Here is a 50613-nt window from a genome sequence, read left to right on the forward strand (position 1 = left end):
CGGGTGCAGGGCGCAGCCCTGCCAGTACCCCCCACCCCGGCCGGGCTGGCAGAATAGGCGTCTCTGCCGTTATCCGAAGCCGACGATGCGCCTCTCCCAGTTCCACCTGCACACCACCAAGGAAACCCCCAGCGACGCCGAGCTGACCAGCCACCGGCTGATGCTGCGCGCGGGGATGATCCGCAAGCTCGCCTCCGGCCTGTACACCTGGTCGCCGCTGGGCCTGCGCGTGCTGCGCAAGGTCGAGCGCATCGTGCGCGAGGAAATGGACCGTGCCGGCGCAGTGGAATTCCAGATCCCCACCATCCAGCCGAAGGAACTGTGGGAGCAGACCGGGCGCTGGCAGAAGTTCGGCCCGCAGCTGCTGAAGATCAAGGACCGCAAGGACCAGGTGTTCTGCTACAGCCCGACCGCCGAAGAAGCTGCCTGCGACTTTGCGCGCAGCGAGCTGTCCAGCTACAAGCAGCTGCCGGTGAACTTCTACCAGGTCCAGACCAAGTTCCGCGACGAGATCCGTCCGCGCTTCGGCGTGATGCGCTCGCGCGAGTTCCTGATGAAGGACGCCTATTCGTTCCACCTGCACGATGAGTGCCTGGTGCGCGAATACGAAAACATGAAGTCGGCCTACAGCCGCATCTTCACCCGCCTCGGCCTGGATTTCCGCATGGTGCAGGCCGACTCCGGCGCGATCGGTGGCGATGCCTCGCAGGAGTTCCACGTGATCGCCGATTCCGGCGAGGACGCACTGGTGTTCTCCACCGGTTCGGACTACGCGGCCAACATGGAGGCGGCGATCGCTGCCGATCCGGCGCCGCGCGCGGCCGCCACCGAAGCGATGCGCAAGGTCGATACGCCCACCCAGAAGACCTGCGAGGATGTCGCGGCCCTGCTCGGCATCGACCTGCAGCGCACGGTGAAGTCGGTGGCGCTGGTGGCCGGCGAAGGTGAAGCCCAGCAGTTCGTGCTGGTGCTGGTGCGCGGCGACCATGAGGTCAACGAGATCAAGCTGGCCAAGGTTGCCGGCCTGGACGAACAACGCTTTGCCAGCGAGGCGGAAATCGCCGAGTACCTGGGCAGCGTGCCCGGCTTCCTCGGCCCGGTCGCGCCGGCCAAGCCCATCCGCGTGGTGGCTGATCGTGAAGTGGCGGCGATGTCCGACTTCGTCGTCGGCGCCAACGAAGCCGGTTTCCACCTGGCTGGCGTCAACTGGGGCCGCGACCTGCCGGAACCGGACGTGGCCGATATCCGCAACGTGCGTGCCGGTGACCGCGCGCTGGACGGTGGCGAACTGAAGATCGCCCGTGGCATCGAGGTCGGCCATGTGTTCCAGCTGGGCCGCAAGTACGCCGAAGCGCTGGATGCCACCGTGCTGGACGAGAATGGCAAGGCCGCGGTGATGGCGATGGGGTGCTATGGCATCGGCATCTCGCGCGTGGTGGCTGCCGCGATTGAACAGAACCATGACGATGCCGGCATTATCTGGCCGGACGCGATGGCGCCGTGGCAGGTGGTGGTGTGCGTGATCAACCCGAAGGGTGACGCTGCGGTGGCCGAAGCGGCGGCCAGCCTGCTGCAGGAACTGCGCGATGCCGGCCTGGATGCTGCGCTGGACGACCGTGGCCTGCGCCCGGGCGCGATGTTCGCCGACATGGAACTGATCGGTATTCCGCACCGCGTGGTGGTCAGCGAACGGGGCCTGGCCGCGGGCACCTACGAGTACCGTTCGCGCCGCGCCAGCGAAGCCGAGAGCCTGGACAAGGCCTCCCTGCTGCAGCGCCTGCAGGGTTGATCGGTACACAGGACCGGGGCATGCCCCGGTCTTTTTTTGCCGGTGAACGGCCAGCCGGAATATGGCAGCAGACATAATCCGGTCAAAATGCCCGCGCTGCAGCCGTCAGCTCGCCAAGACCTGTCCCTGCCGTATTTGTGCTTGGAATAATTCATCTCTATTCTGTCCGCCGACGCCATGGACTGGCTCGTCCCGTCCACACATTAGTTTCTGGAGTAACCGTAAATGAGCATTGACCTGACCGGCCTGTCGGCACGCGAGCTGGGCGCCCTGATCCGCACCGCGAAGAAGCAGCAGACCATCGTTGCCAAGCGCCGGCCGATCACCAAGGTCCGCGCGCAGCTGACCAAGCTGGCCAAGACCGAGGGTTACACGATCGAGGAACTGTTCGGCGACGCCCCGGCACCGCGTGCGCGCAAGGTGGCCAAGGCCACCAAGGCGCCGTCCAAGACCGCCGGCCGCAAGCTGGGCAAGGTGGCACCGAAGTACCGCAACCCGGCCAACCCGAAGGAAACCTGGACCGGCCGTGGCAAGCAGCCGCGCTGGATGGCCGAGCTGACCGCCAAGGGCAACAAGAAGCCGGAAGATTTCCTGATCAAGAAGGCCTGAGGCCGGATCGGGAAGGCATTGGAAAACGCCGGCGAACGCCGGCGTTTTTTTGCAGCGCCGAGCCCACGCTCGGCTATCCATATGCAAAGCCGAGCATGGGCTCGGCCCTACAGGGTCTTGCGTGCCGGCATCAACAGGTTGCCGAACAGCAGGCCCGCCACCAGTGCCATCACCACGTTGAGCACGGTGAGGAACACGCTTTGCCCGGCGCCCACGTCCTGCTGCTGGACCAGGGTCAGCACGCCGCGCAGGCTGGTGCTGCCGGGTACCATCATGATGATGCCGGGCAAGCGGATGATCGCGCCCGGGCGCCCGACCAGGCGCCCGAACAGATTGCCGCCGGCGGTCAGCAGCATCGCCGACAGGAAGATGCCGGCCGGCGCGCCCCAGGCATGGCCACCGAACTTGGAGATGGCGTAACCGGCCACCGAGGCGGCAATCACCCACGGATAATCGCGACGGTTGGCCTTGAACAGCATCGCGAAGGCGAATGCCGCGGTCAGCAACGACCCCCACTCCACCCACGGCCCCTGCGGCCGTGCGGCGCGGATCACCGGGTCCAGGCCGAGCACATCGGCCAGGGTCACCGCGATCATCGCGCCGACACTGAGCTTCATGATGGTGGTCAGTGCGCCGGCGAAGCGCGCCGTGCCCGATACCCAATGCTGGCTGGCCAGTTCGTTGACCGCGTTGGTCAGCGACATGCCGGGCAGCAACACCACCAGCGAGGCGATGATCACGGTGTTGAGGTTGAGCGCCCCGATGAAGGAGGCCACCAGCGTGGCCACCATGCCGGCCAGCAGCGCGGCCAGCGCCTCGGCCGCCTCGCGGGTGGCCGGGCGACGGTCGGTGACCATGCCGAGCAGGCCGATCATCAGGCCGATGACACCGGCGGTGGCGATGTCCAGCCACGGCAGCTTCCACATGCCGGCCACACCGGCCGCGCCCAGGCTGAAGGAAAGGATGGTGCGCAGCTTGCCGCGCCGGCCCGGATCCTTGTCCAGCTGGCGCAGCGCCGTGTGGCCCTGGGCGATGCTCATCCGGCCGTTGGATACTTCCTCGGCGATGCGGTCGGCCACGCTGAGCTTGTGCAGATCGTTCTCGCCGGGCGCCAGCCGGATCACGCGGGTGATGTCACTGGAGCCGATTGCCTGCGCCGGGTCGCTGAAGCTGAGGATGATACCGGTGGGATTCGACCACGGTTCACAATCCAGATCGAGCTGGCGGGCCAGTGCCACCACTGCCGTTTCCAGGCGCTGGGCCGTGGTGCCATAGCTGTGCAGGCGTCCGGCGATCTCGGAAACGAAGGCCACGCGCTGTGCGTAGGTGGCCTGGGGCGTGGGGATCGTGTGAGCGTCTGCGGACATGCGCCGTAGTATTACCTACGCCGGGCCCCGCCGGATAAATTCATCCGGGTACGACCCGACGCCCGCTACAGAACGGTTATGCTGCGACCCGAATGGCCCACGTGACCCCGAACCACGCCCCCCAGCTCGAACAGGATGCCCATGACCCGGGCGTGATCCGCCTGTCCGGCACCTGGACCCTCAAGACCGCGCTGGCCGCGGCCGAAGTCCTGCGCGGCGTTCCCGACACGCTGACCGGCATCGATGCCACCGGCATCGAGAAGATGGATTCTGCCGGCGTACTGCAGGTACTGCGCGTCGCCCATCGCGCCGACCTCGGCGAAGACGCACTGAAGTTCCGCCCGGATCACCAGGCACTGGTGTGCACCATCGAGGAAGTGGCCGACGACCGGCCCAAGCCCAAGCGCGACTTCGGCGTGCTGGCGGCACTGGAACGGCTGGGTGTCAGCGTCCATGCCACCGGCCACAACATCAAGGCGCTGTGCAGCTTCCTCGGCGAGAACCTGGTCAAGGCCGCACGCCTGGTGAAGGAGCCGCGCCGGTTCCGGCTCACCGCCACCGTGCACCAGATGGAACAGGTGGGCCTGGATGCGGTGCCACTGGTGGCGCTGCTGTCGTACCTGGTCGGTGCGGTGATCGCCTTCCTCGGCTCCACCATCCTGCGTGACTTCGGCGCGGAGATCTATGTGGTGGAGCTGGTCAACATCGCCTTCCTGCGCGAGTTCGCCGTGCTGCTGACCGCGATCGTGCTGGCCGGCCGCACCGCCAGTGCGTTCACCGCGCAGATCGGTGCGATGAAGGCACGCGAGGAGATCGATGCGATGCGCACGCTGGGGCTGGACCCGGTCGATCTGCTGGTGCTGCCGCGCCTGCTGGCACTGCTGGTCACGCTGCCACTGCTGACCTTCATCGCGATGATCGCCGGCCTGGCCGGTGGCATCACCGTGGGTGCGTTCGACCTGGATATTCCGCCACAGATGTACATCGCGCGGATGCACGAGACGATGGAGGTGCGGCACATGCTGGTCGGCCTGTCCAAGGCGCCGGTGTTCGCGCTGGTGATCGGCCTGATCGGCTGCCTGGAAGGGCTGAAGGTGGAAGGCACCGCCCAGTCGGTGGGCGAACGCACCACCTCCAGCGTGGTGCAGACCATCTCGCTGGTGATCATCATCGACGCCTTCGCGGCGTTGTGGTTCATGCACATGGACTGGTGAGATGACCACATCGCCCGCCACCGAAACCCTCGACATGCGCGACAGCGACGGCCATGAACTGGCCATCCGCGTGCGCGGGCTGGTCAACCGCTTCGGCAGCCAGACCGTGCACGAAGACCTGGACCTGGACGTGCGCCGTGGCGAAATCCTCGGCGTGGTCGGTGGCTCGGGTACCGGCAAGTCGGTGCTGATGCGCTCCATCCTCGGCCTGCGCACGCCCGATGCGGGGCAGATCGAAGTGCTCGGCCGCGACGCGCGTGCCGACGACGCCGAAAGCCGCCTGCACATCGAGCGCAACACCGGCGTGCTGTTCCAGGACGGCGCCCTGTTCTCTTCACTGACCGTGGGCGAGAACGTGCAGGTGCCGCTGAAGGAGCATCACCGCGAACTGCCCGAGCGCTGGCACTACGAACTGGCGCTGTTGAAGGTGAAGCTGGCCGGCCTGCCGGCCGATGCGATCAACAAGCTGCCCTCGCAGCTGTCCGGCGGCATGCGCAAGCGTGCCGGGCTGGCCCGTGCGCTGGCATTGGATCCGCCGCTGCTGTTCCTGGATGAACCCACCGCCGGCCTGGACCCGATCGGTGCGGCGGCGTTCGACCGCCTGATCAAGACCCTGCAGGAAGCGCTGGGGCTGACCGTGTTCCTGATCACCCATGACCTGGACACGCTGTACGCCATCTGCGACCGCGTCGCCGTGCTGGCCGACCGCAAGGTGGTCGCCAACGCGCCGTTGCCGGACATCGAGAAACTGGATCATCCGTGGATCCAGGAATACTTCCACGGACCGCGCGCGCGTGCCGCACGCGGCGAACAGATCGAGAGTGCCTGAGCCATGGAAACCAAAGCCAACTACGTGCTGATCGGCGCGTTCACCCTGATCACCGGCCTGGCCCTGCTGGCCTTCGGCCTGTGGGCGGCCAAGTATTCGTCCGACCGCACCTGGCAGGAATACCGCGTGGTGTTCCGCGAGGCGGTGACCGGCCTGTCGGTCGGCAGCCCGGTGCAGTACAACGGCATCGCAGTCGGCTCGATCACCGAACTGAACCTGGTTCCCGATGACCCGCGCCAGGTGGTCGCGCGCATCCGCCTCAATTCGACCACGCCGGTGAAGACCGATACCCGCGCCAAGCTGGCGATCACCAGCCTGACCGGGCCGTCGATCATCCAGCTCAGTGGCGGCACGCCGCAGTCACCGGCGCTGACCACGGTCAACAAGGACCCGGCACCGATCATCCCGACCACGCCGTCGGCGCTGCAGAACATCACCGATGTGGCCAACCGCATCGTCGAGCGCATGGACCAGATCCTCAGCGACCGCAACGTGGCCTCGATCAACGCCACGCTGGCCAACCTGGAAACCATCAGTGGGGGCCTGGCTGACCGCGACCAGGGCACCCAGGCGCTGCTGCTCAGCGCGCGCGACGCCGCGCGCAGCCTGGACACCACGCTGAAGACCACCAACGGCACCATCGAGCGCCTGGACAAGAACCTGGTGCAGCAGCTGCCGGGCATCATCGACAAGCTCGACGCGACCCTGGCCAAGCTCGACTCGGCGGCCGGCAACGCCGATTCGATCCTGGGCGAGAACCGCGCGGCGATCAACAGCTTCGCCAACGATGGCCTGGGCCAGCTGGGCCCGACCCTGACCGAACTGCGTGGCCTGATCCGCGACCTGCGCCGGGTCAGCGACCGCCTCGAGAACAACCCCGCGCGCTACCTGCTGGGCCGCGACGCACCGAAGGAGTTCGAACCCAAATGAACCCGATGCCGCTTCCGCGCCTGCTGCTGGCCGCTTCGATGGTCGCCCTGCTGGGTGGCTGCTCCATCCTGGGCAGCAGCGAGAAAACGGCGGTGACGCTGTACTCGCCGGCTGTGCAGGTCAAGGCCGATCCGTCGTGGCCGCAGGCCAGCTGGCAGCTGGTACTGGCCAAGCCCAGCGCCGCACGCATGGTCGACAGCCCGCGCATCAATGTGCGGCCGACGCCTTCGCAGCTGGAGATCTACAAGGGCGCCAGCTGGGCGCAGCCGGCCACCGACATGATCGAAGACACCCTGCTGCGCGGCTTCGAGGACTCCGGCCGCATCCGCGGGGTGGCCCGCAGCGCCGCCGGCATCCGTGCCGATTACAAGCTGTCCACCGACGTGCGCCGCTTCGAATCGGATTACCAGGGCCAGGCCACGCCGACGGTGGTGATCGAGGTCAACGCCAAGCTGATCCACGTCGCCGACCAGCGCGTGGTCGCCGATCGCACGTTCCGCCAGGCACAACCGGTCGGCAGCACTGACGTTCCGGCGGTGACCGCCGCCTTCGAGCGCGGCCTGCAGCAGCTGGCACAGGATGTGGTGGGGTGGACGCTGGTGAGCGGGCAGGCCGACCAACCCAACGTCGCGCGCTGATCGATCAGCGCGGCATGATCCAGCGGAACGTCAGGTTGATCCGTTCACCCTGCACCCGCGCCATCTTCGGCAGCGCATGCTGGTAGTAGCGCTGGGTCGGCCCGGCCATCACCAGCAGGTCGCCGTGGCCCAGCATGAATTCGGCCTTGCGCGCCGGATCATCGCGCCGCCGCAGCAGGAACCGCCGTGCCGCACCGAGGGTCAGCGAGGCGATCACCGGTGCCGGCCCCAGCTCCGGCTCGTCATCACTGTGCCAGCCCATGTAATCGCTGCCGCTGCGGTAGCGGTTCAGCAGCACGCTGTTGAAGCGGCCGACACCTTCGGCGTGCAGCTGCTCACGCACGGCCTGCAGCACAGGCGGCCACGGCTGCGGCACGAAGTCGGCACCGGAGTAGCGATAGCGGGCCTGCGGGTCGCCGATCCAGCAGCTCAGCCGCGGCGAGTCCACCCAGTGACCGAACATGCGGATGCGGTGCACCTCCCAGGGCACGTCGGCCTGCAGCCCGGCCATCAGGGCATCGGCCTGGGCAGCGGCCAGCCAGCCCGGCAGGTGCTGGACGTCGGCATCGGGCAGATCGTGCGGGAAGAGCATGGCCACACGCTAGCATGCCGGTGTTTGCCGTCACGGCCGCCAGCGCTGAAAATGCCCGCATGACCGTTGCCCCGATGCCGATCCCCGTGTTCCACCTGCCGTCCTGGCGCCACACCCGATGAGCCTGCGCCAGACACTGTTCCCGCTGCTGCGCGCCGCGTTCCGGGCGCTGCCGCTGCCACAGGCACAGCGCGACCGGTTGCGCGCGCGGCTGCTGGCACGGCATGGCGACTGGGTGCCGCCCCCGCCACGAGGCCAGCGCGATGCCAAGGGCCCGCCGGCCAACGCCCAATTGCGCTGGCGGGCCGACGAGGCGGCCATCGGTCATCGCCCGCAGCTGTCGCAGGCGCTGCCTTCCACGCTGCCGGCCACCCTGGTCGCCTTCTACCTGCCGCAGTTCCATACCTTCCCCGAGAATGACGCGTGGTGGGGCAAGGGCTTCACCGAATGGCGCAACGTCACCCGTGCACTGCCGCAGTTTGAAGGGCATGTGCAACCGCGCCTGCCTGCGGATCTGGGATTCTACGATCTGCGCAACCCGCAGGTGATGCGTGACCAGGCGCGGCTCGCGGCCGAGCACGGCATCGGCGCATTCTGCTTCTACTTCTACTGGTTCAGCGGCCGCACCCTGATGGAAGAACCGGTCCGCCAGTGGCTGGCCGATGACAGCATCGAACTGCCGTTCTGCCTGTGCTGGGCCAACGAAAACTGGGCACGCCGCTGGGATGGCCGCGACGAGGACATCCTGATCGGCCAGCAGCACAGCGCCGACGACGACCTGGCCTTCATCGCCCACGTGGCGCCGTACCTGCGCGACCGTCGCGCCCTGAAGGTCGATGGCCGGCCGATGCTGCTGGTCTACCGCCCGAATCTGCTGCCCGACGCGCGGGCCACGGGCGAGCGATGGCGCCGCTGGTGCCGCGACAGCGGTATCGGCGAGATCCATCTGGCCTACGTGCAGGGGTTTGAACGCCCGGATCCGCGCGACATCGGCTTCGACGCGGCCATCGAGTTCCCACCGAACATGAGCAATCCCGGCTCGTTGTCGGCACAGCAGTGGCTGCTCAACCCGGAGTTCCAGGGCGATGTCCGCGACTGGCGCGAGCTGGCGGCCGACATCGCCGCACGCCCGCTGCCGGACTATCCGCTCTACCCCGGCGTGAACCCCGGCTGGGACAACGAAGCGCGCCGCTCCGGGCGTGGCCGCGTCTACCTGCACGCCTCGCCGCGCGGCTACCGCGACTGGCTGCGCAGTACCGTGCATGAGCGACTGTCGACGGCGGCGCAGAACCAGCGCCTGGTCTTCATCAATGCCTGGAACGAATGGGCCGAAGGCGCCGTGCTGGAACCCGACGCACGGCTCGGCCACGCCTGGTTGCAGGCAACGCGCGATGCGCTGTCACCGGCACCGGCCGTGAATCCGCAACCGGCCGTGCACCTCCACGCCTGGTACCTGGAAACGCTGCCGGAAGTGCTGGGCGCGCTGCGCGAGGCATCCCTGCCGTGGCGGATCATCGTGACCACGCCGGCGCATCAGGTTGATGCGGTCCAGCAGGCGCTGTCGGCACAGGGGCTGCAGGGCGAGGTCAGCCCGGTGGAAAACCGGGGGCGCGACATCCTGCCCTTCCTCGAAGTGGCCGAACGGCTGCTCCAGGATCACCACGATGTGGTGCTGAAGCTGCATACCAAGCGTTCAACCCACCGCGCCGATGGCGATCAATGGCGGCAGGAACTGCTTCAGCGGCTGGTACAGGGCGGGCGCGCCGCGCGCGTCCTCGCCGCCTTCCAGGCCGACCCTGCATTGGGCATGGTGGCCGCCGAGGGCCACCTGCTGCCGGTGAGCGGCTTCACGGGCGGCAATGGCCCCGCGTTGGCGCGCCTGCAGGCCCGGCTGGGCCTGCGGCAACCGCTGCAGGCCAGCCGTTTTGCGGCCGGCAGCATGGGGTGGTGGCGGCTGCAGGCCCTGCGCCCGTTGCTGGACGCACACCTCTATCGCAGTGACTTCGAGGCCGAACACGGCCAGATCGATGGCACGCTCGCCCATGCCATCGAACGCGCACTGGGCGCCTGTTGCGAGCAGGCCGGGCTGCGCATCGCGAGCGCAGCGGCCTGCCTCGGCGAGCCCGACATCAGCGACGGCGACTACGCCTACGCACGCCGCAGCTGAACGCAGGGGCCCGCGCGGGCCCCTGCCGGTACCGGTCAGGCGCGCTGGAAGGCGACGCCGGTCTTTTCCTTCAGCTCGTCATCGCCGACACCCGGCGCAGCCTCCACCAGCAGCAGGCCCTTGTCAGTCACGTCGAACACCGCCAGATCGGTGATGATGCGGTCGACCACGCCCACGCCGGTCAGCGGCAGCGTGCATTCGGCCAGGATCTTGTGTTCGCCGTTCTTGGCGGTGTGCTCCATCAGCACCACCACGCGCTGCACGCCGGCCACCAGGTCCATCGCACCGCCCATGCCCTTGACCATCTTGCCGGGCACCATCCAGTTGGCCAGGTCGCCCTTGTCGGTCACCTGCATGGCACCGAGGATGGCCAGGTTGACGTGGCCACCGCGGATCATCGCGAAGCTGTCGTGGCTGCCGAAATAGCTGGCGCCGGCGCGGGCGGTGACGGTCTGCTTGCCGGCATTGATCAGGTCAGCGTCGACTTCGGCTTCGGTCGGGAACGGGCCGATGCCGAGCAGGCCGTTTTCCGACTGCAGCCACACGTCCACGCCCTCGGGGATGTGGTTGGCGACCAGGGTCGGCAGGCCGATGCCCAGGTTCACGTAGGCACCGTCGGTCAGTTCCCGGGCAGCACGCGCCGCCATCTCGTCACGGGTCCACGCCATGTCAGTTGCCCTCCGCGCGGATGGTGCGCTGTTCGATGCGTTTTTCAGGGTGCGCGTTGTGCACGATGCGGTGCACGTAGATGCCCGGCAGGTGCACCTGGTCCGGATCGATGGCACCGACCGGCACCACCTCTTCCACTTCCACGATGCAGACTTTGCCGGCCATCGCACAGGCCGGGTTGAAGTTGCGCGCAGTCTTGCGGAACACCAGGTTGCCGGCCTCGTCGGCCTTCCACGCCTTGACCAGCGCCACGTCGGCGCGCAGCGCGGTTTCCATCACGTAGTGCTTGCCGTCGAACTGCCGGGTTTCCTTGCCTTCGGCCACCACCGTGCCGTAGCCGGTGGCAGTGAAGAACGCCGGAATACCCGCGCCGCCTGCACGCAGGCGCTCGGCCAGGGTGCCCTGCGGGTTGAACTCCAGCTCCAGCTCGCCGGCCAGGAACTGCCGCTCGAATTCCTTGTTCTCGCCCACGTAGGACGAGATCATCTTCTTGATCTGCCGCGTTTCCAGCAGCTGGCCCAGGCCGAAGCCATCGACGCCGGCATTGTTGGAGATCACGGTCAGGCCCTTGGCGCCGCTGTCACGCAGTGCAGCGATCAGCGCCTCGGGAATGCCACACAGGCCGAAGCCGCCCACTGCCAGGGTCTGGCCATCGGCGACCACGCCCTCCAGCGCCTGGGCCGCGCTGGCAAAGCGCTTGCTGCGCCTGCCGCCGGACGTTGCCGGGTTGCTCATCTACGCCCTCACCTCGTTGATGTAATGCGCCCATTCTAGGCCAGCAGGTGCACCGGTCACGTGGCGTTGCGGCATGGAAACGCTTCCCATACAGCGCAGGCACTACAATCGAGGGCTGAGCTCAACAAGGATCCGATCGATGCCCCTGCCCGCCTTCAAGGCCTACGACATCCGCGGCCGCGTGCCGGAAGAACTGAACGAAGACCTGGCGCGCCGCATCGGCGTGGCGCTGGCCGCACAGCTTGCGCCGGGCCCGGTGGTACTGGGCCACGACGTGCGCCTGACCAGCCCGGCGCTGCAGGACGCGCTGGCGGCCGGCCTGCGCGGCACCGGCCGCGAGGTGATCGATATTGGCCTGTGCGGCACCGAAGAGGTCTATTTCCAGACCGATCATCTGGGCGCGGCCGGCGGCGTGATGGTCACCGCCAGCCACAACCCGATGGACTACAACGGGATGAAGCTGGTCAAGGAAAATGCCCGGCCGATCAGCTCCGATACGGGCCTGTTCGCGATTTCCGATGCGGTGGCCGCCGATACGTCCGCGGCCGAGCCAGCGCGCGCCGGCCAGGTCACCCAGCACGACAAGAGCGCCTACATCGACCACCTGCTCAGCTATGTCGATGCCAGCAGACTCAAGCCGCTGAAGCTGGTGGTCAATGCCGGCAACGGCGGCGCCGGCGCCATCGTCGACCTGCTCGCCCCGCACCTGCCGTTCGAGTTCATTCGTATCTGCCACGAACCCGATGGCAGCTTCCCCAACGGCATCCCCAATCCGCTGCTGCCGGAGAACCGCGCCGCCACCGCCGATGCGGTGCGCGAACACGGCGCCGATTTCGGCATCGCGTGGGATGGTGACTTCGACCGTTGCTTCTTCTTCGACCACAGCGGCCGCTTCATCGAGGGCTACTACCTGGTCGGCCTGCTGGCCAAGGCGATCCTGGCGCGCCATCCCGGCGGCAAGATCGTGCATGACCCGCGCCTGGTCTGGAACACCGTGGACATGGTCGAGCAGGCCGGCGGCGTGCCGGTGCAGTGCAAGAGCGGCCACGCCTTCATCAAGGAAAAGATGCGCGCCGAGGACGCGGTATACGGCGGCGAGATGAGCGCCCACCACTACTTCCGCGAGTTTGCCTATGCCGACTCCGGCATGATCCCGTGGCTGCTGATCGCACAGCTGGTTTCCGAAAGCGGCCGCTCGCTGGCCGACTGGGTGGAGGACCGCATGGCCGCCTATCCGTGCAGCGGCGAGATCAATTTCAAGGTGACCGATGCGAAGGCCGCTGTGGCCCGCGTCATGGAGCACTTCGCAGCGCAATCGCCGGTACTGGATCACACCGACGGCATCAGCGCCGACTTCGGCGACTGGCGCTTCAACCTGCGCAGTTCCAACACCGAGCCGCTGCTGCGCCTGAACGTTGAGGCCCGCGGCGACGCAGCACTGATGCAGGCCCGTACCGATGACATTTCCCGCCTCATCCAGCAGTAATCAAGGAAGATCATGAGCAATATCCAGCCCGTCATCCTGTCCGGTGGTTCCGGCACCCGCCTGTGGCCGCTGTCGCGCGAGGCGTATCCGAAGCAGTTCCTGCCGCTGGCGGGCGAGCTGACGATGCTGCAGGCCACCTGGCAGCGTGTCGCGCCGATCGCCGCGCACGGGCCACTGGTGATCGCCAACGAAGAACACCGCTTCGTCGCCGCCGAGCAGCTGCAACAGGTAGGCGCTGAACCGGCGGCGATCATCCTCGAACCGGTCGGCCGCAATACCGCGCCGGCGATCGGGGTGGCCGCGCTGGAAGCCACCCGCGACGGCGCCGATGCGCTGCTGCTGGTACTGCCCTCCGACCACGTGATCACCGACGAGGCGGCGTTCCGCGCCGCGGTTCAGGCCGCCGCCGGTGCCGCCGAAGCCGGCAAGCTGGTCACCTTCGGCATCGTGCCGACCGGCCCGGAAACCGGCTACGGCTACATCAAGGCCGCCGACGGCCAGGACGTGCGTGCGGTTGAACGCTTCGTCGAAAAGCCCGACCTGGAAACCGCGACCGGCTACGTGGCCAGCGGCCAGTACTACTGGAACAGCGGCATGTTCCTGTTCAAGGCCTCGCGCTACCTGCAGGAACTGGAGCGCTTCCAGCCGGCGATGCTGGCCGGCAGCCGCAGCGCCTGGCAGCAGGCGCGCCGCGATGCCGACTTCACCCGCCTGGACAAGGATGCCTTCAGTGCGGTGCCGTCCGATTCAATCGACTACGCGGTGATGGAGAAGACCGCCGATGCGGTGGTGATCCCGCTGGATGCAGGCTGGAATGACGTCGGCTCGTGGACGGCACTGCGCGATGTCTCGCAGCAGGACGGCGACGGCAACGCCCACCACGGCGATGTGATCGCGATCGATTGCCGCAACACCTACGCCTACGCGCAGCGCCTGGTGGCGCTGGTGGGGCTGGACGATGTGGTCGTGGTGGAAACCGATGATGCGGTGCTGGTCGGCAAGGCTGACCGCATGCAGGACGTCAAGGCGGTGGTGGCGCAGCTGAAGGCCGAAGGCCGCAGCGAGGCCACCTGGCACCGCAAGGTCTATCGGCCGTGGGGTGCCTACGATTCGATCGATAACGGCGAGCGTTTCCAGGTCAAGCGGATCACGGTCAAGCCGGGCGGCACGCTGAGCCTGCAGATGCACCACCACCGCGCCGAGCACTGGATCGTGGTCAGTGGCACCGCCGAAGTGACGCGCGGCGACGAGGTGATCCTGCTCAGCGAGAACCAGAGCACCTACATCCCGCTGGGCGTGACCCATCGCCTGCGCAACCCGGGCAAGCTGCCGCTGGAACTGATCGAAGTGCAGTCGGGCAGCTATCTCGGCGAGGATGACATCGTGCGCTTCGAGGATACCTACGGGCGCAGTTGACCCGGCGCCTGCTGGAGGCTGCCGACCGCTGGTCGGGGTGGGTGCCGACCGCTGGTCGGCACGCCGCCTGCCGGCTCAGGCAATCTCTGCCATCACCCGCTTCAGGCCGTCCTGCCACTCCGGCAGCACGATGCCGAAATCCTGCTGCAGCTTGTGGTTGTCCAGCACCGACCAGGCCGGACGCTTGGCCGGGGTCGGGTACTCGGAGCTGGCAATCGCCTCCACCGTCGGCACTTTGGCCAGCACACCGGTCGCCAGTGCCTGCGCGAAGATGGCCTCGGCGAAGCCATGCCAGCTGGTCTGGCCACTGGCGGTCAGATGCCAGGTACCCGAAAGCCGACCCGGATGCTGCAGCGCCTGCGCGGTGACATCGGCAATCAGCGCCGCTGGCGTCGGCGTACCGATCTGGTCGGCCACCACCCGCAGCTGGTCACGCTCGGCGCCCACGCGCAACATGGTGCGCATGAAGTTCGCGCCATGCGAGGCATACACCCACGCGGTGCGGAAGATCAGGTGGCGTCCGCCTGCGGCACGCACGGCCTCCTCGCCGTCGCGCTTGCTGGTGCCGTACACGCCCAGCGGTGCGGTCGGCTCGTCCTCGCGATACGGCGCGCTGCCCTGGCCATCGAACACGTAGTCGGTCGAGTAGTGCACGAACGGTACATCGTGGGCCGCGCACCAGCGCGCGATCTCGCCCGGCGCCTGCGCGTTGGCCGCGAACGCGGCCTCGGCATCCTGTTCGGCACGGTCCACCGCCGTATAGGCAGCGGCATTGACCACCACCGACGGCTGCAGGCGATCCAGCAGCGCCGGCAGGCTGCCGGGCTGGCCGAAATCGGCCACTTCGCAGGCGCTGCCATCGGGCAGCTGGCCGCTGCGGGTGGTGGCGACCACGGCACCCAGTGGCGCCAGCGCGCGCAGCAGCTCCTGGCCGACCTGGCCGTTGCCGCCGAACACCAGCACGGTCATGGCGCGCCCTGGGCGGCGGTGTAGACCGGCAGGCGGTCTTCAGCGATGTCCTTCAGGAACGGCGCATTCTCGTCCTTGGCCGACAGCGTCGGTGCACTGACCGGCCAGTCCACGGCGATGTCGGCATCGTTCCAGCGCACGCCGGCGTCGAAGTCCTTCAGGTAGACCTCGGTGCACAGGTAGCTGAACACCGCGCGCTCGGACAGCACCGCAAAGCCGTGGGCGAAGCCTTCCGGAATCCAGAACTGCTTCTTGTTCTCCGCACTCAGCACCACCGCTTCCCACTGGCCGAAGGTCGGCGAGCCGCGACGGATGTCGACGGCCACGTCATAGACCTCGCCTTCCAGCACGCTGACCAGCTTGCCCTGCGGGCGTGGCCACTGGTAATGCAGGCCACGCAGCACACCCTGCGCTGACGTCGACACGTTGCTCTGCACGAAACGATCCGGCAGGCCCAGCGCGGCAAAGCGCTCGGCATTCCAGGTCTCGAAGAAATAGCCGCGGGCATCGCCAAACACCGCCGGCTCGATCACCACGCAACCAGGCAACTTGGTTTCAATCACTTTCACGGAACAACTCCACGCAATGCGAGCTTGTGCAGGTACTGGCCGTAGCCATTCTTGATCAGCGGCGCCGCCAGCGCTTCGAGCTGTTCGGCGTTGATCCAGCCCTGGCCGAAGGCGATTTCCTCCGGGCAGCAGACCTGCAGGCCCTGCCGGGTCTGGATGGTCTCGATGAAGTTGGACGCTTCCAGCAGCGACTGGTGGGTGCCGGTATCGAGCCAGGCATAGCCGCGTCCCAGTGCTTCCAGGTGCAGGTTGCCTTCGGCCAGGTAGCGCTTGTTGAGATCGGTGATCTCCAGTTCGCCACGCGGCGACGGCTTCAGGTCGGCGGCATGCGCGCTGGCATTGCCGTCATAGAAGTACAGGCCGGTCACCGCATAGTTCGAACGCGGATTCTCCGGCTTCTCGACCAGGTCGATGACCTTGCCGCTCTTGTCGAATTCGGCCACGCCGTAGCGTTCCGGATCATTCACCCAGTAGCCGAACACGGTGGCACCGTCGGTGCGCTCATCGGCGCGCTTGAGCACCTCGCGCAGGCCGTGGCCATGGAAGATGTTGTCGCCCAGCACCAGGCAGCTTGGCTTGCCGGCCACGAAGTCGCGGCCGATCAGGTAGGCCTGGGCCAGGCCATCGGGGCTGGGCTGCACGGCGTACTGGATGTCCATGCCCCACTGCGAGCCGTCGCCCAGCAGCTGCTGGAACAGCGCCTGCTCGTGCGGGGTGTTGATGATCAGCACCTCGCGGATGCCCGCCAGCATCAGCACGCTGAGCGGGTAGTAGATCATCGGCTTGTCATACACCGGCAGCAGCTGCTTGCTGACGCCCTTGGTGATCGGATACAGCCGGGTGCCGGAGCCGCCGGCGAGGATGATGCCCTTGCGCTGGGTCATGTCGTCTCCTGGGTTCAGGCCGCAGTGCCGATGCGCTGCAGGCGGTAGCTGCCGTCCAGCACGCCGTTGACCCATTCCTGGTTGTCCAGGTACCAGTCGACGGTGAAGGTGATGCCCTGCTCGAAGGTGTAGGCCGGTTCCCAGCCCAGGTCGTTCTTCAGCTTGGAGGCATCGATCGCATAGCGGCGGTCATGGCCGGGGCGGTCGGCGACGTAGGTGATCTGGCTGCTGCGCGGCTGGCCGTCCGCACGCGGGCGGCGCTGGTCCAGCAGTGCGCAGATGGCCTGCACCACTTCGATGTTCTGCTTTTCCGAGTTGCCGCCCACGTTGTAGGTCTCGCCGACCTGGCCCTTGGCCAGCACGGTGCGGATCGCCTCGCAGTGGTCGGAGACGAACAGCCAGTCGCGAACCTGCTTGCCATCGCCGTACACCGGCAGCGGCTCGCCGGCCAGCGCCTTGGCGATCACCAGCGGGATCAGCTTCTCGGGGAAGTGGTACGGGCCGTAGTTGTTGGAGCAGTTGGTGGTCAGCACCGGCAGCCCGTAGGTGTGGTGGAACGCACGCACCAGATGGTCCGAAGCCGCCTTGGACGCCGAGTACGGCGAATTGGGGGCATACGGGGTGGTTTCGCTGAACTTGCCGGTCTCACCCAGGGTGCCATACACCTCATCGGTGGACACATGCAGGAAGCGGAAGGCCGCGCCCTGCTCGGCCGGCAACGCCTTCCAGTAATCGCGGACCGCTTCAAGCAGCCCCAGGGTGCCCACCACATTGGTCTGGATGAAGGCGCCCGGGCCGTCGATGGAACGATCGACATGGCTTTCGGCAGCGAAATTCAGCACGGCGTCCGGCTGGTGCTCGGCCAGCAGGCGGGCGACCAGATCACGGTCGCCGATGTCGCCCTGCACGAACACGTGGTTGGGGTTGCCGTCCAGGCTGGACAGGGTCTTCAGGTTGCCGGCATAGGTCAGCACATCGAGGTTGATGACCTTGACGCCGCGCGCGACGGCCTCGAGAACGAAGTTACCGCCAATGAATCCGGCGCCGCCGGTGACAAGCCATGTGGGCACTACCTGTTCTCCTGATCGAAATTCATCCAAGGAGCGCACGTGAGCGCCCCCGCACAGCAGCACAGGATACATGTCGTTCGTCTTCACGACTGCCTGCGCGGCGTGAACGACGCACTCGATTCACGCGAGCCATGCCGCACCGCAGCATAACCATACGCATTCGCATGGTCCGCTCAAGCCAGCTAGAATCGGGATCCCACCCCCGAACCGGTTGCTGTGCGAGGACCGGACGTTCTCCCCAGTTATTGAAGGACCCCGTACCAGATGAAAATCCTCGTCGCGTACAAGCGCGTGGTGGACTACAACGTCCGCATTCAGGTCAAGCCGGACGGTTCCGGCGTGGTCACCGACGGCGTCAAGCTGTCTCCCAATCCCTTCGATGAAATCGCCCTGGAAGAAGCCCTGCGCCTGCGCGACAAGGGCATCGCCAGTGAAGTGGTGGTGGCCACCATTGCCCCGGCCGACGCCCAGGCGCACCTGCGCAATGGCCTGGCCATGGGCGCCAACCGTGCCATCCACGTCGTCACCGACCAGGCGATCCAGCCGCTGACCGCCTCGCGCACGCTGCTCAAGCTGATCGAGAAGGAACAGCCGGACCTGGTGATCCTGGGCAAGCAGGCCATCGACGACGACGCCAACCAGACCGGCCAGATGCTGGCCACGCTGTGGGGCCGCCCGCAGGCGACCTTCGCCAGCAAGCTCGAGATCGCCGACGGCAAGGCCACGGTGACCCGCGAAGTCGACGCCGGCCTGGAAACGCTGGAAGTGGATCTGCCGGCCGTGGTCACCACCGACCTGCGCCTGAACGAGCCGCGCTTCATCAAGCTGCCGGACATCATGAAGGCCAAGGCCAAGCCGCTGGAGACCCTGCAGCTGGCCGACCTCGGCGTCGAAGCCGCCGACACCTTCAAGACCACCCACTACGCCGCGCCGTCCAAGCGCAGCAAGGGCGTGATGGTCAAGGACGCGGCCGAACTGGTTGCCGCACTCAAGCAGAAGGGGCTGCTGTAATGAGCAAGATTCTCGTCATCGCCGAGCACCACGACGGCAGGCTCAACGCCGCCACCGCCAAGACCGTCAGCGCAGCGGCCGCCATCAGCGGCGCCAGCATCGACGTGCTGGTGCTGGCCGCCGATCCGGCCGCCGTCGCCGCCGAAGCGGCGAAGATCGCTGGTGTCGCCAAGGTCCTGACCGTGGCCAACGCCGCCAACGCACAGGCCATCGCCCAGGTGCTGGCCCCGCAGATCGCACAGCTGGCCAAGGGCTATACCCACGTGTTCGGCCCGTCGACCACCTTCGGCAAGGACCTGATGCCGTGCGTGGCCGCCCTGCTCGGCGTCAACCAGGTCTCCGACCTGATGAGCGTGGAAGGCAGCCACACCTTCAAGCGCCCGATCTACGCCGGCAACGCGATCATCACCGTGGAAGCCCCGGCCGACCAGATCGTGGTCGCCACCGTGCGCGCCGCCTCCTGGCCGGAAGCCGCCCAGGGTGGCAACGCCACCGTGGAAGCGGCCAGCGTGGATGCGGCCCTGCCGACCCACACCCGTTTCGTCGGACTGGCCGCTGCTGCCAGCGACCGCCCGGACCTGCAGGCCGCCAAGCGCGTGGTCTCCGGTGGCCGTGGCGTCGGCTCGGAAGAGAACTTCAAGGTCATCTTCCAGCTGGCCGACAAGCTCGGTGCCGCCGTCGGTGCCTCGCGCGCCGCCGTCGATGCCGGCTACGTGCCCAGCGACCTGCAGGTCGGCCAGACCGGCAAGATCATCGCGCCGGAGCTGTACGTGGCCGTGGGCATCAGTGGTGCGATCCAGCACCTGACCGGCATCAAGGACGCCGGTACGATCGTGGCGATCAACAAGGACGGCGACGCGCCGATCTTCGAGATTGCCGATATCGGCCTGGTGGGGGATCTGTTTGCGATCCTGCCGGAGCTGGAAAAGGCGCTCTGACTCAAGCGACGGCGGCGGCGCCTGCGCCGCCGCCGTCATGCCGGACCCTGCCCGGGCGTCTATACTCTTCCGTTGTCGGATTTACCCCCTGCAGGCGGATGCGCCGGCGCGATGGATCCGATTTCCCTGAAGATGGCGCCGAGGCCCACCACCCCATGACCGCTGTTCCGCCTTCCCCTCCGCAGCCGCCGGTCGAACTGTCGGTCGTCGCGCCTGTCTATGGCTGTAAAGGGTGCCTGGAAGATCTCGTCGATCAAGTCCAGGCTGCGGCAGGATCCATGGGCGTGTCGTTCGAGATGATCCTGGTCGACGACGCCAGCCCTGACGGCGCATGGCCGCGCATCCAGGAGCTGGCCGCCAGCCGGCCTTGGCTCAAGGGCTTGAAGCTCTCGCGAAATTTCGGGCAGCACTCGGCCATTTCAGCCGGCATCGAGCATGCCCAGGGCCGTTGGACGGTCGTCATGGATTGCGACCTGCAGGATGTTCCTGCAGAAATTCCCGGCCTGTACCGCAAGGCGGTGGATGAGCAGTTTGAAGCCGTGTTCGCGCAGCGGATACAGCGCATGGACACCCCGCTCAAGCGCCTCTCGTCGTGGGGGTTCTTTGCGGTGCTGGGCTGGCTGACCGGCGTTCCGCAGGACCCTTCCACGGCCAATTTCGGCATTTTCCACCGCAAGGTCATCGACGCGGTCTGTGCAATGCCGGAACGTGATCGCTCGTTCCCGTTGATGGTGAAATGGGCCGGCTTCCGCACGGGCAAGCTTCCCGTACGCCACCAGCAGCGCGCAGAGGGTGAATCGTCCTACACCCTGCGGCGCCTGTTGCGGCTGGCCATGAACATCGCCCTGGGGTACTCGGAGAAGCCGCTGCGCATGGTGGCCGGCACTGGCATGTTCTGCGCGCTGGTCGCCTTCGTCATGGTGGCCATCAGCATCTGGCGATGGTGGGACGGCGACATCCAGGTTGCGGGTTACACCTCGATCATCGCCGCAATCTGGCTGATTGGCGGCTTGATGATGTTCTCCATGGGCGTTGTGGGGCTGTACGTCGGCCAGGTCTTCCGCAATGTGCAACGGCGCCCCTACTACATCGTCTCTGAAACGACCGTTCGCGGAGAAGCTCCATGAGCCACCTGTCTCTGCAGGCAGGCGGCAGCGTGGTCGAGGCGCGCCTGACGCCCTGGGATGAGCGCGCGCTGGGCTGCACCACTGCCGAGATCGTCCGTTTGGATGCGGCCACCACGGACCAGGCGGCCGCAATGCTGGACCAGGCCCAGGCCTGGGCCAGGCAGCAGGGTGTCCACTACCTGTTCGGTCGCATCGATGCCAATGCGCATGCGTTGCGTGCTGCGGTGCTCGGCTGTGGTTTCCAGTTCGTTGAAACGTCACTGACCGTGTCACGCAGCGGCATGGGGCAACTGCCTGCGGTCCCGCGCGGGATGCTGCCTACGCTGCGGCCGGCGGTTGCTGCGGACATTCCATTGCTGCGGTCCATCGCCGCCGACGACTTCGGGCATGGTCGTTTTCTGGAAGATCCTGCCATCGACCCTGCACACGCACGTCTTCGCACCGCCAACTGGATCGAGGACCTGGTCAACGCCCAGCTGGTCCAAACCGCGGAATCACGCGGCCGTGTCATTGGCTTCCATGCAGAACGTGTCTTCGCCGACGAGCACAGGGCAGAGCTGCTGCTGACCGGTGCAGCCGCCCCGTACGCCATGCTGGCCATGCCGCTATGGGTCACGGCCCTGCAATCGCTGGCTTCCAGGGATATCCAGCGCTGCACGACGCTGGTGTCCGCCGCCAATACCGGCATCATCAATCTGTATGCCCGGCTTGGCTTCCAATTCAATTCATCTCTTAACGGGTTCCGGAAATTCCTATGAGCAACTCCAGCAACGAAGACCAGGTTGTAGCCGTGTTCGCCCGCGTGTTGGGCATCGATGCCTCCCAGGTGACTGACGAACTGCGTTACAACACCATTCCGCAGTGGGATTCGATCGCGCACATGTCCGTGGTCGCCGCACTGGAAGAAGCGTTCAACGTCATGATCGACATGGACGAAGTGATCGACATGAGCTCGGTCGGCAAGGCGCGTGAAATCCTGCGCAAGCACGGCGCTGCTGTCTGACAATGACGGGCACCCACGCTCCCGTTGTCCTGGTTACCGGGGCCTCACGAGGCATCGGCCGGGCCATCTGCGAACTGCTGGCAGCACAGCACGTCCAGCTGGTGATCGTCGCGCGCGATGACGACGCGCTGCGCGCGCTCGCCGCCGAGGTCACTGCACAGGGGGCACCGGAACCGATGGTCGCGGTCATCGATCTGGCCGACGTCGATGCGGTGGCCGCCGTGTTCAAGCAGATATTCAACCAGTTCGGCCGCCTGGATGGGCTGGTGAACAACGCAGGGGTCCTGCACGAAGGTCTTCTGGGCATGATCCGTGCCGAAGACATCGACCGCGTGCTGGCGGTGAATGTCAAAGCGCCGTTGATGATGATGCAGCATGCAAGCCGGATGATGGCGCGAACCCGGAAGGGCAGCATCGTCAACCTCGTCTCGATCATGGGCGTCAATGGCGCTGCAGGATTGAGCCTGTATTCGGCAAGCAAGGCGGCGCTGGTCGGTGCAACCCGATCCGCGTCGAAGGAACTGGCTGCCAAGGGCATTCGCGTGAATGCGATTTCGCCGGGTTTCATCGATACCGACATGACCCGCGCCATGCCGCAGGCCGCCCACGCCAAGCGGGTGGAATCGATCGGCATGGGCCGCGCGGGAACGCCGCGCGAAGTGGCCGAGCTGGTCGCGTTCCTGCTCGGCGACAGCTCCGCCTACATCACCGGCCAGATCATCGGCATCGACGGACAGATGGTGGTCTGAATGCAGTTCTGGCAGTTGGCGCACGGCAACCGCACTGCGCTCATCGAGGGAACACGGACGCTCAGCTATGACGAACTGGGCGTGCTGGCCGATACCCTGGCCATGCACCTGCCCGCCGGGCGGGGCATGGGCGTGCTGGCGATGCCCAGCACGATCGACGCGGTCGCGCTCTATCTGGGCGCCCTGCGCAGTACCCGTCAGGTACCCCTGCTGATCCAGCCCGATGTCGACCCGGAGCTGCTGGACGCGCTGCTGACCCAGTACGCGCCGGACTGGCTTGCCATGCCGGGCACGGCGCCGGCGGGTTACCGGACGGTGCATGTCGCAGGCACTCTGGGCATCCACCTGCGCGAAACCCACCTCACGCTCCCATCGCCGCATGGCGACCTGGCGCTGCTGCTGAGCACATCGGGCAGTACGGGTTCATCCAAGCTGGTGCGGTTGTCCGCGCAGGGCCTGGCCGCGAACACGGCATCGATCGTTGCCTATCTCGGCCTGGGTCCCGAAGACCGCGCCATCACCACATTGCCATTGGCCTATTCGTTTGGCATGTCCATCCTCAACAGCCATCTGGGCTGTGGTGGCTGCGTGGTGCTGAGCGAAGACAGCCTGATGACCCGCGAGTTCTGGGAAGCCGCACGCGGCAATGCGGTCACTTCCCTGTCCGGGGTTCCGGCCACCTACGAAATACTGCGCCGCATGGGCCTTGCGCGCCTGCAGCTGCCCAGCCTGCGCATGCTGACCCAGGCCGGTGGCCGCCTGCGCGACGAACTGGTCCAGTATTTTGCCGAGTCTGCCAAGGACCACGGCCTGCAGTTCTTCGTCATGTACGGCCAGACTGAAGCCTCGCCCCGCATCAGCTATGTTCCCTCCGAGCGGCTGCTGGACAAGATCGGCAGCATCGGCATTGCGGTGCCGGGTGGTCGTATGCATGTCGATGCGGAAAGCAGTGAACTGGTCTACGAGGGGCCCAATGTCATGATGGGCTATGCCACCTCGCGCGAAGAACTTGCGCGCCCCGACGAACTGCACGGCCTGCTTCGCACGGGCGATCTGGCCCGTGTGGATGACGAAGGGTTCCATTACATCACCGGGCGCGCCAAACGGTTCCTGAAGATCTCCGGCAACCGCGTCAATCTCGACGAAGTGGAAGCGATGCTGTCGACCGCGCTCGGCCGTCAGATCGCCTGCTCGGGCAATGACGACGATCTGGTCGTATTCAGCCATGGCGATGCCCCCGCCGCGCAGGACAACGTCCGCCAATTGGTGCAGGCGCGCTACAAGCTGTTCGGCGGCCTGGTCCGCTGCATCCATCTGGATTCGCTGCCGCTGCTGTCCAGCGGCAAGATCGACTATCTGTCGCTGCGGCAGCTCGCCGCGCAAGGAGCACGTCAATGAACGCAGGCACGGACAGTTCGCTGGCAGCGGCTGCGCTGGAAGCGGAGGTCTATGGGCTGGGCCGCCAGGCCAAGCGCGAATGGCTGCTGGACGGCCTGCAGTCGCTCACCCGGCATCACCACCTGTCCTGCCCGCCCTACCGCGCCATGCTCGATGCATTGTGGCGCGGCGGCCAGGCGGACTCGCTGGAATCGCTGCCCTGGCTGCCGGTCCGGCTGTTCAAGCAGATCGACCTGAAGAGCGTCGCCGACGACCAGGTACTGCGCACGCTGGTTTCCAGCGGCACCACGGGCGCGGCCGTCTCGAGGATCTTCCTCGATGCGGAAACCGCACGCGCGCAGACCCGCGCCCTGACGCGGATCTTCTCCCACTTTGCCGGCAACCGCCGGATGCGCATGCTGGTGGTCGACGACGACTCGTTCCTGCGCGATCGCAGCCGCTTCAACGCGCGCGCAGCCGGCATTCTGGGCTTCTCCAACTTCGGCCGCGACCATCTGTACCTGCTCGACGAACAGCTGCAGCCCGACTGGGCAGCACTGGCGCACTGGCTGGCCAAAGCCCCGGACGAACCGGTACTGCTGTTCGGCTTCACCTCCATCGTCTGGCAGTCCTTTGTCCAGGCTGCCGCACGCGACGGCGTGACGCTGCGCTTCCCCGAAGGCAGCATGCTGGTGCATGGCGGCGGCTGGAAGAAGATGGACGAACAGAAGGTCGACAATGCCGCTTACAAGGCCTCGCTCTCCAGCACCTTCGGTATTGATCGCGTCCACAATTATTACGGCATGGTCGAGCAGGTCGGATCGATTTTCTTCGAGTGCGAGCACGGTCATCTTCATGCACCGGCTTATGCCGATGTGATCATTCGTGACCTGCAGGATCTCAGCCCAACAGCCAATGGAACCGCAGGTGCCGTGCAGGTGCTGAGCCTGCTGCCTGGCAGCTACCCGGGGCACAGCCTGCTCACCGAAGACCTGGGCGTGATCCACGGCGAGGACGATTGCCCTTGCGGTCGGCTCGGGAAGCATTTCAGCGTACTGGGCCGCATCAAGAACGTTGAAGTCCGCGGCTGCAGCGACACACGAACGGTACCCCGCGCATGACACAGATCCTGTTTTCCATTGACGCAGACGCAGCGCTGCCGGATCAGCTGGCGCGCCTGGCCACGCTGCCGCCGCTGTCACCTTTCAGTGCGGAGGCGCGCGCGTTCGTTGCCGATTTCGCACGACGTGTGTTCGCGCTGCCGGTGCTGCGCGAGCATCCCGAACTGGCGACGCTGGCACACTGGTTCCGTCCGGCGGCGCAGGAGCAGCTGTCGCGGCGCCTGCTGGCGCCGTCCACCGAACACCTGCTGGCACGTGGCCTGGTGTTCCATCTTGCGCCGGCCAACGTCGATGTGCTGTTCGCCTATGCCTGGCTGATGTCCGTGCTGGCCGGCAATCGCAACGTAGCCCGCCTGTCGCAGAAGCACAGTCCCCAACGCGAGGCACTGGTCTCGATCCTGCACGCCATGCGCGAGGAAGGACTGCATGCCGACGTCCTGCAGCGCAGCGTGCTGCTGACCTATCCGCATGATGACGCGGTGACTACGTTGATCTCCCGCAGCTGCCATGCGCGGATCATCTGGGGCGGCGACGCAACGGTCGCCAAGATCCGTTCCTTGCCGCTGGCGCCGTTGGCCGTTGAACTCGCCTTCCCGGATCGATTCGGTGTGGCAGCCATCGATGCCGCGCATGTACTGCAGAGCAGCGACGCGGACCTGCAGCAGCTTGCCCACCGGTTCGTCAACGATGTTCTCTGGTTCGGCCAGCAGGCGTGCTCTTCACCCCGCACCCTGTACTGGGTTGGCGCGCAGGAAACAGTGGAGGCCGCGCGTGCACGGTTCTGGCCTGCGGTACGCTCGCAATCCGGCGCCGTCGCAGATGAGCCCGCCGCGATGATGGCCCGGGTGACCGATGCCCACCTGATGGCCGCACTCTCCTCCGATGGCCTGCATTCGGGCACGTCACTGGGCACCTATCCCCTTACGCTCGATGCAGCCCGCGCCGATGGAAACCTGCGCGAGCTGCAGAGTGGCCACGGGCTGGTGGTGGACGTTCAGTTGGACACGCTGGAAGCACTGGCGCCACAGCTGGATGATCGCGACCAGACGCTCGTCGTGCAGGGTTTCCCGCGGGAATCGCTGATCAAGCTGCTTGACCGGCTCGGTAATCGTGCCATCGACCGCATCGTGCCTTTCGGCCGCGCACTCGACTTCCACCCGGTCTGGGACGGCACCGACCTGCTGGACGTGCTGACCCGCAAGATCACCCTGCCAGGGAACTGAGACGATGAGCTACCTCTTCATCGCGTTGACGATCATGCTGACGGTCTACGGCCAGCTGATCCTGAAGTGGCAGGTAGGCGTCCACGGCCACCTGCTTTCCGCGCCGCTGCAGCCGTTGAACGTGCTGCAACTGCTGCTCAAGCCATGGGTCATTTCCGCCTTTGCGGCAGCCTTCGGTGCATCGCTGTGCTGGATGGCGGCCATCAGCAAGATGCCGATCAGCCGGGCCTACCCGTACATGGCGATCAATTTCTTCCTGGTTGCGCTGTTTGCCAGCGTGATCTTCCGTGAGCAGCTGGATGGATACAAGATCGCCGGAACGCTGATCATCATGCTGGGTGTGGTCGTGCTGTCACGATCGGTCGCCTGACACCATTCCAACGCCCACCCTGCGAGGCACACTCTTGATTCCCTTCAACAAGCCCTTCATGACTGGTCGTGAGCTCTGGCACATTGCGCAGGCGCACGCCAACGGCCACCTGTCCGGCGACGGTCAGTTCACCAAGCGCAGCCACGCCTGGCTTGAACAGCGCACCGGGGCGCAGCGGGCGCTGCTGACCCACAGCTGCACGGCCGCGCTGGAGATGGCGGCGCTGCTGCTCGACCTGCAGCCCGGTGACGAAGTGATCATGCCGTCCTATACCTTCGTGTCCACCGCCAACGCATTCGTACTGCGAGGGGCGGTGCCGGTCTTCGTGGACATCCGCGAGGACACGCTGAACCTGGACGAGCGCCTGGTGGAGGCTGCGATCACGCCGCGCACCCGCGCCATCTGCGTCGTGCACTATGCCGGTGTGGCCTGCGAAATGGACAGCTTGCTGGACATCGCCGCCCGCCACGGCCTGGCCATCGTCGAGGATGCAGCACAGGCCATCATGTCCACCTACAAGGGACGGCCACTGGGCACGATTGGCGAACTGGGGGCCCTCAGCTTCCACGAAACCAAGAACATCATTTCAGGTGAGGGCGGCGCCCTGCTCTGCCGCGACGCCCGATTCGGCGAACGCGCGGAAATCCTGCGCGAGAAGGGAACCAACCGCAGCCGCTTCTTCCGCGGCCAGGTCGACAAGTACACCTGGGTGGACGTCGGTTCCTCCTTCCTGCCCGGCGAGATCACCGCCGCATTCCTCTGCGCGCAGATCGAAGAAGCAGACCAGATCACCGCGCGCCGCCTGGCCATCTGGGACCGTTACCAGCAATGGGCGGCGCCGCATGAAGCGGCTGGCCGGCTGCGCCGGCCGATCGTACCGGCCGACTGCCAGCACAACGCGCACATGTTCTACATGCTCCTGCCCGACCTCGACGCGCGCACCCGCTTCATCTCGGAAATGAGGAACCGCGGGGTGCAGACCGTTTTCCATTACATCCCGCTGCATTCGGCACCCGCCGGCCTTCAGGCCGGCCGTACCCATGGCGAGCTGCACAATACCGACGCGCTCAGCGAACGGCTGGTGCGCATGCCGCTGTGGGTGGGCGTGGAAGAGCACCTTGAGGCGATCTTCGCAGCTGCGGACGACGTGCTCGCATGAATCAACCGGTCACTTCAGCAGCGCAGGAAGCCCGGGAACTGCTCAAGGGGTTGCCCGGCTGGTACTCCAGCCTGTCCATGCACCGCCGCCTGCAAGGGCTGATGATGCTGGTCGCGGGCCTGTTGCTGCTGATCCTGCTGATCGTGCCGTACAACCGCCAGGTGCTGGTCATTGACCTGGAGAGCGCACAGCCTGGGCGGCTGCAGGTCTATTTCGACATGGGACAGGGCCTCTCCGAGTCCCTGTCCACGATCAAGCGCTATCAGGCCGGCCAGACCGAACTGCGCTACGAGCTGCCACGCGGCACGCTGCACGGCATCCGGATAGATCCTGATCCCGGCGCAGCGCCCATCGTGTTCACGCATATCGGCGCGGTTGGCTTCGGCGGGCGCGAGCGACAGACACTCGCAGACCCGCTGCAGCTGGAAGGTGTGCAGATGGCACGCGACACCAGCCCCGGCCTGGAACACGCACGGTTCGTGATCACCGCCGATGCCACCGATCCACAGCTGGCGATCCCGCTGGCGGTGCCGATGAAAAGCAACTCCGGCGTAGCACCGGCTACGTGGAACCTGCTGTGGTGGGCATTCTGGTTGAGCCTGCTGGTAGCCATCAGCCTCCAGTTCCTGCGCCGGCCCATGCCGCTCCTGGCATTGGCACTGATCGTGCTCGGGCTGTGCACCGCGCTGTCGATGTTCTCCCCGACCTCGGGCCGTTCGGTGCACCCCGATGAGCTGCTGCACGACGCGGATGCGGGGTATTTCCAGCACCATTGGGCGCCGCCGCGCATGGATGCACCGGACCTGGCGACCAGCTTCACCAGCAGTCCGTATGGCGTGACCTATCTTTCCGAATGGAACGTTGTCTACCTGTTCGCCGCAAAGACCTCACGGATCTTTGGCGAACTGGGCCTGGACGTGATGCTGTCCTATCGCGCGTTCAATCTGGCATTGTTTGCGCTGATGCTCGTTGGCCTGGTGGTGATCCGCGCGCCGCGGGGCAGCTACATCCCGCTGTTGATCACGCCACAGCTCTGGTACGTGTTCTCCTATTTCAATGGCGATGCAATGCCCTTCGCGCTGGGCATGCTGGCCGCCACGATCGCACTGATGCCCGAGGGCCCATTGCAGCGCTTCCTGCAGCGCCGCGGGCCCTTCGACGCCGCCACGCTGGGGCATCTGCTGGTGTTCTGCACCTGCCTGGGCCTGTTGCTTCTTTCAAAGAAGAACTACTGGCCGGTCGCAGCGTTCATCGCGTTGTCGATGTCGGTCGTCGCGCTGCGACTGCGCGCCCTGCTGGCCTCGTCCCTGGTCGTGCTGCTGCTGGCCGGCGTTGCCGCCAACGGCGCCGGCACGGGGCTGGCCGCTGCGGCAGGCTCCTCCCTGCTCACCGTGGTGGGCATCATGGCCGGCCTGTCGCTGCTCTACTGCTTCTATGCAGCCTGGGTCCTGCTGCGCGAATCCCACAGCCGCGCAGCGATCGGTCGCATCTGTCTGACCCTCGCACTGTCGGCGGCGGTGGCCCTGCCGTGGATCGCGGCCGATGCCTACAAGCACCGCGGCGGCCCGGGCAAGACCGCACTGATCGAGCAGCAGCGTGAGCGGTTCGCCGAGCCCGCATTCAAGCCCTCGGTGACCCGCACGCTGTCCGCAGAGGTCTCCGGGTTCAAGCTCCAGGAGAAGGGCGTGCAGATCGGGCAACTGCTCGACGCACCGAAGGAGTGGCACGTGGGAACGTTCCGCAGCTTCTTTGGCGTCTATGGCTATATGGAGTACTTCGACACCGAGAGCGCCTATCGGTTCGTCGGCTGGTGCGTGCTCGGGGTCCTGTTGCTCGCGCTTGCCTGGGGACTGGGCACCCGCACGCTCTCCCCTGCCCTGGCCATCACCAGTGTCGGCTGCGGGCTGGCACTGGTGCTGGCCTCGTTCCTGCACAGCTGGACCTATGATTTCCAGCCGCAGGGGCGCTATGTGATGGGCCTGGTGGTGATGATGGTGCCGCTGTTCATGCGCACCGGCGAGTCGCAGTGGGGACGCGTCCTGTTCACCGCCGTGGCGCTGCTGCTGTTTGTACTGTCAGCCGCTTCATTCACCCATATCGCGCTGCCGCACCTGGTCTGACACCAGCGGCGGCAGCCGGGTGTGCAGGACATCACGCGGGCGAAGCGCGATGTCGTAGTTGAGGAAGGCCAGGATCAGCTGGAGCCCACTGAGAATGGCCATGGCAGGCAGCACCACCGTGCCCACCGGTGCTGCCAACCCCGCCACGGACAGTTCGAACCAGCGAACAGCGCCGTAGGCACCGCCTCCGAGCAACAGCACGACACCGGCCACCAGCTGCAGCGATGCCACTGACAGGTCGCGCAGGAAGTAGTTGTAGCTGATGCGCTTGGCGAAGTTGCGCGCGTGCTTCAGGGCGAACTCGCCCAGCACCTTGCCTACGCTGAGGTTGCTGACCTCTTCGCCGTAGTGCGCGTCCATCGGCACGTCCACCACCACGGCACGCACGGCGTTGAGCCGGAACAGCAGGTCGGTTTCGAAGAAGTACCGCTCGCTGAGTTTTGCCAGCGGCAAGCGTGCGGCGACCGCGGCGTGGATGGCGGTGTATCCATTGGTGGGATCGAACAGATCCCAGTAGCCGGTGGACGCTTTGGCCAGGAAGGAAAGCCCCAGATTGCCCAGGCGACGGAGCCAGGGCATGCGGCTGATCTGGCCCAGATCCCAGAAACGGTTGCCCTTGGCATAGTCGGCCTGCCCGCGCGCGATCGGAGTCACGAACAACGGCAGCAGTCGCGGATCCATCTGCCCGTCGCCGTCCACTTTGACCAGGATCTCCATGCCGTCGGCAATGGCAGCCCGATAGCCGGTCACGACCGCACCGCCCACGCCCTTGTTCCGGGCATGGCGCAACACCCGCACCCGGGCGTCATCCGTATCCGATTCGATGAAATCACCCGACGCCTCGGGGCACGCGTCGTCCACGCAGTAGACGGCCGTCACCTCGGGGCCGATCGCTGCCAGCACACCGCGTATATGGCGGGTGACCTTGTAGCACGGGATGATCACCGCGATGCGCGGTACGCAGGGAGCGGCCTGGGGAGCGTCGGGCGAGAGAGCAGCGGTCATGGTTGCAGAGGATAGAAGAAGAGGCCGCCCGGTGCGGCAATCGCATCCTGCACGCTCAGGCCCAGCCTGCCCAGCTCGGTCATGCACAGGCGTGTTTCCAGCATGTCACGATCGGTTGCACGATCGGAACGATCAATCAACACATGGGTCACCCCCAGGCTGCGCAGCTGCTGGCGCGCTGCGGCGGGCTTGTTGCTGCAGAGCAGCTGTCGTAGATCGCGTGCCGTGAATGGATAGCCGGCCCCCAGCCGTACATTGAACAGATAGTCACGCTGTCCGAACGGAAGATAGGGCGCGACGCTGGCAGAGGGCAGCACCCAGTCCTCGCGCCCATTGAGCATGACCGAGTAGGCCGGTACCAGCACCACCGCATCCGCCGGCAAACGCGCCTCGGCCTGCTGGAACGCCCGCACCTGCTTTTCGTCCACTGGATAGGGCCATCCCATGGTCCTGGCCCGCGGTGCAGGCGGTGGCACCACTGCAAAGGCCAGGGCCCCAAGGGCGACCACAATGGCGGTGGCGCGGCGCAGGCTGGCCTTGGGCAGGGCGCGGAGGTGGCGGCCTGCGCCCACCGCGTCCAGCAGCAGCAGCAGCGACGCCAGTGCCAGCATCGATTGGATGAGCAGCGCATACATGCCCAGCAGGTCGATGTAACGCTGCGAGTAGGTGCTCAGCAGGCTCGCTTCCAGCGAACTGTGGCCCAGGGCGAGCAGGACGATGTTGGCAAGCCGCTGCGCACACAGCACCGAGAGCAGCAATCCAATCTGCCACCCCAGAATCGACACCAGTAGACGCCGGCTTTCCGCGGCCAAGCGGCGCCAGAGCAGCGCTGCCAGGCCTGCCGCAATGCTGGCAAGCGCCAGAGCATGTCCCAGCGGATGGATGGCGCGCCACAGGAACTGGCTGGAATCGGGCATCCACTGCGTCCAGGGCGCCGGCTGAGGCCCGTGCCAGAGCTCCCACATCACCGCCGCACGAAGCGCCTCCGGCAGTGAACCCTCGACCAGAGCAACGGAGGGTGGCGTGTACAGGCGCAGCCCCAGGAACTGCTGCAGCCCTGCCCGCACCTCTGGCACGGCTTCTGCCACAAGCTGGAGGTAGTAAGGATCGGCCAGCAGCAACACAACGCCGGCCGCCGTTCCGGTGAACAGCCCCAGCAGCGGCATCAGCAGGCGAAGGGACAGTCCACGCGTGTGCAACCACGGGAACACCGCCACGCAGAGGAACAGCGGCACGGAGAAACCGGCGTAGGCCACTGCCAGTGAAGGATTGAGCTTGACCGCCATTGCCCCGGCAAAGGGTAGCGCGGCCCAGCAGAACGCGGCGCTGCGCCGGTTCCGCGCCATGCCGTGCAGGGTGGCCGCCAGGGCGGGCAGCAGCAGCACGGCCAGCGCACTCAGGCGCCCGGTGCTGTTGAGGTCTGCCACGGGATAGAAGTACGTGGTTCCGCGCAGCATGAGCGCACCCAGGCCCGCAAGCAGCAGTGCGCCGCCGGCCATCAACAGCGCCGGCGACAGCCCCCGTGAGCGCAGGCGCCCCCACACCAGCTCGGTCAGCCCCACCACGGCCAGCGTCGCCTGCAGGGCCGGTTGCACCTTCAGGAACGGCCCCAGGTGATGGCCCATGCCGGGCCAGGCCCACAGCGAGGCCAGCACATGCAGCAGCTTCGGGTACTTCTCCAGCCAAGCGGTACCGCCGGCGGTCAGCAGCGGATAGCCCGCTTCGTACATTGCCGTTGTGAAGGCAATATGCTGATGGGTATCGAGCCCCAGCGCACCGGCACGCCGTGAGTACAGCGCGGCGATGGCGACCAGTGCGAACAGGCCCAGCAGGCTCGGCAGCGAAGAACCGCTGCATGAGGGCACAAGGCTGCGCGCAAACCCGCGTGCCTGCGTTCGATGCGCCAGCAGACTGATCGACAGTGCCGCCATCACCAGCAACGGCAGGGCCAACGGCAGGTCGGCCCAGCTCGTCCATGCCCAGGCCAGCGGAGCCGAGACAAGCCAGACCAGCAGCAGTGCAAACTGGCCCAGCCAGGCCTTCAGGAAGAGGCCAGGTCCCTGCGCTGTGCTTGCCAGCCCCAGCCATGCCAGTACCCGATGACCGAACCATCCCATGGACAACAGGGAGACCGCCAGAAGAATGACGAACTGGAACTGGGAAACACTGCGCGAGCAGAGCAGGATGAAGATCAGGACGCCGGCGACCACCCACCTGCCGCGGTTGCGCCCCAGCACGCCATGGCTTGGCCCGTTTCCAGCACTGGCGACCATGTAGTCAGCCGTCTGCCAGCACGCGGCTGTGCACGTCGCTGGCAATACGGGCGAATTCGCCCTGGCCGAGCAGGGCATGATCGCTTCCGGCAACGGCACTCTGCATCATGCCGCGCTGTTCAAATGCATCCACCAGCGCCACAAGCCCCGCACAGATCGCCTCGGGGGTCATGCTGTCGAGCGAATGCACGTTGGCCACGGTCTGGTCCAGCCGCTTGTTGTCGTAGCGGTTGGTCAGCACCTCCATGCCGAACGCGGCCATTTCCAGCGGCGGATAACTGGGGTGCGGTGAGACCATCAACGACAGGCCGATCGCCGACGTCGACAACAGCCGGGCATACGCATCGATATCCAGCTTGCCGAGCGCCTTCAACGCGAACGGGCCCAGATCCAGGTCGGCCTGCAGTTCACCCGGTGCCGCCACCTCCCACTGCCTCGCGCGCGGGTCCTTCCAGCCCCACAGGCGCAGGCCCTCGCAGATCAGCTCGAATGCATTGCGCGGCGTGCCCGGGCGCGCGTAGACAACGATACGGCGCTGGCGGGGAACAGCGGCATCACGGACCTGCTGCAGCGCCGGGCGCAGCCCGTCATGCAGAACCGGTTCGAACACCGAGTGCTTCTCGTAGCGCAGGCCATGCTGCTCGAAGAACCCGGCAAGCAGGGCCGTGTTGAAGATGCCGATGTCGCGCGCAGGGCGGTACGTGCTCAGCGACAGCGCGTACTGGCTCGACCAGGCATAGAACCCCGGCTCGAAGTCCTGGATGAGGTAGATCATCGGGCGATCAATGCCGCCGTTGTCGCCCTGCCATTGCGACATGCGCTGCGCTGCGTACGCCGTCCACCAGGCGGTGGCCACCCAGATGTCCTCGCCGGCCACCGGCAGGGTCTTCTGGTAGCGATCGCTGAACGGCACGATCTGCCGCATTGCCGTGGAGGTCTGGTCTGCCGGGACCAGCGCATGGTCGGAGAAGCGCGAAAGCGCTTCTTCATCCGGTGAACTGTCGACCAGGATGATCCGCGATGCAGGGAAGAACCGGCACAGCTCACGATAGATCAGCACGGCCGTGTGGATGCCGCCGAAGTAATGTTGCTTGTTGATCGACGGCAGCACCAGGTTCAGCCGCCGGCCCTCCCAGGGGTCGTGCCGGGGGGTACAGGGAGTGATCTCGGCAACGTGGGTATTGGGCGTGGGCGCACCGGGAGCGCTTGCATCCAGCCGCGCGGCGATGCGCCGCAACAGGTGACCCAGGCGGCTCATTGCACGGCCCCGCGCAGACGGGGCGACGAAGCCATGTAGTCCAGGTTCGGGCTGAAGAACGGATCGCCTTCTTCGCGATACGGCGAATACGCTTCGGCCGAGCGCACGAAGTCGCTCTCGGGGATCGCACGCGGATCACGCGTCTTGGACTCGTGGTGGATCATCACCGCACGTGCGACGTAAACGGTGGCAAGGCCGCGTGCATGCGCACGCAGGCACAGCTCCACATCGCTGCCGCAGACAATGAAGGATTCATCGAACCCGCCCAGCGACTCGAACGTGTCACGTGCCACCACCATGCAGGCGCCCGTCACGGCCAGCACCTGGCGCTGCAGCACCGGGGAAACGAACAGGTTCTGGTTGTGCACCGGCGCTTCACCCTTGAATACATGGTCGGCCCAGCCGCCCATGCCGATTACCACGCCGGCGTGCTGGATGGTGCGATCGCCGTACAGCAGCAACGGGCCGCACACGCCCACGTCCGGCCGCAGCGCGTTCTCGGCAAGCCGCTGCAGCCACTGCCCATCGATGATCTCGGTGTCGTTGTTGAGGAACACCAGCACCTCGCCACGCGCTTGCCGCGCAGCCAGGTTGTTCAGTGCCGACCAGTTGAACGGCACATCGGCACGGATCACCCGGAAGCTCTCGCGGCGGGACATCGCCTCGAGCCACTGCAGGGTCTCGGCCTGGGTTGAACCGTTGTCGACGACGATGATCTCGAACGCACGGTAGTCGGTCTTGGCGTACAGCGACTCAACACAGGTGCGCAGCAGGTCCAGGCCATCGCGGGTCGGAATGATGATGCTGGCCAGAGGGCCCTTGTCCGCGTATGGGTAGCGCACGTCGTAGCAGAACAGCTGCTCGCCGTCGTCCACCTGCGCCCCGGGGTGGGTTGCCTGCACATGCTGCTGCAGCGCGCGACGACCGGCGTGATGCGCGTAGGGCTTGGAGCCGGCATTGGCCGCGGTGGAACCGGCGTGCGCGCGCCAGTGGTAGAGCACCTTGGGCACATGCGCGATGGTGGCGCCGGCGGCGGCACAGCGAAGCACCAGATCGTAGTCCTGCGAGCCATCGCAGTCGCTGCGCAGCCCCCCCAGCTGCGCCACCAGCGCAGCATCGAAGCTCACCAGGTGACCCAGGTACATCTGCGACAGGAACAGGTCCAGATTCCAGTCAGGCTTGAAGTACGGATGGCGGAGGCGGCCGTCTTCGCCCAGCACATCGTGGTCGGTGTACACGACCCCTGCCGAGGTGGCCACATGGCAGGCAACCACCGCAGCCAGTGCATCCGGCTCGAGCAGGTCGTCGTGGTCGAGGAAGGTGATCCAGCGCCCCTTGGCCAGTGCGACCGCAGCGTTGGTCGTGGCCGCAATGCCCTGCCGTTCGCTTGAGCGAGAGACACGCAGGTTCGGCAACCGCCGCGCCAGTTCTTCCAGCACGCGTGCCACATGCGGTTGATCGGACGCATCGTCGTGGATGCACAGCTCCCAGTTCGGGTAGGTCTGTGCTTCGACGCTGGCCACGGCCTCGCGCAGGAACACCTCCGGCGTGTTGCAGACCGGCATCACGATGCTGATCAGGCCGGCGTCGGCTGGAACCGCAGCCGGTGCCTGCTGGCGCAGCCATTCGGCGTAGACGTCCGGCGGCGTGGTCGCTGCTGCCGTGTGCGATCCATTGGCATAGGCCAGAATCGCCCGCGCCAGATGCTTCGGCCCCCTGCGTGCGGCGCGGGCCAGTGCAGAGAGGATGGTGCCGACAGAGACACCCTGCCCCTGTGCGCGACGAATGCTCCAGTAGATTCCGCGAAGCAGATTACCCATCTTGGACATCAGGCATTACCTCGTTGATTCAGTACGGTCACTTCCCGCTTGCCCCATCGCTTCAAGACACGCCCCAACCCACCAGCGCGCCAATGACCAGGCCGCCCAGCGTCAACCCCACCATTGCGGCTTGCCACTTGCGGCGCGAGCGCTGGTAGTCCGCCGCGCGCTGCTGCAGGCGCTGCTCGAGCTCGCGCTCCACATCCCGTGCCTGCAAGCGGGCGGCCTCCGCGGCCTCCACCAGTTCAGCCATGCGTGCCTGGGCGCTCTGCAACTGCTGCAGCTCATCGGCCACGCGCGCCTTCAGCTCCAGCTCGGCCTGCTGCCACTGGTCGCGCTTTCGCAGCCACCCGGCATCGGCCTCGTCCTTGACCTGCTGCAGCTGCTGCGCATAGGCGGCGGTGGCGCCCCACTCGCGCTTGGCCACGGCAAGATCGGCGATGTAGGCATCCAGCAGCCGCGCCGTGGATTCCCATTCCTTCTCCGAATTGGCGGTACGCACCGCCAGCTCACGCAAGCCGCCGGCGAGACCGCTCAGCAGCGCAGTCGCCTCCGCATCGAGATCGGCACGGAACGGCGGGTTGGCCTGCAGGCGCGCCGCATCGCTGGGCAGGCGCACGGCCACGCAGTACTCGCGATAGGGCTGGTCGCTGTGGTCGCCGGCGAACACCCGGCTGTTGTAGAGACGGTCGGCTGCGCTGACCAGGGGTTCCAGCTCGGGGAACTTCACCTTGATGAAATGCGCACCCATCAGGCTGGACCACAACGCGGCATTGCCCTGGCCGAAGCGCAGCACCGTCATGCCGGCGCTTTCAAACGCGGCCACGATCTCAGCGGTGTCGACCAGGCCGAATTCCTTGTGCTCCTGCAGCCAGACGTAGTCCTCGCCGAACAGCTCACGCCAGCGACCATTCGCATCGACTTCAGCGTCGCGCACCCACGGCTGGTCCGGCGGGAAACCGACGATGACCGCGCGGCTGGCGACACGCGCCATCTCGGCTGCGGCCTTGGCACGCAGGAGCGCGGGAATATGCTCAAGCACATCCAGCGATACGACGGCGTCGAAGCCCTGCTCGGGGAACGGCAGCGCGGTGGCGTCAGCCACCACGAAGTCCTTCTCGTCCCCTTCGGCATGCAGGTCGGTGTACAGGAACGTTGCCTGTGGCAGGAACTGCCCGAGCAGACGCTGACGGTTGGCCCCTACTTCCAGCACCCGCGGCGCGGGCAGATCCAGCGCCTGCAGCAGATGCGCCGCCGCACCGTAGCGCTGGTAATGGTCAAAGGGAATTTCAAGCAGCGTCGGGGTCATGGACCTTCCACTCATGCGGGATATAGACCACGCCCTCACTGAAGTAGGGCGCGGCCACGGTGAAGACACTGGCTTCGGACAGATAATCCAGGCAGACCAGGCCCTTGTCGGTGAACAGCCCCACATCAACGCGGTAGCTGCCGGTCAGCAGGGTCATCGACGGGATGCAGTAGCTGACGCGGTGCGAGCCGCGGGAGGTGGGAATCACCACCCGCTCAAGATAGGTGTTGGGGCCAAAGATATGCAGGCCATCCATGCCCTTGATCGCTACGCCGAGCAGCAGGCCATCGACCACCTCATCGCCGACGGTATAACTGATGTCCACCGTCAGCGGCTCGAACGGGGCCAGCATGTCGGTGCTCAGTGCAACCGTTTCAAGATGCGCGGGGATGCTGCCCGGGGCGGGTGCCTGGCGCACTTCGGCATCCTGCGCCACGGCCAGGTCCTTGCCCAGTTCGTAGTCGCGGAAACGGTCAGCCACGAAGCTGGCTTCACCGTGCAGCTTGACCTTGCCACCTTCCAGCCACAACGCGGTCTGGCAGAAGCGCTTGACCTGCTCGAGCGAATGCGACACGAACAGGATGGTGGCGCCGCGTGCACGGATCTGTTCGATGCGCGCAAGGCATTTCATCTGGAAGCGGATGTCACCCACCGACAGTGCTTCGTCGATGATCAGCACATCCGGTTCGGTGTGGATGGCCACCGAGAACGCCAGGCGCACGTACATGCCGCTGGAATAGGTCTTGACCGGCCGGTCGAAGAAATCGCCGATATCGGCGAAGTCGATGATCGACTGCAGCTTGTCGTCCACTTCCCTGCGGCTCAGGCCCAGCAACGAGGCGCTCAGGTACACGTTGTCGCGGCCGGAGAAATCCGGATTGAAACCGGCCCCCAGTTCGAGCAGCGCGGCAAAGCGCCCGCGGATGCTGACCGAGCCGGAGGTCGGGCGCACCGTGCCGCACAGGATCTGCAGCAGGGTCGATTTGCCGGCGCCGTTGCGGCCAATGATGCCGACTGTTTCGCCCTTCGGCACGACCAGGTTGATGCCGTCCAGCGCACGGAAGGTGCGGCTGGCGCGGTCGCCGGAAGGCTTCAGCAGCGACAACAGACGGTCGCGCGGGTTGGCGTAGACCGGATAGTCCTTGGTCACGCCCAGCACTTCGATGGCCGCGTCAGCTGAGGCCTGCAACGTGGTGGTCTGCGGGTTGTTCATAGGACGTCCGAGAAGCCGCGCGAGAGGCGACGGAAGAGCGCGTAGGCCAGCATCGCCGCCACTACCGAAAGCAGGAAGTGGGGCAGCAGCGCGGCCAGATCAGGCGCCGAGTTCTGCACCGTCACCGCGCGCAGCTGTTCGATGGGCGTGACCAGCGGGTTGAAAAACACCAGGCCCCGCGCCGCCTCGGGCATTGCATGCGCCGGGAAGAAGATCGGGCTGAGGAACAGCAGCACGCTGCTGAGGATGCCGACGAACTGGCCGATGTCGCGCAGATAGACCCCCAGCGCCGACAGCGACCAGGCGATCGCAAGCAGCATGGGGGTCATTTCCAGCAGGATCAGCGGCGAGGCCAGCGCCCACGCCGACGGCAGCCCCGACTGCCAGGTCTGCGCGACCAGCAGGATGGTCAGGCCGATGCCGGCGGTCGTCAGCGCTGCGGCCACCTTCACCATCGACAGCACCGGCAGCGGAAAGACCACCTTCTTCACGAAGTTGGGTTGCCCAGCGATGATCCCAGGTGCCGTGATCAGTACTTCCGACAGCAGCGTGAAGGGTACCAGGCCCGCAAACAGCATCAGGGCGAAGTCGCCGGTGGATTCGGCACCCGCCCATCGCGCCTTGAACACGCCACTGAACACCAGCGTGTAGACACACAGCATCAGCAACGGCTGCAGGACCAGCCAGAGAACACCCAACGTAGTGGTGCGGTACCGCGCTGCCAACTCACGCCCCAGCAGCTGGCGGAACAGGAACAGGAGATTGGCGTGCTTCTGCATGGATCAGCGATTCCCTGCAGACAGCGCATTTTCCAGATCCACCTGCAGGTCCCCCAGCTCCTCAACACCCACGCTCAGCCGCACCAGCGCATCGCTGATGCCCAGCTGCTCGCGGCGCGCGACCGGGATCGAGGCATGGGTCATCACCGCCGGGTGGTTGACCAGGCTTTCCACGCCGCCCAGCGACTCGGCCAGGGTGAACAGTTCGGTGTTCTCGCAGAAACGCTTGGCCGCTTCGAAACCGCCCTTGAGCACGATCGAGACGATGCCGCCGTAGCCGGCCATCTGCTTGCCCGCCAGCTCGTGCTGCGGGTGCGAGGGCAGGCCCGGGTAGATCACCTTCTCCACCGCCGGGTGCTTGTCCAGCCACTGGGCCAGCGCCAGCGCGTTGGCGCAGTGCGCCTTCATGCGCAGCGGCAGGGTCTTCAGGCCACGCAGGGCCAGGAAGCTGTCGAACGGGCCCTGCACGCCACCCACCGAGTTCTGCAGGAAGGCCATCTGCTCGGCCAGTTCGGCGTTGTCGCCGACCACGACCATGCCACCGACCATGTCCGAGTGGCCGTTGAGGTACTTGGTGGCCGAATGCAGCACCAGGTCGGCGCCCAGTTCCAGCGGACGCTGCAGCATCGGCGAGGCGAAGGTGTTGTCGACCACCACGATCAGGCCATGGCGCTTGGCGATGGCGGTGACCGCAGCGATGTCCACGATCTTCAGCATCGGGTTGGTCGGGGTCTCGATCCACACCATCTTCGTCTTCGGTGTGATGGCCGCCTCGAAGGCCGCCAGATCGGTCAGGTCGACGAAGCTGAAATCCAGCCCGGCGGTGCGGCGGCGCACGCGCTCGAACAGGCGGAAGCTGCCGCCATAGATGTCGTCCATCGCCACCACGTGGCTGCCGGCATCCAGCAGTTCGATCACGGTCGAGCTGGCCGCCATGCCCGAGGCGAAGGCGAAGCCACGGGTGCCACCTTCCAGCGAGGCCACGCAGCGCTCATAGGCGAAGCGGGTCGGGTTGTGCGTACGCGAGTACTCGAAGCCCTGGTGCTCGCCCGGGCTGGACTGGGCATAGGTCGAGGTGGCGTAGATCGGCGGCATCACCGCGCCGGTGCTGGGATCGGGTGACTGGCCACCGTGGATGGCCAGGGTAGCCAGGGCCAAGGCGCGATCCTGGGAAGTAGCGTTGGACATGTTCTTTCCTGGTGGGCGCCGGCATGCGGCGCCATCAAAGGATCGGGAGTCTATCAGCGCGGCCTTAACGACCTTTGACGCAGATAAACCGGGATTCAGTGGCGAATGTCGGCGATCGGCGGCTTACTGCACGCGACGGCGCAGATAGTTCAGCAGGTCGATGCGGGTGATCAGGCCCAGGAAGCTGTTGCCATCCATCACGATCGCCACCTGGCCACGGTCGAACACCGGCAGCAGGGCCTCGATCGGCGACTTCACGTCCAGCCGGTCCAGCTTGCTGACCATTGCGGTGGCGACCGGGTCGCGGAAACGCGCTTCATCGCCGTAGACGTGCAGCAGCACGTCGCTTTCGTCGACGATGCCGACCAGCTGGTCGCCGTCCATCACCGGCAGCTGCGACACGTCGTACAGCTTCATGCGCTGGTAGGCGGTGGTCAGCAGATCGTTCGGGCCGATCACCACGGTGTCGCGCTGGCCGTACGGACGCAGGATCAGGTCGCGCAGGTCGCCGTGCTGGGGGCGCTGCAGGAAGCCGTTGTCCAGCATCCAGTAGTCGTTGTACATCTTCGACAGGTACTTGTTGCCGGTATCGCAGACCAGCACCAGCACCTTCTTCGGCGTGGTCTGCTCCTTGCAGTACTTCAGTGCCGCAGCCAGCAGGGTGCCGGTGGACGAACCGCCGAGGATGCCTTCCTTGCCCAGCAGTTCGCGCGCGGTATGGAAGCTCTCGGCGTCGCTGATGGCGTAGGCTTTCTTGACACGGCTGAAGTCGGAGATCGACGGCAGGAAGTCCTCGCCGATGCCTTCCACCAGCCAGCTGCCCGACTTGTCGTTGAGCACGCCGTCGTTGATGTATTCGGCCAGGATCGAGCCGACCGGATCAGCCAGCACCAGCTCGGTCTTCGGCGACAGCGTGGCGAACGCGCGCGACAGGCCGGTCATGGTGCCGGAGCTGCCGCAGCCGAACACGATGGCATCCAGATCGCCGCCCATCTGCTCCAGGATCTCCGGGCCGGTACCGAATTCATGCGCGGCGGGGTTGTCCGGGTTGCCGAACTGGTTGATGAAGTACGCGCCGGGGGTCTGCTCGGCGATGGTCCGGGCCAGATCCTGGTAGTAGTCCGGGTGGCCCTTGGCCACGTCCGAACGGGTCAGGCGCACTTCGGCGCCCATCGCCTTCAGGTTGAAGATCTTTTCGCGGCTCATCTTGTCGGGAACGACCAGGATGAGCTTGTAGCCCTTCTGCTGCGCGACCAGGGCCAGGCCCAGGCCGGTGTTGCCCGCGGTGCCCTCGACCAGGATCGCGCCCGGCTTCAGGTCGCCGCGCTTCTCCGCCGCCTCGATCATCGACAGGCCGATGCGATCCTTGATCGATCCGCCCGGGTTGGCGCTTTCGAGCTTCAGGTAGAGCTCGCAGACGCCGGTGTCCAGGCGCTGGGCCTTGACGATCGGGGTCTGGCCGATGAGTTCGAGGACGGAAGAATGAATGGGCATTCGGAGGACTTTCGATTCGCGCCGCACAGGGCCGGACCGTTGATTATCCGTCGGATGGCGATGAATGTCAGGTCGTACGGAACCGGGCCCTGAGCCCGCAAAAAGGGATGCGGGCGGCCCCGGATCGACGAGGAGACCGGTACCGCCCGCATCGGTGAGTTGTGCCTGCAGGCCAAGGCACCACCGCCTGTGGTGCCTTGGCGCGGCCGCCTCATCGGCGGTGCCGCGATGCCAGGGCAGGAGCGCCTGGCGGGGCCATCAATGGCCGGGCCACGCCGTTCCGGGCGTGACGGGGTGCGTCAAAGCGTGGGGGATGGCGCTGAAAGCGGTGTTGCGTACATTCGCAGAAGACGTTGCTTGGCCAGCAGCTTCTCGCGCTTCATGCGACCCAGGGTGACATCATCGATCGGGAGTACACCCAACTCCGCATCCATGCACTTCTTGTTCAACTTGCGGTGCTGGTCATGGAGTGCCCTGAACTCCGGATCCCGCGCACGACGTGCGTCGATCTCGCTCTGGGGCTGATCTTCAAACATGATGGACCTCCTTCGACAGATACACGAACGCCCCGGCCGAAAGGCACGGGGCGTTGTTCATGGAGGAGCGCCGGTCGATGGCCACCTGGACGCCTGCAACGACCTGCGGCACTGGCCTGCGCACGTCGATCTGCTGCGGTTCGCGCCCTGCTTGCATCGGCCCGGCCCTCCCATCGTCCGGTCCGCGGCATTGCGTCCCGGACGATTGACCCTACGCCTGCTCAAGGCGGGGTACAAGACCCCTGCGACAAAAAGACCGAACCCCGCCGGGGCGGGGTTCAGGCTGAATGCTCATCGCAACGAAAAACAAACAATATCAACGAATTACGGGGCAATGATGACCTCAGCCGAGCGCGCCCGGGTGGCGGCCGCCTTCTTGTCACTGACCTGGATGCGGTTGCTGGCGACACCGGCCGCGACCAGTGCGTCGCGCAGCGCCTCGGCCCGCTTCTGGCCGACCCCGTTGGCGCTGTCATAGGCCTCGATACGCAGGCGGCCCTTCTTGCCGATGTTCAGGTACTCGGCCAGCGCCTTGGCCTGGTTGCGGGCGCCGCCGGACAGGCTGGAGGCGCCAGTGGCAAATGCGTCACCATTGAAAGTGAAGACTTCGCCACGGCCGTCGAACTTCGAGCCCGGCAGCTTCTGCCCGGACACCAGCTCGGCTTCCTCGCGGGCCAGCTTGGCGGCGTTCTGCTGGGCGGCGCTGAGGCGCTGCTGCTGCTTGCCGGCCACGCTGGTCAGGGCGTTCTCGGCGTCCTGGCGGGCCAGGGTTTCGGCTTCGGCGGCCTGGCGCAGACGCTCTGCCTCCTCGGCCTGCATCTGCGCCTGCATGCGCAGCTGCTCGGCTTCCTGGCGGGCACGGGCGGCGTCGCGGCGGCTGGCCTCGATCAGCAGGTCGCTGCGGGTCCGCTCGAGGCGGTCAACCTCGCGCGCGGCCAGGGCGGTGCGCACGGCGGTCTCGGCAATCTCCACCCGGCGCTCGGCCAGATAGGTGGCCAGCTCCTGGTCGCGGCGCTTGGCCTTGTCCAGGGTGGCAATGGCCTGCTGCGCCTGCATGCGCTCGAAGGCGCCCAGCTCGGCAGTGTCCGGGTTGGCCTGGATGGCCATCAGGCGCTGGCTCAGCTGCGCCACCAGCGGGTTGTCGGCAGCCATGGCCAGCGACGGCAGCGCCAGCAGGGCGGCCAGGGTTGCGGCAGTCATCGGCTTCATCGGCGGTCCTCCCCGGTCGACAGCTGGCGCTGCAGCTGGTTGACCTCGTTGCGGCGCAACTGCAGCTGGGCGGTGGCCGTGGCCTCCTCGCTGCGCACACGCGCCAGGTCGGCATCGGCGGCGGCGCGCAGGGCCATCGCCGGGGCGTTCTTGCGCTCGCGGCGGTCGGCAGCGGCCCGCTGGGCCTGCTCCAGGCCCTGCCGGGCCAGGCCGATCAGGTCCGGGGCGTACTGGTCGGCATCGGCCTGGGTGGCCTTGTCCACCGCCTGCCGGGCCTGCGCCAGTTCCAGCGCGGCGTCCTGCGCCCAGGCGGGGGCAGACAGTGCGAATGCAAACGCCATCACATACAGGACATGGCGCATTCGTGCGAAGCTAAGTCGTTTCATTGGGGAGGCCGTACCGGTTGTCGGTTCACGGCCATTGTCGTCAAGCCGACACCGTGCTGGCAACGGGCGTCGGCCGTTTCGTTGGGGAAAATTCGCAATGGATATCGGCTACTTCCTGAAGCTGATGACCGAAAAGAACGCTTCGGACATGTTCCTGACCACCGGGGCACCGGTCTACATCAAGATCGAGGGGAAGCTCTATCCGCTGGGCAACACCGGCCTGCCGCCGGGCATGGTCAAGAAGATCGCCTACTCGCTGATGGACGAAGGCCAGGTGCCGCAGTTCGAGCGCGAGCTGGAACTCAACATGGCCATCGCCCTGCCCGATGCCGGGCGCTTCCGCGTCAACGTGTTCAAGCAGCGCGGTGAGGTCGGCATGGTCATCCGCGCCATCCGCAGCCGCATTCCCAGCATCGAAGAGCTGAACCTGCCGCAGGTGCTGAAGGACGTCATCATGACCCCGCGCGGGCTGGTGCTGGTGGTGGGGTCCACCGGTTCCGGCAAGTCGACCTCGCTGGCGTCGATGATCGACCACCGCAACAGCACCACCACCGGTCACATCCTCACCATCGAGGACCCGATCGAATACCTGCACAAGCACAAGATGTCGATCGTCAACCAGCGCGAAGTCGGGCTGGACACCCATGCGTTCCACAACGCGCTGAAGAACGCCATGCGTGAAGCGCCGGACGTGATCCTGATCGGCGAGATCCTGGACGCGGAGACGATGGAAGCGGCGATCGCCTTTGCCGAGACCGGGCACCTCTGCCTGGCCACCCTGCACTCCAACAACGCCGACCAGACCATCGAGCGCATCCTGAACTTCTTCCCGGAAAGCGCGCACAAGAACGTGCTGATGAACCTGGCGCTGAACCTGCGTGCGGTGATCAGCCAGCGCCTGGTGAAGAACAAGGAAGGCCGTCGCCTGCCGGCCACCGAGGTGCTGATCAACACGCCGATGATCCGCGACCTGCTGCGTCGCGGCCAGGTGCACGAGATCAAGGCGGCGATGGAAGGCTCGTTGGAGGAAGGCATGGAGAGCTTCGACCAGTGCCTGTTCCGGCTGGCCAAGGCCGGCGTCATCGAACAGGAGGAAGCGCTGCGTGCGGCCGACTCGCGCGACGGTCTGGCGCTGAAGTTCCGCCTGTCCGAAGGCAGCAGCGGCGAGCACGATCCGTACGCGGATTTCTCATCGCCAACCCAGCCCACCATCACCCACGGCTTCTGACCGCACGAAAAAGGGGACGGAGGGGATTAAGTCGTATATGTACCTACGACACGGTTCCTCCGCCCCATTTTCCTGAAGAATTCAGGGGCGGTCTCATCCAATGAGACCCCTCATCCGTAGGTTTCCGCAATGGAAACCATCCGCAAGCTGGCCATTCTGGCCGATGCCGCCAAGTACGACGCCTCCTGCGCCTCCAGTGGCTCGGGAAAGCGCGACTCGCGTGCGAGCGGTGGCATCGGCAGCACCGAGGGCATGGGCATCTGCCACAGCTATACGCCGGACGGCCGCTGCGTATCCCTGCTGAAGATCCTGCTGACCAACTTCTGCGTCTACGACTGTGCCTATTGCGTGAACCGCGTTTCCAGCAATGTGGCCCGCGCGCGCTTCAGCGTGGACGAGGTGGTTGCACTGACCCTGGATTTCTACAAGCGCAACTACATCGAAGGCCTGTTCCTCTCCAGCGGCATCATCCGCAATGCGGACTACACGATGGAGCAGATGGTGGAGGTCGCCCGGCGCCTGCGCCAGGAACACCGCTTTGCCGGCTACATCCACCTCAAAACCATTCCCGAAGCGTCGCCGGAACTGCTGGCCAGCGCTGGCCGCCACGCCGACCGCCTGTCGATCAATGTGGAACTGCCCACCGAGGCCGGGCTGAGCACACTGGCGCCGGAAAAGACCGTCCAGTCGATCCGCGGCGCGATGGGCGAGCTGCGCTGGCGCATCGAGGAAGCCCAGGAGGCCCGCAGGGCCGCACCCGCGCAGGCGCCAGCAGTGACCCGCAGCGCGCGGCCCAAACCGCCCCGTTTCGCGCCGGCAGGCCAGAGCACGCAGATGATCGTGGGTGCCGATGGCGCCAGTGACCGCCAGATCCTGACCAGCGCCGATAGCCTGTACGGCAACTACCGCATGCGCCGGGTCTACTACTCCGCGTTCAGTCCGATTCCCGATGCCAGCCGGCAACTGCCGCTGCAGCCCCCACCCCTGCAGCGCGAGCACCGGCTGTACCAGGCCGACTGGCTGTTGCGCTTCTATGGTTACGGCGTGGACGAGATCACCGATACCACGCAGGGCGGAATGCTCGATCTGGATATCGATCCGAAGATGGCCTGGGCAATCCGCCATCCCGACCGCTTCCCGGTCGATCTGAACCGTGCCCCGAAGGAAATGCTGCTGCGGGTGCCTGGCCTGGGCGTGCGCAATGCACAGCGCGTGCTGATGGCGCGCCGCCACGGGCGCCTGCGCGTGGCCGACATCGCCCGCCTGAAGGCACCGATGAGCAAGCTGCTGCCGTTCGTGCTGCTGGCCGACCATCACCCGCGCAAGGCACTGGATGACCCGGCCACGCTGCGTGCGCAGCTGGCCCCGCCTCCGCGCCAGGGATCGCTGTTCGATGCGCCGCCGGCCGCCTGAGGCGCAACGCTGGTCCCAACGGGTCGACCCGGCCTGGTCGTTGCAGGCCTGGCGCGATGGTGCACGTGATGCGCTGCTGCGGGGCGTGCGGCCCGAGCAGCTGGATTGGCTCGATGGCAGCGAAGCCTCGCTGCTGGATGCGCCGCCGGTGCAGCAGGCACCCGTGCCGGTACACGCAACCGTTCCCGGCGTCCCGCGCGAGTTCCTGGAACTGGCCGCCACCTGCCTGTGCCACAGCGAACCGCAGCGCCTGTCACTGCTGTACCGGCTGCTGTGGCGGATCACCCATGGCGAACGCGCGGTGCTGAGCAATCCCGCCGATGCCGATGTGCTGCGTGCGATGACGCTGGCCCAGGCCGTTCGCCGCGACACGCACAAGATGAAGGCATTCGTACGCTTCCGCGAGGTGCCCGGCCAGCCCGAGGCGTTCATCGCGTGGTTCGAACCGCAGCATCACATCGTCGACCGGGTGGCGCCCTTCTTCGCACGCCGCTTCACCGGCATGCGCTGGGCCATCCTGACGCCTTCGCGCAGCGTGGCATGGGACGGACAGGCGCTGGCGTTCGGCCCGGGTGCACGGCGTGAGGATGCCCCCGCCGAGGATGCGCGCGAGGCGCTGTGGCAGACCTATTACGCCAGCATCTTCAATCCGGCCCGGCTCAATACCCGGATGATGCTGCAGGAGATGCCGGCCAGGTACTGGCGCCACCTGCCCGAGGCGCAGTTGCTGCCGCGCCTGGTGCGCGATGCCGGCGATCGCGTGCAGGAAATGCATGATCGGCCCGCGCAGTCACCCCAGCGCAGGATTCCCACGCGCGCGAACGCGGCGACAGCGGCGACCGATGCCAGCAGCCTGGAGAATCTGCGCGGGCAGGCCAGCGCCTGCCGCCAGTGCCCGCTCTGGGAGCAGGCCACGCAGACCGTGTTCGGGCAGGGGCCGGCAGGGGCCGAGGTGATGCTGGTCGGAGAGCAACCTGGCGACACCGAGGATCTGCGCGGGCAACCGTTCGCAGGACCTGCCGGCCAGGTGCTGGACCGCGCACTGGCCGAACTGGGGATCGATCGCGCCACGCTGTACCTGACCAACGCGGTGAAGCACTTCCACCATGAACGGCGCGGCAAGGTGCGGCTGCACAAGCGGCCGGAGAGCCGCCACATCCAGGCCTGCCGCCCCTGGCTGATGGGTGAGATCGCGCGCGTGCGGCCCCGGGTGATCGTGTGCCTGGGCGCGACAGCGGCCGCCTCGGTATTCGGTCGTGATTTCGACCTCTCCCGCGACCGCGGACGCTGGCACACCCTCGAGGACGGCACGCGCGGCTACGCCACGGTGCACCCGGCATGGGTGTTGCGGCAGGCCAACGATGCGCGCCGCGAGGAAGCCTACCGGGTTTTCCGCGATGACCTGGCCCGTTTGCAGCAGAAAGGGGACGGAGGGGATTAAGTCGTAAGTGCATATACGACTTAATCCCCTCCGTCCCCTCTACTTTCAGGCGGCGTCGGGCTGCTTTTCCGGGCGCGCACGGTCAAAGGCGTCCAGCGCCTGGCAGGCCGCTTCGATGCGGCGCAGGGTCGGGAACGGTGCCAGGTCCAGGCCGAAGCGGTGCGCGTTGTACAGCTGCGGCAGCAGGCAGAGATCGGCCAGGCCGGGGCGGTCGCCGTGGCAGAAGGTGCCGGTGTCGCGGCTGTTGGCCAGCATCGCTTCCATCGCGGCAAAGCCTTCGGCGATCCAGTGCAGGGTCCACTGCGTGCGGGCATCGGCCGGCAGTTGCAGTTCACGCTCCAGGTACTGCATCACCCGCAGGTTGTTGATCGGATGGATATCGCAGGCCACCAGCTGCGCCAGCGCCCGCACCCGTGCACGGCCGGCGGCGTCGGCCGGCAGCAGTGGCACCTGCGGGAAGCGCTCGTCCAGGTATTCCACAATCGCCAGCGACTGGGTCAGCGTGTGCCCCTCGTGCAGCAGGGTCGGCACCAGCTGCTGCGGGTTGAGCGCACGATAGGCGTGCAGATGCTGCTCGCCGCCTTCGCGCACCAGGTGCACCGGCCGCGCGTCCCAGGCCAGGCCTTTCAGCTCCAGGCCGATGCGCACACGGTAGGCGGCGCTGGATCGCCAGTAGGTGTACAGCACGATGCCGTCGTCAACCGGAATCTCCATCGCCGCCTCCAGGCTCAGGGCTTGGCCGCCTGCTCGATGCGCTGCTCGATCGCACCGAAGATGCTGTTACCTGCGGCATCGAGCATCTCGATGCGAACCACGTCGCCGAAGGACATGAACGGCGTGCTCGGGCTGCCGTCGCGCAGGGTTTCGACCACGCGCTGTTCGGCGAAGCACGAGGCGCCCTTGCTGGTGTCCTCGTTGGCGATGGTGCCGGAGCCGACAATGGTGCCGGCGCCGAGCGGACGGGTCTTGGCCGCATGGGCAACCAGCTGGGCGAAGTTGAACTGCATGTCCACGCCTGCTTCGGGCGCGCCGAACCACTGGCCGTTGATGTGGGTCAGCAGCGGCAGGTGCACCTTGCTGTCCTGCCAGGCAGCACCCAGTTCGTCGGGGGTGACGAACACCGGCGACAGCGCCGAGCGCGGCTTGGACTGCAGGAAGCCGAAACCCTTGGCCAGCTCGCCCGGTATCAGGTTGCGCAGCGAAACATCGTTGACCAGGCCGATCAGCTGGATATGGCCTGCGGCCTGTTCCGGGGTGGCGGCCATCGGCACGTCGTCGGTGATCACTACGATCTCCGCTTCCAGGTCGATGCCGTAGTCCTCACTGACCACCTTGACCGCATCGCGCGGGCCGTAGAAGCCGGCGCTGGTGGCCTGGTACATCAGCGGGTCGGTGTAGAAGCTCTCCGGCACCTCGGCGCCGCGGGCGCGGCGCACGCGCTCGACGTGCGGCAGGTAGGCACTGCCATCGACGAACTCATAGGCGCGCGGCATCGGCGCGGCCAGCGCCTGCGGGTCGAGGTCGAACACGCCATCGGCATCGCCGGCATTGAGCGATTCGGACAGGGCGTTCAGGCGCGGCGCGATGCGGCTCCAGTCCTCCAGGGCCTGCTGCAGGGTGGCGGCAATGCCGGTGGCGCGGACGCCGTGGCGCAGGTCACGCGAGACGACGATCAGGGTGCCGTCGCGGCCGCCTTCCTTCAAAGAACCAAGCTTCATGGGTGGGTGTCCGGAGTCGTGGGCAAACAAGTTTCAAGTGTAATCAAATCTGCGGCGACGCCAAGCTGCAGCGCGGCATCGGCCCACCCTACCGTAGTGGGGGGTTCGGCAGGGCTTGCAGCCCTGCACCTGCTTCACGCCAGGGCAACCTCAAATGCCAGAGCGGCTCTGGGTTGTTGTGAGTTGGGCGGGGCGGTGTGGGTGGGCAGGAC

The 50613-nt window shown here is 66.4% G+C and carries 46 protein-coding genes; 24 read left to right on the forward strand and 22 right to left on the reverse strand.

Annotation, left to right across the window (positions count from 1 at the left end):
- The first annotated feature begins 85 nt into the window (after positions 1-85).
- Together ARC23_RS07590 and ARC23_RS07595 are read left to right on the forward strand one after the other, a co-directional pair.
- Positions 86-1789, forward strand: coding sequence for a proline--tRNA ligase (locus ARC23_RS07590; protein WP_057496691.1), 1704 nt, complete (start codon positions 86-88; stop codon positions 1787-1789).
- Positions 1790-2014: 225 nt separating this feature from the next.
- Positions 2015-2398: an H-NS histone family protein gene (locus ARC23_RS07595; RefSeq protein ID WP_057496692.1), complete on the forward strand. Its 384-nt coding sequence runs from the start codon at positions 2015-2017 to the stop codon at positions 2396-2398.
- A gap of 107 nt (positions 2399-2505) precedes the next feature.
- On the opposite strand, the gene ARC23_RS07600 is transcribed toward ARC23_RS07595, so the two are convergent.
- Complete coding sequence (locus ARC23_RS07600; protein ID WP_057496693.1) at positions 2506-3765, reverse strand: threonine/serine exporter family protein; 1260 nt, start codon at positions 3763-3765, stop codon at positions 2506-2508.
- A 92-nt stretch (positions 3766-3857) separates the two neighbouring features.
- Between ARC23_RS07600 and ARC23_RS07605 the strand changes: the two genes are divergently transcribed.
- From ARC23_RS07605 to ARC23_RS07620, 4 genes are read left to right on the forward strand one after another with little or no spacing between them, the layout of a single operon-like run.
- Positions 3858-4979, forward strand: coding sequence for an ABC transporter permease (locus ARC23_RS07605; protein WP_057496694.1), 1122 nt, complete (start codon positions 3858-3860; stop codon positions 4977-4979).
- A gap of 1 nt (position 4980) precedes the next feature.
- Positions 4981-5808, forward strand: coding sequence for an ABC transporter ATP-binding protein (locus ARC23_RS07610; RefSeq protein ID WP_057496695.1), 828 nt, complete (start codon positions 4981-4983; stop codon positions 5806-5808).
- A 3-nt stretch (positions 5809-5811) separates the two neighbouring features.
- Positions 5812-6738 carry an MlaD family protein gene (locus ARC23_RS07615; RefSeq protein WP_057496696.1) on the forward strand — a complete coding sequence of 309 codons (927 nt, stop codon included), beginning with the start codon at positions 5812-5814 and terminating at the stop codon, positions 6736-6738.
- On the forward strand, positions 6735-7376 hold the full coding sequence (locus tag ARC23_RS07620) for an ABC-type transport auxiliary lipoprotein family protein (protein ID WP_057496697.1): 642 nt from the start codon (positions 6735-6737) through the stop codon (positions 7374-7376). Before ARC23_RS07615 ends, ARC23_RS07620 begins: the two co-directional genes overlap by 4 nt.
- A 4-nt stretch (positions 7377-7380) precedes the next feature.
- Here ARC23_RS07620 and ARC23_RS07625 read toward each other — a convergent pair whose 3' ends face one another.
- Entirely contained in the window at positions 7381-7968 is a 588-nt protein-coding gene (locus tag ARC23_RS07625) for an alpha-ketoglutarate-dependent dioxygenase AlkB family protein (RefSeq protein ID WP_057496698.1), read from the reverse strand.
- Positions 7969-8086: 118 nt separating this feature from the next.
- On the opposite strand from ARC23_RS07625, the gene ARC23_RS07630 reads away from it, so the two are divergent.
- On the forward strand, positions 8087-10135 hold the full coding sequence (locus ARC23_RS07630) for a glycoside hydrolase family 99-like domain-containing protein (RefSeq protein ID WP_057496699.1): 2049 nt from the start codon (positions 8087-8089) through the stop codon (positions 10133-10135).
- A 35-nt stretch (positions 10136-10170) separates the two neighbouring features.
- On the opposite strand, the gene ARC23_RS07635 is transcribed toward ARC23_RS07630, so the two are convergent.
- Both ARC23_RS07635 and ARC23_RS07640 read right to left on the reverse strand, forming a co-directional pair.
- Positions 10171-10803: a CoA transferase subunit B gene (locus ARC23_RS07635; RefSeq protein ID WP_057496700.1), complete on the reverse strand. Its 633-nt coding sequence runs from the start codon at positions 10801-10803 to the stop codon at positions 10171-10173.
- 1 nt (position 10804) lies between these two features.
- The gene (locus ARC23_RS07640; protein WP_057496701.1) at positions 10805-11539 is read right to left on the reverse strand and encodes a CoA transferase subunit A; all 735 of its coding nucleotides are present in this window, start codon (positions 11537-11539) and stop codon (positions 10805-10807) included.
- Between the two features lie 139 nt (positions 11540-11678).
- On the opposite strand from ARC23_RS07640, the gene ARC23_RS07645 reads away from it, so the two are divergent.
- Together ARC23_RS07645 and ARC23_RS07650 are read left to right on the forward strand one after the other, a co-directional pair.
- Positions 11679-13025 carry a phosphohexomutase domain-containing protein gene (locus tag ARC23_RS07645; RefSeq protein ID WP_057496702.1) on the forward strand — a complete coding sequence of 449 codons (1347 nt, stop codon included), beginning with the start codon at positions 11679-11681 and terminating at the stop codon, positions 13023-13025.
- 12 nt (positions 13026-13037) lie between these two features.
- Complete coding sequence (locus ARC23_RS07650) at positions 13038-14441, forward strand: mannose-1-phosphate guanylyltransferase/mannose-6-phosphate isomerase (protein WP_057496703.1); 1404 nt, start codon at positions 13038-13040, stop codon at positions 14439-14441.
- Positions 14442-14516: 75 nt separating this feature from the next.
- Here ARC23_RS07650 and rfbD read toward each other — a convergent pair whose 3' ends face one another.
- The 4 genes from rfbD to rfbB are packed head-to-tail and all read right to left on the reverse strand — an operon-like array spanning position 14517 to position 17933.
- Positions 14517-15410 (reverse strand): dTDP-4-dehydrorhamnose reductase, encoded by an 894-nt coding sequence (gene rfbD / locus ARC23_RS07655; protein ID WP_057496704.1) that lies wholly within the window; start codon positions 15408-15410, stop codon positions 14517-14519.
- Positions 15407-15979: a dTDP-4-dehydrorhamnose 3,5-epimerase gene (gene rfbC / locus ARC23_RS07660; protein WP_057496705.1), complete on the reverse strand. Its 573-nt coding sequence runs from the start codon at positions 15977-15979 to the stop codon at positions 15407-15409. The genes rfbD and rfbC overlap by 4 nt, the downstream gene beginning before the upstream one ends.
- The gene (gene rfbA, locus ARC23_RS07665; RefSeq protein WP_021202693.1) at positions 15976-16863 is read right to left on the reverse strand and encodes a glucose-1-phosphate thymidylyltransferase RfbA; all 888 of its coding nucleotides are present in this window, start codon (positions 16861-16863) and stop codon (positions 15976-15978) included. The genes rfbC and rfbA overlap by 4 nt, the downstream gene beginning before the upstream one ends.
- 14 nt (positions 16864-16877) lie before the next feature.
- Positions 16878-17933 (reverse strand): dTDP-glucose 4,6-dehydratase, encoded by a 1056-nt coding sequence (gene rfbB, locus ARC23_RS07670; RefSeq protein WP_057496706.1) that lies wholly within the window; start codon positions 17931-17933, stop codon positions 16878-16880.
- A 264-nt stretch (positions 17934-18197) separates the two neighbouring features.
- Here rfbB and ARC23_RS07675 point away from each other — a divergent pair, with 264 nt between their 5' ends.
- From ARC23_RS07675 to ARC23_RS07730, 12 genes are all read left to right on the forward strand, one after another.
- The gene (locus tag ARC23_RS07675; protein WP_057496707.1) at positions 18198-18944 is read left to right on the forward strand and encodes an electron transfer flavoprotein subunit beta/FixA family protein; all 747 of its coding nucleotides are present in this window, start codon (positions 18198-18200) and stop codon (positions 18942-18944) included.
- Positions 18944-19882, forward strand: coding sequence for an electron transfer flavoprotein subunit alpha/FixB family protein (locus tag ARC23_RS07680; protein WP_057496708.1), 939 nt, complete (start codon positions 18944-18946; stop codon positions 19880-19882). The genes ARC23_RS07675 and ARC23_RS07680 overlap by 1 nt, the downstream gene beginning before the upstream one ends.
- Positions 19883-20037: 155 nt before the next feature.
- On the forward strand, positions 20038-21009 hold the full coding sequence (locus ARC23_RS07685; protein ID WP_057496709.1) for a glycosyltransferase family 2 protein: 972 nt from the start codon (positions 20038-20040) through the stop codon (positions 21007-21009).
- Positions 21006-21767, forward strand: coding sequence for a GNAT family protein (locus tag ARC23_RS07690; protein WP_057496710.1), 762 nt, complete (start codon positions 21006-21008; stop codon positions 21765-21767). The genes ARC23_RS07685 and ARC23_RS07690 overlap by 4 nt, the downstream gene beginning before the upstream one ends.
- On the forward strand, positions 21764-22012 hold the full coding sequence (locus ARC23_RS07695; protein ID WP_057496711.1) for an acyl carrier protein: 249 nt from the start codon (positions 21764-21766) through the stop codon (positions 22010-22012). The genes ARC23_RS07690 and ARC23_RS07695 overlap by 4 nt, the downstream gene beginning before the upstream one ends.
- A 2-nt stretch (positions 22013-22014) precedes the next feature.
- Positions 22015-22761, forward strand: a complete 747-nt coding sequence (locus ARC23_RS07700) for an SDR family NAD(P)-dependent oxidoreductase (protein WP_057496712.1) — start codon at positions 22015-22017, stop codon at positions 22759-22761.
- A complete protein-coding gene (locus ARC23_RS07705; RefSeq protein WP_057496713.1) occupies positions 22762-24159 on the forward strand; it encodes an AMP-binding protein in 1398 nt (465 codons plus the stop codon).
- The gene (locus ARC23_RS07710) at positions 24156-25259 is read left to right on the forward strand and encodes a LuxE/PaaK family acyltransferase (protein ID WP_057496714.1); all 1104 of its coding nucleotides are present in this window, start codon (positions 24156-24158) and stop codon (positions 25257-25259) included. The genes ARC23_RS07705 and ARC23_RS07710 overlap by 4 nt, the downstream gene beginning before the upstream one ends.
- Complete coding sequence (locus ARC23_RS07715; protein WP_057496715.1) at positions 25256-26482, forward strand: acyl-CoA reductase; 1227 nt, start codon at positions 25256-25258, stop codon at positions 26480-26482. Before ARC23_RS07710 ends, ARC23_RS07715 begins: the two co-directional genes overlap by 4 nt.
- 4 nt (positions 26483-26486) lie before the next feature.
- Positions 26487-26852: an EamA family transporter gene (locus ARC23_RS07720; RefSeq protein WP_057496716.1), complete on the forward strand. Its 366-nt coding sequence runs from the start codon at positions 26487-26489 to the stop codon at positions 26850-26852.
- Between the two features lie 34 nt (positions 26853-26886).
- Positions 26887-28011 carry a dTDP-4-amino-4,6-dideoxygalactose transaminase gene (gene rffA, locus ARC23_RS07725; RefSeq protein ID WP_080393045.1) on the forward strand — a complete coding sequence of 375 codons (1125 nt, stop codon included), beginning with the start codon at positions 26887-26889 and terminating at the stop codon, positions 28009-28011.
- Positions 28008-30131 carry a hypothetical protein gene (locus ARC23_RS07730; protein ID WP_152985224.1) on the forward strand — a complete coding sequence of 708 codons (2124 nt, stop codon included), beginning with the start codon at positions 28008-28010 and terminating at the stop codon, positions 30129-30131. Before rffA ends, ARC23_RS07730 begins: the two co-directional genes overlap by 4 nt.
- Here the strand turns inward: ARC23_RS07730 and ARC23_RS07735 are convergent.
- From ARC23_RS07735 to ARC23_RS07790, 12 genes are all read right to left on the reverse strand, one after another.
- Entirely contained in the window at positions 30096-31136 is a 1041-nt protein-coding gene (locus ARC23_RS07735) for a glycosyltransferase family 2 protein (RefSeq protein ID WP_057496718.1), read from the reverse strand. The two genes, ARC23_RS07730 and ARC23_RS07735, sit on opposite strands and share 36 nt — an antisense overlap.
- Positions 31133-33409: a hypothetical protein gene (locus tag ARC23_RS07740; protein WP_152985225.1), complete on the reverse strand. Its 2277-nt coding sequence runs from the start codon at positions 33407-33409 to the stop codon at positions 31133-31135. Before ARC23_RS07740 ends, ARC23_RS07735 begins: the two co-directional genes overlap by 4 nt.
- Before the next feature lie 4 nt (positions 33410-33413).
- Positions 33414-34667, reverse strand: coding sequence for a rhamnosyltransferase WsaF family glycosyltransferase (locus tag ARC23_RS07745; protein WP_152985226.1), 1254 nt, complete (start codon positions 34665-34667; stop codon positions 33414-33416).
- A complete protein-coding gene (locus tag ARC23_RS07750) occupies positions 34664-36496 on the reverse strand; it encodes a glycosyltransferase family 2 protein (protein ID WP_238985212.1) in 1833 nt (610 codons plus the stop codon). Before ARC23_RS07750 ends, ARC23_RS07745 begins: the two co-directional genes overlap by 4 nt.
- Before the next feature lie 52 nt (positions 36497-36548).
- On the reverse strand, positions 36549-37811 hold the full coding sequence (locus ARC23_RS07755; RefSeq protein WP_341271522.1) for a class I SAM-dependent methyltransferase: 1263 nt from the start codon (positions 37809-37811) through the stop codon (positions 36549-36551).
- Entirely contained in the window at positions 37777-39009 is a 1233-nt protein-coding gene (locus ARC23_RS07760; protein ID WP_238985213.1) for an ABC transporter ATP-binding protein, read from the reverse strand. Before ARC23_RS07760 ends, ARC23_RS07755 begins: the two co-directional genes overlap by 35 nt.
- A complete protein-coding gene (locus tag ARC23_RS20390; RefSeq protein WP_080393046.1) occupies positions 39006-39788 on the reverse strand; it encodes an ABC transporter permease in 783 nt (260 codons plus the stop codon). The genes ARC23_RS07760 and ARC23_RS20390 overlap by 4 nt, the downstream gene beginning before the upstream one ends.
- Positions 39789-39791: 3 nt before the next feature.
- Positions 39792-40976, reverse strand: coding sequence for a cystathionine gamma-synthase (locus ARC23_RS07770; protein WP_057496720.1), 1185 nt, complete (start codon positions 40974-40976; stop codon positions 39792-39794).
- Positions 40977-41099: 123 nt separating this feature from the next.
- Complete coding sequence (locus ARC23_RS07775) at positions 41100-42470, reverse strand: pyridoxal-phosphate dependent enzyme (RefSeq protein ID WP_057496721.1); 1371 nt, start codon at positions 42468-42470, stop codon at positions 41100-41102.
- A 299-nt stretch (positions 42471-42769) separates the two neighbouring features.
- Positions 42770-43006 carry a YdcH family protein gene (locus ARC23_RS07780; RefSeq protein ID WP_057496722.1) on the reverse strand — a complete coding sequence of 79 codons (237 nt, stop codon included), beginning with the start codon at positions 43004-43006 and terminating at the stop codon, positions 42770-42772.
- A 324-nt stretch (positions 43007-43330) separates the two neighbouring features.
- Positions 43331-44215: an OmpA family protein gene (locus ARC23_RS07785; RefSeq protein ID WP_057496723.1), complete on the reverse strand. Its 885-nt coding sequence runs from the start codon at positions 44213-44215 to the stop codon at positions 43331-43333.
- Positions 44212-44577, reverse strand: coding sequence for a DUF4398 domain-containing protein (locus ARC23_RS07790; RefSeq protein ID WP_057496724.1), 366 nt, complete (start codon positions 44575-44577; stop codon positions 44212-44214). The genes ARC23_RS07785 and ARC23_RS07790 overlap by 4 nt, the downstream gene beginning before the upstream one ends.
- Positions 44578-44698: 121 nt before the next feature.
- Between ARC23_RS07790 and ARC23_RS07795 the strand changes: the two genes are divergently transcribed.
- The 3 genes from ARC23_RS07795 to ARC23_RS07805 all read left to right on the forward strand — a co-directional run bounded on the left by ARC23_RS07795 (position 44699) and on the right by ARC23_RS07805 (position 48683).
- Positions 44699-45829, forward strand: a complete 1131-nt coding sequence (locus ARC23_RS07795; protein ID WP_057496725.1) for a PilT/PilU family type 4a pilus ATPase — start codon at positions 44699-44701, stop codon at positions 45827-45829.
- A 129-nt stretch (positions 45830-45958) separates the two neighbouring features.
- Positions 45959-47242: a putative DNA modification/repair radical SAM protein gene (locus ARC23_RS07800; RefSeq protein ID WP_057496726.1), complete on the forward strand. Its 1284-nt coding sequence runs from the start codon at positions 45959-45961 to the stop codon at positions 47240-47242.
- Positions 47223-48683, forward strand: coding sequence for a UdgX family uracil-DNA binding protein (locus ARC23_RS07805; RefSeq protein WP_057496727.1), 1461 nt, complete (start codon positions 47223-47225; stop codon positions 48681-48683). The genes ARC23_RS07800 and ARC23_RS07805 overlap by 20 nt, the downstream gene beginning before the upstream one ends.
- Before the next feature lie 45 nt (positions 48684-48728).
- On the opposite strand, the gene maiA is transcribed toward ARC23_RS07805, so the two are convergent.
- Both maiA and ARC23_RS07815 read right to left on the reverse strand, forming a co-directional pair.
- Complete coding sequence (gene maiA, locus ARC23_RS07810; protein WP_057496728.1) at positions 48729-49397, reverse strand: maleylacetoacetate isomerase; 669 nt, start codon at positions 49395-49397, stop codon at positions 48729-48731.
- 14 nt (positions 49398-49411) lie between these two features.
- Positions 49412-50401, reverse strand: a complete 990-nt coding sequence (locus tag ARC23_RS07815) for a fumarylacetoacetate hydrolase family protein (RefSeq protein ID WP_057496729.1) — start codon at positions 50399-50401, stop codon at positions 49412-49414.
- Positions 50402-50613: the final 212 nt, after the last annotated feature.

The organism is Stenotrophomonas beteli (genome assembly GCF_001431665.1).
Taxonomy (GTDB): Bacteria; Pseudomonadota; Gammaproteobacteria; order Xanthomonadales; family Xanthomonadaceae; genus Stenotrophomonas; species Stenotrophomonas beteli.

Coding starts and splice junctions, on each gene's coding strand:
- ARC23_RS07590 (WP_057496691.1), top strand. CDS start 86: ATGCGCCTCTCCCAGTTCCACCTGCACACCACCAAGGAAACCCCCAGC.
- ARC23_RS07595 (WP_057496692.1), top strand. CDS start 2,015: ATGAGCATTGACCTGACCGGCCTGTCGGCACGCGAGCTGGGCGCCCTG.
- ARC23_RS07600 (WP_057496693.1), bottom strand. CDS start 3,765: ATGTCCGCAGACGCTCACACGATCCCCACGCCCCAGGCCACCTACGCA.
- ARC23_RS07605 (WP_057496694.1), top strand. CDS start 3,858: ATGGCCCACGTGACCCCGAACCACGCCCCCCAGCTCGAACAGGATGCC.
- ARC23_RS07610 (WP_057496695.1), top strand. CDS start 4,981: ATGACCACATCGCCCGCCACCGAAACCCTCGACATGCGCGACAGCGAC.
- ARC23_RS07615 (WP_057496696.1), top strand. CDS start 5,812: ATGGAAACCAAAGCCAACTACGTGCTGATCGGCGCGTTCACCCTGATC.
- ARC23_RS07620 (WP_057496697.1), top strand. CDS start 6,735: ATGAACCCGATGCCGCTTCCGCGCCTGCTGCTGGCCGCTTCGATGGTC.
- ARC23_RS07625 (WP_057496698.1), bottom strand. CDS start 7,968: ATGCTCTTCCCGCACGATCTGCCCGATGCCGACGTCCAGCACCTGCCG.
- ARC23_RS07630 (WP_057496699.1), top strand. CDS start 8,087: ATGAGCCTGCGCCAGACACTGTTCCCGCTGCTGCGCGCCGCGTTCCGG.
- ARC23_RS07635 (WP_057496700.1), bottom strand. CDS start 10,803: ATGGCGTGGACCCGTGACGAGATGGCGGCGCGTGCTGCCCGGGAACTG.
- ARC23_RS07640 (WP_057496701.1), bottom strand. CDS start 11,539: ATGAGCAACCCGGCAACGTCCGGCGGCAGGCGCAGCAAGCGCTTTGCC.
- ARC23_RS07645 (WP_057496702.1), top strand. CDS start 11,679: ATGCCCCTGCCCGCCTTCAAGGCCTACGACATCCGCGGCCGCGTGCCG.
- ARC23_RS07650 (WP_057496703.1), top strand. CDS start 13,038: ATGAGCAATATCCAGCCCGTCATCCTGTCCGGTGGTTCCGGCACCCGC.
- rfbD (WP_057496704.1), bottom strand. CDS start 15,410: ATGACCGTGCTGGTGTTCGGCGGCAACGGCCAGGTCGGCCAGGAGCTG.
- rfbA (WP_021202693.1), bottom strand. CDS start 16,863: ATGACCCAGCGCAAGGGCATCATCCTCGCCGGCGGCTCCGGCACCCGG.
- ARC23_RS07675 (WP_057496707.1), top strand. CDS start 18,198: ATGAAAATCCTCGTCGCGTACAAGCGCGTGGTGGACTACAACGTCCGC.
- ARC23_RS07680 (WP_057496708.1), top strand. CDS start 18,944: ATGAGCAAGATTCTCGTCATCGCCGAGCACCACGACGGCAGGCTCAAC.
- ARC23_RS07685 (WP_057496709.1), top strand. CDS start 20,038: ATGACCGCTGTTCCGCCTTCCCCTCCGCAGCCGCCGGTCGAACTGTCG.
- ARC23_RS07690 (WP_057496710.1), top strand. CDS start 21,006: ATGAGCCACCTGTCTCTGCAGGCAGGCGGCAGCGTGGTCGAGGCGCGC.
- ARC23_RS07695 (WP_057496711.1), top strand. CDS start 21,764: ATGAGCAACTCCAGCAACGAAGACCAGGTTGTAGCCGTGTTCGCCCGC.
- ARC23_RS07700 (WP_057496712.1), top strand. CDS start 22,015: ATGACGGGCACCCACGCTCCCGTTGTCCTGGTTACCGGGGCCTCACGA.
- ARC23_RS07705 (WP_057496713.1), top strand. CDS start 22,762: ATGCAGTTCTGGCAGTTGGCGCACGGCAACCGCACTGCGCTCATCGAG.
- ARC23_RS07710 (WP_057496714.1), top strand. CDS start 24,156: ATGAACGCAGGCACGGACAGTTCGCTGGCAGCGGCTGCGCTGGAAGCG.
- ARC23_RS07715 (WP_057496715.1), top strand. CDS start 25,256: ATGACACAGATCCTGTTTTCCATTGACGCAGACGCAGCGCTGCCGGAT.
- ARC23_RS07720 (WP_057496716.1), top strand. CDS start 26,487: ATGAGCTACCTCTTCATCGCGTTGACGATCATGCTGACGGTCTACGGC.
- ARC23_RS07730 (WP_152985224.1), top strand. CDS start 28,008: ATGAATCAACCGGTCACTTCAGCAGCGCAGGAAGCCCGGGAACTGCTC.
- ARC23_RS07735 (WP_057496718.1), bottom strand. CDS start 31,136: ATGACCGCTGCTCTCTCGCCCGACGCTCCCCAGGCCGCTCCCTGCGTA.
- ARC23_RS07740 (WP_152985225.1), bottom strand. CDS start 33,409: ATGGTCGCCAGTGCTGGAAACGGGCCAAGCCATGGCGTGCTGGGGCGC.
- ARC23_RS07745 (WP_152985226.1), bottom strand. CDS start 34,667: ATGAGCCGCCTGGGTCACCTGTTGCGGCGCATCGCCGCGCGGCTGGAT.
- ARC23_RS07750 (WP_238985212.1), bottom strand. CDS start 36,496: ATGTCCAAGATGGGTAATCTGCTTCGCGGAATCTACTGGAGCATTCGT.
- ARC23_RS07755 (WP_341271522.1), bottom strand. CDS start 37,811: ATGAGTGGAAGGTCCATGACCCCGACGCTGCTTGAAATTCCCTTTGAC.
- ARC23_RS07760 (WP_238985213.1), bottom strand. CDS start 39,009: ATGAACAACCCGCAGACCACCACGTTGCAGGCCTCAGCTGACGCGGCC.
- ARC23_RS20390 (WP_080393046.1), bottom strand. CDS start 39,788: ATGCAGAAGCACGCCAATCTCCTGTTCCTGTTCCGCCAGCTGCTGGGG.
- ARC23_RS07770 (WP_057496720.1), bottom strand. CDS start 40,976: ATGTCCAACGCTACTTCCCAGGATCGCGCCTTGGCCCTGGCTACCCTG.
- ARC23_RS07775 (WP_057496721.1), bottom strand. CDS start 42,470: ATGCCCATTCATTCTTCCGTCCTCGAACTCATCGGCCAGACCCCGATC.
- ARC23_RS07780 (WP_057496722.1), bottom strand. CDS start 43,006: ATGTTTGAAGATCAGCCCCAGAGCGAGATCGACGCACGTCGTGCGCGG.
- ARC23_RS07785 (WP_057496723.1), bottom strand. CDS start 44,215: ATGAAGCCGATGACTGCCGCAACCCTGGCCGCCCTGCTGGCGCTGCCG.
- ARC23_RS07790 (WP_057496724.1), bottom strand. CDS start 44,577: ATGCGCCATGTCCTGTATGTGATGGCGTTTGCATTCGCACTGTCTGCC.
- ARC23_RS07795 (WP_057496725.1), top strand. CDS start 44,699: ATGGATATCGGCTACTTCCTGAAGCTGATGACCGAAAAGAACGCTTCG.
- ARC23_RS07800 (WP_057496726.1), top strand. CDS start 45,959: ATGGAAACCATCCGCAAGCTGGCCATTCTGGCCGATGCCGCCAAGTAC.
- ARC23_RS07805 (WP_057496727.1), top strand. CDS start 47,223: ATGCGCCGCCGGCCGCCTGAGGCGCAACGCTGGTCCCAACGGGTCGAC.
- maiA (WP_057496728.1), bottom strand. CDS start 49,397: ATGGAGATTCCGGTTGACGACGGCATCGTGCTGTACACCTACTGGCGA.
- ARC23_RS07815 (WP_057496729.1), bottom strand. CDS start 50,401: ATGAAGCTTGGTTCTTTGAAGGAAGGCGGCCGCGACGGCACCCTGATC.